We start from the raw sequence: 46,901 nt of genomic DNA, 5'->3' as shown, positions 1-46,901 counted from the left end.
TGCCATCCAGCACCTTGCCGGGATGAAGGACTCGAAGGTCATCGTCGCCATCAACAAGGACGAGGAGGCGCCGATCTTCCAGGTCGCCGACTACGGCCTTGTCGGCGATCTCTTCGAAATCCTCCCGGAGCTTGAGAAGGCGCTTTAATCAGAATGACGGCGATGGCGGAAGACACCTTCCGCCATCAAACACTCTGGCGCAGCCGAATCCTGCCCGACGAGATGACGATCGGATGTCGTTCAGCGAAATAGTAGAAGTTTAGACGCATGTGCGGAAACTGCCGAGCCACGTCTGTCCCGCATTCCTCTCATTTCACCATTGCTCAGCGGTGATCCAGTCACAAAAGGCGGAGATGATCTTGACCCTCTTATGGGCTCTCGGAACGATGAGATAGAAGCCGGGAACATCCTTCCTGTCCATCGTATCGAGGATATCGAGGCCGAGCGGCGCCACCAGGGTGCCTGCCTTGATATCGGCAAGCGCATCAAGCTTCGAAACAAGCCCGACGCCGATGCCGGAGATGCTGCCCTTGCGCATCGTCGCTGCATCCTGAAACTCGATCTCGCCGGCCATTTCGAGCGAAGGCAAGCCGAGATGCGCCAACACCTTGCGCCAGAGATCGCGTGCCATGACGGGGTGAAGAAGCGTCATGCGGCCGAGATCGGCGGGCGAAGAGATCTGCCTGGCCAGTTCCGGCGAACAGCAAATGATCTTCGGATCGTGCATCAAGAGCTTGACGTCATATTCCTTCCAGTTGCCGAAGCCCCACTGGATGGAAACGTCCACCTCGTCGGCAGCGAAATCGCGGACGTTCACCATCGTCGTCAGGCGGATATCCGCGCCGGGCATGCGCTGGCGAAAACGCTCCAGCCGCTCCATCAGATAGCGCGTGGCGAAATACGGGCTGACATTGATGTTGATACGGTTGCGATAGGTCGAGTTGGTGACGCGGCGGATGCCTTCGGTGAATTCGTCGAAACCCGCCTGGACGAAATGCGAGAGGATGATCGCATGCTCCGTCGGCTCGATGACCCGCGCCTTCCGCTCGAACAGCGGCACATGCAGGGTATCTTCCAGCAGCTTGATCTGCTGGCTGATGGCCTGCGGCGTGACAAGCAGCTCGTCGGCCGCGCTGCGGAACGTCCCCTGCCGCATGACCGCCCAGAACGCGCGCAGCGCATTAAGAGGGGGAAGCCGCGTATGCTGTCCAGCCAAATCACCCTCCGGCAGGCAATATCAAATGACGACCGGCCCCACACATCGTTGGAGCCGGTGGCCGTTATATCACGGCTTTTTCGAGGAACGGACGATTCTCCACAATCCGCTCGTAGCCGACCTCGGTCAGGTCCAGTGTGCGATACTCGCCGTAGGTGATCAACTCGGACACGCCCCGTCCCGTCGCGGGTCCTTGCTGCAGGCCATGGCCGGAAAAGCCGTTCGCAAAAACGAAATTGCGCACCACCGGATGACGGCCGACGATCAGATTGTGATCGAGCGTGTTGAAGTCGTAATGTCCCGCCCACTGGTTCACCACCTTGATCGCCTCGAACTGGGGCGACCGTTCGGCCAGCGCCGGCCAGATGATCTCCTCGAACTCCTCGTAGCGCGGCTCGAAATCGTCCCAATCCGTGGCCGGATCCTCCACCGGCGGGCAGCCCGTCAGGAAGAAGCGGCCCTCGGGCCGGCAGAACACGCCGGACGGATCAATCATCAGCGGAAGCCGCCTCTGGTTGACGGTGGCGGTTCCCTCCGGCGTACGGGCGCAATCGAAGACGAACAGGGTGCGCTTGCGCGGCTCGACCGGAATATCGAGGCCGGCCATGCGGGCCGTCAGCGCGGCGCGCGGACCGGAGGCGTTGACGATCGTGCCGGCCTTGACGACCGCGCCCGATTTCAACGTCACCGACGTCACGGCATCGCCATCCCGGCCGATGGCCACGGCTTCATCCGTGACATAGTCGACGCCCAGCGAGCGGGCCTTGTTCTTGAACCCGTACATCAGGCCCGTATTGTTGAACCAGCCTTCGCCGGAACGGCCGTAGGAGGCGAGTTCGATATCCGCCACGTTGAGATGCGGGAAGGCGTTTGCCAGCTCGTCGCGGTTCCAGAGCACGACATCGGCGCCACAGGAGATCTGCGCCTGATGGTTCTCCCTGAGAACCTGCACCTGCTCCGGCGTGTTGGCGAGGAACAGGTAGCCGCCCGAATGGAAGGCGAGATCCGGCTTGTCGTCGCTGACCTGCATCATCTCGCCGAAATTGCGGATGACCTCGGAGCCGTACTGGCTGATCTTCACGTTGATCGGATTGGAGAACTGCGTGCGGATCGAGGACGACGACAGCGAGGTCGCCGCCTTCAGATAGGTCGGGTCGCGCTCGACGACGAGCACGGACCCGCCGAAATCGGGATTGGCCGCGAGATAATAGGCGACGGCGGAACCGATCACCGCGCCGCCGACGATGACGACGTCATACTGGTCTTTCATTTCGATGCCTCATCATCGGGATGGCCGATATCGACAAACCATCCGCCAAGGTGAACAGTGGAGGGCGCCTTCGGATCGACCGGCGGCTTTTCCGCCTCGACCCCGGCGCGGAAACGCTCCGTGTTATCCTGCGGCACATAACCGATATGGCCGGCCCTGGCATTGTCGACCGGCTTGACGGCATTGTCGGAAAGGCCGAAGCTGATCGTGTGGCCGACGCGCGGCGCCGTCAGGCTGGCGGCGACGAGGCGGATGCAATCCTCGAAGGACAGCCAGGACCAGAGCATGCGCCGGTCGGCCGGCTCCGGGAAGGAGGAGAAGATGCGCAGGCACACGCTCTCCAGTCCGAACTTGTCCCAGTAGAAGCGGCTCAGCGCCTCGACGAAGCATTTGGAAACGCCGTAGAGGCTGTCCGGCCGCACCGGGGCGTCCGTATCGATATGGGCTTCCAGCGTGTGATAGCCGATCGCATGCACGGAGGAGGCATAGACCACGCGCTTGACGCCGCTTTTCCGGGCGGCCTCGTAGATGTGGTAGCTGCCGCGGATATTGGCGTCGAGAATATCCTGCCAGGGCCGTTCCAGCGGAACGCCGCCGAAATGCACGATGGCGTCGACACCCTCGACCGCCTTCGTCACGGCGGCCTCGTCCGCGAGGTCGAAGACCATCGCCTCCTCGTTCGGCTTGAGATCCGTGACCTCGACGATATCGGCAAGCCGCAGCGTGTCGGCGAGGGGCGCAAGGCCCCGGCGCAGTTCCGTGCCGAGCCGGCCCGCCGCACCCGTGATCAGAATGGTCTTGTAGGGTTTGGACATTCTTCGTTCCAATCAGAATTCGAGTTTGGCGACGGCGGCGGCGATGCGCTTCACCGCCTCCGTCAGCACCGCCTCGGAGGTTGCCGTGGAAATGCGGAAGAAGGGCGACAGACCGTAGGCCGTGCCCGGAACCGCCGCCACATGCCCCTCGTCGAGAAGGTATTTCGCGACGGCGACATCGTCTTCCAGGGTCTGCCCGGCGGGGGTTCTGGCGCCGATCAGCGCGGCGCAGCCGATATAGGCATAGAAGGCGCCCTCCGGCGGATCGAGGCTCAGCGCATTGATCTTCGCGATGCCCTCGACCACGAGGTCGCGGCGGCGTTCGAAGGCCGTGCGGAATTCGGCGACGCAATCCTGCGGCCCCTCCAGCGCGGCTCTCGCCGCGATCTGCGCCGGAGCCGAGACGGAAGTGCAGGACTGGCTCTGGATCGTCGCCATCGCCTTGATCAGGTCTTTCGGCCCGGCGGCGTAGCCGACGCGCCAGCCGGTCATGGCATAGGCCTTGGACATGCCATTGACGATCAGCGAGCGGTCGCGCAGTTCCGGGCAGGCCGCGCCGAACGAGACGAAGGCCCGCCCGTCGAAGATGATATGCTCGTAAATCTCGTCCGAGAGGATCATCACCTTCGGATATTTCGTGAGCACCGCGCCGAGCGCCTTGAGCTGCGCCTCGGTATAGACCGCGCCGGAGGGATTGCCCGGCATGTTGAGGAACAGCCAGCGGGTCTTTTCCGTCAGCGCCGCTTCCAGCACCTCGGGCGTCAGGCGAAAGCCGTTCTCCGCCGGGCAGGCCGGGGTGACCGGCACGCCGCCGAAGAGCTTCACCATTTCCGGATAGGAGACGAAGTACGGCGCGGGCAGGATCGCCTCGTCGCCCTCCTCCAGCGTCGCCATCAGCGCATTGAAGATGATCTGCTTGGCGCCGTTGGCGACCGCGATCTCGTCTATGGTGTAGTCGAGGCCATTTTCGTTGCGGAACTTGGCGGCGATGGCTTTGCGCAGGTCCACCGTGCCGAGCGAAGCGGTGTAGAGCATGCGCTCCCGGCGCGCCGCCTCGAAGGCGGCCTCGGTGATGTGGGCGGGCGCCGGGAAATCCGGCTCGCCGAGACCGAGGTCGATCACGTCGATGCCCGTCGCCGCCAGATCCTTGGCGGCCTGCGAGACGGCCATGGAGGCGGAGGGTTTGACGGCGGAAAGCCGGCTGGCGATATGGCTCATCGTTTCTTCTCCGTCACATAACCCTTGGACAGGTCTTCGGCCTTGGCTTCGGCCGGGCGCTCGGCCGGGTTTCCGAAACCGCCGCCACCCGGCAGTTCCAGCACCAGCCGGCGGCCCGCCGGCACATGCTGCCAGCCCTTCGGCCGCAGCTTCGTGCCGTCATCGAGCCTCGCCGAGCCGGGTGCCCCGTCTTCGCCGCCGTCGCGCCCGCGGGCCGGCGTCGCGATGCGGTCGAACATCGCCGAGAAGTCGAATTCATGGTCTTCGGCAGGCGCGATCTCGATGATCTGGCCGAGACCGCCGCGATGCTTGCCGGCACCGCCGGAATCGGGGCGCAGCTCCTTGCGCCAGACGACAATGGGGCCGGTATGCTCGGTCGCCTCAATCGGCATGGTGTGGACGCCCGAGGGAAAGGCCGTCGCGGAAAGGCCGTCGAGGCCGGGGCGCGCGCCCATACCGCCGGAGTTGAACATCAGCACCTCCGCACGCCGGCCGGATGCGCCGGCAACCGGGCGGGCCGAAATATGGATGTTCCACAGGGCCGCCGCCCCTTCGGCAAGGATTTGGCCTGGCAACGCCTTGGCGAGCGCGCCGAGAACGAGGTCCGGCACCATATGGCCGATGACATGGCGCACCGAAACCGGGGCCGGGCGCGGAGCATTGAGAATGTTCGTGGGTGAAGAGACGTTGAAGACGGCGAGAGAGGCCGAATTGTTCGGAATGTCGGGCGCCACCACGCATTTCAGGGCATAGCAAGCATAGGCCTTGGTATAGATCAGCGGCACGTTGATGCCCCAGCGGCTCACGCCGTCCGTGCCGGAGAAATCAACATTGACGCCCGTGTCGGTGATCGAGACCTCGGCCGCGAGGCGGATCGGCACGTCGTAGCCGTCCGTCAGCATGTCGTTCGTCCAGGAACCCTTCGGCAGGCCGGCGATACGCTCCATCGTCGCCGTGTGCGTGCGCGACAGGATGAAATCGCCGAGCGTATCGAGATTGTCGTAGCCGACCTCGTCCAGCATCTCGATCAGCCGCTTGTGGCCGACGTCGTTGCAGGCGGCGAGCGAGTAGAAATCGCCGATCACCTGATTCGGCTCGCGCACATTGAGACGCAAGATCTTCAGGAGGTCCTTGTTCACCGTGCCGCGCTCGGCGAACTTCATGATCGGGATCTGGATGCCTTCCTCATAGACCGACTTGCCATCCGCCCCGAAGCCGCGCCCGCCGACATCGACCACATGGGCCGTGCAGGCGAAGAAGCCGATCAGCTCCTCGCCCTTGAACGAGGGCGAGACCATGGTGATGTCGTGCAGGTGGCCGGTGCCCTTCCACGGATCGTTGGTGACGTAGGTATCGCCCGGATACATCTCCTCGCGCGGGATTTCGGCGATGAAGTGCAGGACCGCCTCGGCCATGGTGTTGACATGGCCGGGCGTGCCGGTGACGGCCTGGGCCAGCATCTCGCCCTTGGCGTTGTAGACGCCGGCCGAAAGATCGCCCGCCTCGCGGACGGAGGTGGAAAACGCCGTGCGCAGTAGCGTCAGCGCCTGCTCCTCGACTACCGAGATCAGGCGGTTCCACATGACCTGCATGCGAATTTCATTGATATCGCTCATGATCAGTGACCCTTGCGCACGAGAAGAATGGTGCCGTCGATCTGGATGACGGCATCGAACGGCGACGTGACGATGGTGGAGGTTTCCCGCTCGACGATGACGGCCGGGCCTGTCACCCGCGTACCGGGCGAAAGCGTATCGCGCGGCACGATCGCCGTTTCCAGCGTCTTGCCGGAGGCGGGATCGAACACGGCCCTCGTCACGGGCGCGGCGGTTGCGGCACCATCGGTTTCAAGCGCGAAGCGTTCGCCTTCCGGGCGGACGTCCTGGGCCTTGACCGACCAGGTGACGAACTCGATTTCCAGGCCTTCGACGGCGCGGCCGAAGAACTGGGCGTAGCGCTCCTTGAAAGCCGCTTCGATCATGACGGTATCCGCCGCGGTGAAGGCGCGGTCGGGCAGAGCCACGGGAATTTCCCAGCCCTGCCCCGCATAGCGCATGAAGGCGGTGATCTCGCGCACGATCGCCCCGTCCGTTCCGGCACGCACGAACCCCTCGGCGGACGCCTTCAGGTCGTCGAGCATGGCGTTGATCGCGCCGGCATCGAACTTCGACAGGCGCATGATCTTCGAGGCCAGGGCCTCATAGCCGAACGGCGCCTTGAGGAAGCCGATGGCCGAGCCGACACCCGCGCCTTGCGGAATGAGGCATTGGTCCACGCCGAGCTTTTCGCAAAGGCGGGCGGCATGCAGGGGTGCTGCGCCGCCGAAGGCGATCATGATGTTCTCGGAAATGTTCTTGCCGTTCTCGACCGCATGGACGCGCGCCGCATTGGCCATGTTCTCGTCCACGACCTCGACGATGCCGAAGGCGGCGGCCTCGGTCGCGAGCTTCAGCTTTCCGCCGACATCGCGTGCGATTGCCGCGCTGGCATTGTCGACCGAAAGCCTGATCTTTCCACCGGCGAAATTATCGGGATCGAGCTTGCCGAGCACCAGATCCGCGTCGGTGATCGCCGGCCGTTCGCCACCGCGCTGGTAGCAGGCGGGGCCGGGCTCGGAGGCCGCCGATTCCGGGCCGGCCTGAATGCGGCCCATGGCATCGACCCAGGCGATGGAGCCGCCGCCCGCACCGATCTCGATCATCTCGATGACAGGGATCGAGATCGGCATGCCCGAGCCCTTGCAGAACCGGTAGGTACGGGCGACCTCGAAGGTGCGCGCCGTATGGGGCTGGTAGTCCTCGATCAGGCAGATCTTCGCCGTCGTGCCGCCCATGTCGTAGGAGACGACACGGTCGAGGCTGAAACGGCGGGCAATGTCGGCGGCGAAGATCGCCCCGCCGGCCGGACCGGATTCGACGAGGCGAACCGGGAATTCGGAAGCCGTCTCCACCGAGATGAGCCCGCCGCCCGAATGGATCATGAAGACCGGGCACTGTGCCCCCATCCCCTTCAGCCGCACCTGCAGGCGCGACAGGTAATCGGCCATCTGCGGACGCACATAGGCATTGGCCGAGACCGTGTTGAACCGTTCGAACTCGCGCATCTGCGGCGAGACTTCCGCCGAGATCGAGATCGGGATCGAGAGTTTCCTCGACAGGATCTCGCGGGCGCGCTCCTCATGCGCCGAGTTCATGTAGGAATGGATGAAGCCGATGGCGACGGCCCCGAAGCCGCGCTCCGCGATGACACCAGCCAAGGCTTCCAGCGCCGCCTCGTCGAGCGGCTGAAGCTCCCGGCCCTGTGCATCGATGCGGCCCTTGACCGGGAAACGATCCTCGCGCGGGATTAGCGGTTTCGGCAGCACGAGGCTGAGATCGTATTGCTCGAAGCGGTTTTCGGTGCGCATCTCGATGACATCGCGAAAACCTTCTGTCGTGACGAGCGCCGTTCGTGCGCCGCGGCGCTCGATGAGCGCGTTGGTGGCGAGCGTCGTGCCGTGGATGACGATGTCGATATCGCCGGGCGAAATGCCCGCATCCCGGACGACGATCTCGATACCGTCGAGAATCGCCTGCTCCGGCGCCGAATAATTGGTCAGCACCTTCGTCGAGAAGAGCTTGCCGCGCACATCGAGCGCGATGTCGGTAAAGGTGCCGCCGATATCGGCGCCGAGGCGGATGTCGTGACGCTGTGTCATGCGGTTTCCTTTGCAGAAAGAGCGGCCTTGCGCATCTGGCTCAGCGTTTGGCGCGGGGTCAACGCCTCGGGAGAAATATCAAGGTCGAGAAGGGCGCCGGTCTTCGATGCGCGCGCGCGCTCGAAGGCGGCCGCGAAGTCCGCCGTCGTTTCCACACGCTCCGCATGGAAGCCGTAAGACTTCGCCAGCGCCACGAAATCCGGATTGACCATCGTCGTGGCGGAAACGCGTTCCGGGTAGTGCCGCTCCTGATGGGCGCGGATCGTGCCGTAGATGCCGTTGTTGATGAGCAGGATGATCGGCTGCGCCTCATGCTGGAGGGCGGTCGCCAGCTCCTGGCAGTTCATCTGGAAGTCGCCGTCGCCGGCAAAGCAGACGACGGTGCGCTCGGGATGGGCGACCTTGGCGGCCACGGCCGCCGGAACGCCATAGCCCATCGCGCCGGATTGCGGGGCGAGAAGCCGGGCCTTCGGCCCGAATTTGAAGAACTTGTTGGGCCAGACCGTGAAATTGCCCGCACCATTGGTCAGGATCACATCGTCAGGCAACACATCGTTTAGAAGCGCCGTGATCTTACCCATGTCGACAGGCGACGGCAGGTCCGGGAGATCGAAGCCCTTTTCGTAGGCCGCGCGCCCCTTGGCCCGCCACTGCCCCCACTCTCCCTTGATCGGTTCGAGCGCGCCCAGCGCCTGCGCAAACGCATTCGGGCCGGCATGGATGCCGAGCGCCGGCCGGTAGACCTTGCCGATCTCCAGATCCGAACCATGGACATGGATGATCTGCTGGCGGGGCTGCGGCACGTCGAACAGCGTGTAACCGTCCGTGGAATTCTCCCCAAAGCGATTGTTGATCGCGAGGATAACGTCAGCGTCGCGCAACAATTCTTTGACGGAGGCGACCATGCCGACGCCGGCCTCGCCACAAAAGGTCGGCGACGCGTTGTCATACTGGTCCTGGTAGCGGAAGACGGAAACGACCGGAATGTCGGACGCTTCGGCGAAATGCCGGACGGCGTCCATCGAACCCTCGGCCCAGTTGCAGCCGCCATAGAGGATGACCGGACGTCTAGCGCCTTCCAGCATCCCGCGCAGGCGCTGCATGGCCGCAGCCGACGGCGCGGGCTCGGCGATCTCGACAGGGCCGGAAAGCGGCGCAGCCTTGGTGAGCGAGGTCAGCATGTCCTCGGGCAGCGCGATCACGATCGGGCCGGGACGGCCCGAAACCGCGAGCGTCCAGGCGCGCGAGAGGATTTCCGGGATGCGCTCGACCTGATCGATCTCGACGGCCCATTTGGCCATGGTGCCGAAGACGGCCTTGTAGTCGACTTCCTGGAACGCTTCGCGGCCCTTCATGTCGGTTCCCACCTGGCCGACGAAGAGGATCATCGGCGCGGAATCCTGCATGGCGGTGTGCACGCCGATCGAGGCATTGGTGGCGCCGGGGCCGCGGGTCACGAAACAGATGCCCGGCTGGCGGGTCAGCTTGCCGTAGGCCGCCGCCATGAACGCGGCACCGCCTTCATTGCGGCACAGGACATAATCGAGGCGTCCGCCGGTATCGTGCAGCGCGTCGAGCACCGCGAGATAGCTTTCCCCCGGCACCCCGAAGCTCTTCGTCGCTCCCAGCGCCAGAAGGCACTCGACGAGCAATTGCCCCCCATTACGTTCCATTTCCATGTTCCTGCCGTTCGATGATGTGGGGTTGAAAACCGGATGCCGACAGCAGCGAAAGGAGCTGCGATCCCATTTGCCGGAAAGGCGGCTTGCCTAAAGCGAGGCGATGGACGAAAACTCCGCTGCCCTGGACTTCGTCGGCGAGCGCGCGCGCAAAGCCGTCGATCGCCCACGCGGCGGCGCGCTCGATCGCATTTTTCATGTCACTGTCTTCACGGCAGATCATGACGAGCGCCCCGCGGCCTCGTTCGATCATAGAGGGAAGGACGGCCCGCGTGACATGCAGCGTTGCGGACAGGTTGACCTCGAGCGCCATATCAATGTCGGCTTCGGCAAGACCGAGAAAACGGGTCTGCTCGGGCCAGCGAAGCGCCGCATGGACAAGGACATCCGGCTCCAGACCTTCCGCGACGAGGCGAACATACTCGCGATCCGTCAGGTCCATCGCCAACGGCAGGATGCCATGCTCACCGCGCATCTCGTCAAGTGCGATACGATCGCGGCCGAGCGCATGCACTTCCCAGCCCTCTCTTGCGAGCGTGGTCGCGATCACGCGTCCGGGAACACGCGTCGCCCCCGTGACAAGTGCTTTCGTCATTACACGATCTCCATGAGGCAAGTTGCACGATGCCTCCGCACGGCGTTGCTTAAAACGAAGAAATTGGCTTCCTTAGACAAGTTCTTCTTGTTTGCGATGAGCCGATCAAGCGCCCGCGTTTGGCGCAGCGCGGTCGGGCAGTCGCGGATTCTGTAACACCGGTCCCCCGGCGGCCATTATCTTTGCCTTGGTACGGAAAGCATCCGCGATGTCGCGCGCGGTGAGCCCGAACTTTTTCCTGAGATAGGACGTCGAGCCGCCCTCCGCAAAAGTATCCCTGACCCCAACCCGCGCGAAAGCGGCGGCGACGCCGACATCCATCAGCAGTTCGGCGACGGCCGACCCCAAACCGCCGATGATCGAATGGTTCTCGGCCGTAACGACGACGCGACTGCGCCTGGCGAGTTCGATTATCGCCGTATCGAGGGGCTTTATCGTCGATACGTTGACCACGCACGGTGCAAAACCGTCGCACGCTAACATTTCCGCAGCTTCCAGCGCGGCATTGACCATGTTGCCAGTTGCCAGCAGGAGACCATCTGTTCCCTCGCGCAGGATATCAATCCTGCCGCGGACGAGCGGCCGGGGTGCGAAGGCGTCTGGCAGAGGAGCAATGTGCCGGGTCATGCGCAGATATACCGGGCCCTCATATGTCAGAGCGGCATCGACGGCGGCGGCCACCTGTTCGGGCCCGCCCGGTTCGATGACCGTCATGTTCGGAAGCGCGCGCATCAGCGCCATATCGTCGATCGCCTGGTGACTGACACCGAGGATTGTCGTAAGGCCCGGGAGGAAACCGACGACCTTTACGTTCAGGTTCGGATAGGCGATCTGCATTGCCACCTGGTCGTAGCAGCGGCGGCTGGCGAAGACGGAAAAGGAATGTAGGAACGGGATGTCGCCGCTTCTTGCCATGCCGCCGGCGACGCCGACCATATTGGCCTCGGCGATGCCAAGGTTGAAGAAGCGTTCCGGCAGCCGATCGCGGAACGGGTCGATCTCGGTCGCCGACGTCAGATCCGCGCCGAGGCACACGATCCTCTCGTTGGCGAGTGCGGCGTCAAGAAGCGCTTGGCCGTAGAGCTTTGGGATCGGCCCATTGACGCCCCGGACGGTGAAGTCGGTGACGGCGAGGTTTTCCGTGGAGGCGTTCATCGGGCTCTCTCCAGTTCCGCAAGCGCCCGCGCGGCGACGTCCGCTGGCAGTTTCATGTTGTGGCCAAAAATACCTTCGAGACTTGGTGCACCCTTGCCGACGAGAGTGCGCGCGAGGATGCAGGTGGGCTTTCCGCTCTCCTGCCGTGCCGTGTCGAGGGCGTCGAGGATAGCGCGCATGTCGTTGCCGTCGATCTCTTCCACCCGCCAGCCGAAGGCCTTCCATTTGTCGGCGGCGGACCCCATCGGCATGACGGTTTCGATATCGCCGTCCGCCTGCATGCGGTTGTCGTCGACGATCAGGCAAAGGTTGGAGAGCCTCCATCCGGCGACCGCCATCGCCGCCTCCCAGACCTGGCCCTCCTGCATCTCGCCGTCGCCGAGCATCACGTAGATGCGGCGGTCCGAGCCGCGACGCCGGGCGGCAGCAGCCATGCCCGCGGCGACCGACAGGCCCTGCCCGAGCGAGCCGCAGGTGGCTTCCACGACCGTGCCGAGCCGCTCGGAGGCGTTGATCTCGAGGGGTGAGCCATCCCTGCAGTAATCAGTGAGCATAGCAGGATGGATCAGGCCGCGCGCGGCGAGCGTCGCGTAAAAGATCGCAGTGTTGTGCGCGGTGGAGAGGACGAAGCGGTCGCGCTCGTCCCAGTCCGGGTTTTCCGGGTCGAGCCGCATCTCGACGAAATAGAGGGCTGCGAAGAGATCCGCAGCACCGAGGCCCTGCTGCACATAGCCTTGGCCTGTGGATGCGACGAGGCGCACGACCTGGCGCCGCAGCTCACGTGCGATCGTCTCCAAAGTATCGATATCGCAGGCCGTTCCCCGAGCTGCAGGAACTGCGTCCATTCCGATCATGCCTAGTCCTCCTCTCTCATCCTGCGATGTAGTAGCCGCCGTTCACGTGCAGCACCTCCCCAGTGATAAAGGCGGAGGCGTCGCTGCAAAGGAAGGCGACAGCGTTCGCGATATCCGTTGGCACTCCGAGACGTCGAAGCGGCGTAGCGTTCAGGATGCGGTCACGTTCCCCGGCGATCTGCTTCATGGCCATGGGCGTCTCAATCACGCCGGGAGAGATTGCATTAACGCGCACGCGCGGAGCCAACTCGAGCGCCAGTGTCTTTGAGAAGCCGAGGACACCTGCCTTCGCCGCCGCATAATGCGCATGATCCCTGTCACCGCGGTGACCAGAGAGGGAGGCGATGTTGACGACCGCGCCGCCGTCTGCAAGCACGCTCACGGCCGCGCGACAGGCGAAGAATACACTGTCCAGATTGACATCGATGGCCCGACGCCACTCTGAGTCGCACATCGAGGCCACCGCTGCGCCCGTATAGAGCCCCGCGCTGTTAACAAGATAGTCGATCTTGCCGAATGCGGCGATGGCCGCTTGTGTCGCCGCCGCCACTTCTTCAGCACGGGTGACGTCGGCCGCCATCCAGCAGACCCGTGCGGCATTGCCTATCTCATTGGCGAGTTGCGTGAGCGGCGTCTCCTCGCGATCTACGAGGAAGACGCTCGCCCCGCAGTTGGCGAATAACTGCGCTATCGCGCAGCCGATGCCACCGCTTGCCCCGTGAAGCAGCAGAGATTTGGATGAGAAGTTAAACATTATGACCCTTTTTCCATACGTGGATGAGTTTCAGCGCCGATCGGTCGAGAGGCGTTTTTCGAGATAGGCGCCGTAGCGCGACAGGCCGAAGACGAAGACGAAGTAGATCGCCGCGACGAAGACGTAGACCTCCGCATAGGCAAAGCTCCATTCGCCGCTGCCGAAGGCGGTGTTGGCGGAGGCGAGGAGCTCGAAGAAGCCGACGATCACCACGATGGAGGTCTCCATGAACGTGATGACGACCTGGTTGATCGTTGCCGGCAAAGCGCTCCGGAAAACCTGCGGCAGCAGGATCAGGGACACGCGATGGCGGTACTTGAGGCCCAGAGACTTCCCGGCTTCGTCCTGCCCCTTCGAGACACCCTGCATCCCGCCCCGGATGATCTCGGCCTGATAGGCGGCAAAGAAGAATGCCGAGCCGAAGATGACGCGGTAGAGCTTCTCCCCGACCAGGAAGCTCGGCAGCATGAAGGGAAGGACCAGTGCGAATGTGAAGAGGATCGAGAGGAGAGGAAGCGAGCGCACCGTGTCGATCACGATCCCGGTGGTGCGAGCAATGACCGGCATCTGCGAATTACGCATGAGAGCGAGGACGATCGCCGCAGGCATGCCGATAACGACCGTGGAGACGAAGACGAAAAGCGTGAGCGAAAGACCGCCCCATTGCTCCTCACGCACCAGCGGGAGGCCGAACACGCCGCCCTTCATGAAGAGGACGAAGGCAACGTAGCCGGCGAGCCAGAGCGCTGACAGGCGCTTTCCCGTCCAGAAGGCCGGCAGGCAGCTCAAGAAAACGGTCAGCACCACGACGATGCAAGCGATCGCCGAACGCCAGTGCTCCTCATAAGGATAGAGGCCGAAGAAGATGAGGCGCCAGCGATTGGCAATGATCGACCAGCAGGCACCGCCAGCCGTCGCGCATTCCGGCTGCCGGGCCGAGGAAGAGAACGTTGCCCGCAGCAGTCCCCAATCCAAGAGTAACCATGCCATGGCTGCAAGCAGGCCTAAGCAGAAGATCGTCAGCAGCGCGGAAGGAATGCTGGAGAAATAGTCGCGGCGTAACTCGCGCAGCAGCGTCCGTGGCAGCGAGGGAGGGGAATCGGTCGCGGCCATCTTCATCTTCCGACCCCATGCCCCTTGAGGGCGATCCGCCTATTGATCGTGTTGAAGATCGTGGCAATCGAGAGGTTGAGGAGCAGGAAGCCGCCCATCAAGATGCCGATGAATTCGAGCGCCTGCCCGGACTGGGTGATGGAACTCAGCACGGTCATGAAGAAATCCGCGAAGCCGACCGCGATGCCGAGGGTCGTCGCCTTGACGAGCCAGACATACTGGTTGGCGAGGATGGGCAGCATGGAGCGCAAGGCAATCGGAAGGCGTATGCGAACGAAGGTCTGCCAGGATGTGAGGCCGAGCGAGCGGGCGGCCTCCGTCTGCCCTTGCGGGACGGCGTTGAACCCGCCGCGCACGATCTCGCCGATATAGGCCGCTCCGTACGTGGCGATGGAGAAAGCCATGGCGAGGAACTCCGGACGCAGCCGGTATCCGCCGGAGATGTTCAGGCCACGCAACTCGGGAGCGGTCGTCAGGTCCGTACCTGGTGCGTGGCCGGTGTAGATCACGGCTATAGCGCAGGCGACGCCGAAGGCGCACACGGTGGCGATGAGACGCCTGCGCTGGCCCTGTGCCAGGTTGCCGAAGCGGCGGGCGGTGGCGACCCATATAATCAGGACGAGCATCAGGGCGACGACGGCGTAGAAGAGCATCACCGACCAGACGGGCACGTTGAAACCTGGGAAATAGAGGCCGCGATTGTTGAGGTGGAGGCCGCCGAATTCCAAAGATTGGCGGGGGCCGGGAAGATGGCTGGCGAGCCCGTACCAGAAGAAGACCTGCACGATCATCGGGATGTTGCGGAACATCTCGACATATACAGTACCTAGAAGGCGCGCCGCCTTGTTGGCCGAGACGCGCGCCATGCCGACCAGCCCGCCGAGGAGGGTCGCCGCCGCAAGGCCGGTGAGGCCCAGCACGATCGTATTGACGAAGCCCATCAACAGGAACCACCAATAGGGGTCCGACGTGGTCGCTGGCAGAAGCGAGAATGTCAGGTTCCACCCCGTCGCCTTCCAGAGGAAGTCGAAGCTCGACGTGATGCCTTGGGCATCCAGGTTGCGCCTGGCGGTTATAGCGCCAGCAACGAGGATGGACAGAAGCCCGCCGAGATAAGCCGCCTGAATGAGGACGGACTGCGTTTTCCGGCTTTGCAGAAGGAACATTTCGCTATCCCGCAAGGAGCCGCCCGAACCGCAATGGTCCGGGCGTCGATTTCAGTCGACCATATAGGGAAAGAGCACGCCACCGGCATTCCACAGCGCATTTAGGCCGCGATCCATCTTGTAGGGCGTCGCCTTCCCGAGGCTGCGCTCGTAGATTTCTGAATAATTGCCAACCTGCTTGATGACGTTGTAAGCCCAGTCGTCGGAAAGCCCGAGGGGTGTGCCGAAGCCGGGCGTGACGCCAAGCATCTTGCCCATCTCCGTCGTCGGGGGACTGACCTTCATCTCGTCGACATTAGCCGACGTAATGTTTTCCTGTTCCGCCATCAAAAGGACGGTGAGCGTCCAGTTGGCTATGTCGAGCCAGTTGTCGTCGCCCTGGCGGACCAGCATCACCTCCGGCTCAAGCCCGAGGGATTCGGACAGGATAACGTGGTCGTCGGGGTTGGATGCAGTCGTGCGCGCGACGGCGAGCACTTGGCCAGAGCCGACATAGAGATCGCAGCGTCCCGAGAAATAGGCACTATTGAGCTCCGCAGTCTTCTCGATGGCGACCGGCTCGACCGTGATGCCGATCTTCGCCGTGTAGGAGGCGAGCTGGCGTTCCTGTACGGAGCCTGCGGCGACGCAGGCGGTTGCGCCGTCGGCGTCCTTCAGCGACTTCAGCTCCATCTTCGCAGGGACCATGACGAGCGTCTCGGCGAGGTAATAGGTATTGGAAAACTGGAATCCGAGCTCGGTGTCGCGCGTGAAGGTGCCGCCGGACGTCTTGATCATAATATCGACATCGCCGGATTGCAGAGCCGGCCAGCGCTGCGCCCAGGAGAGCGGAATGACCTTGAGATGGCCCTTGTCGGTGCCGAAGATCGCCGCAGAGATCGCACGGCACATGTCGATATCGAGGCCAGTCCAATTGCCTTTGCCGTCGACCTCGGCAAAACCGAAATAGGAATCGGTATGGCCGGGGCAATTCAGGGCACCGCGTTGCTTCACAGTCTCCAGCGTCGGCCCCCCAGCTCCCAAGGCGGCTGTGCTGACAGTGGATACGGCGACGGCGGCCGCAATCGCGGATTTGAGATATCTTTTCATCATTCGTTCCCTCTGAAATCGCAGGACCGGATCTCTATCCGGACACCACCTGTCCAAAAACATCGGACCTTACGGCCCGCCTCCACGGCCTGAGCAGGACGAAACGCAACTTCCTATCACATATGAAATAGCACCTATGTGATAAGTTATAGCGAAAGGAATTACCCCTTGCACCTAATCGCAGCACCCTCCATATTGTTGACAATCGATCATCGTTTATAATTTTGCAAGAGAAAATATCTAATGGTTTTGCTAGAGCTGCAAAAGTTGATATTTGGGGGCTCCTATGCGGCCAGTTGTTAAACAGACCTTCCGCGAACAGATTGTTCAGGAACTCCGTGCATCCGTCCTCAACGGAACCTTATCGCCGGGAAGCCCCGTCGTGGAAGCCGATCTTGCGCTGAAGTTCGGAGTCAGCCGTGGACCGCTTCGCGAGGCCCTGCGCCATCTGATTGAAGAAGGTCTGCTCGTCACCAAGCCCTATACCGGCACCCATGTAGCGGCGCTCTCCCTGCAGGACATCCAGGAGATTTTCTCCTTGCGGGTCGAGCTGGAGATTTTCGCATTTCGCCTAATATGGGACAGACGAGATCAGGCGTTCATCAATGAGTTCAAACGCCGCCACGACGTGCTGCTAGACCGGATTTCGGCTGGCGACAGCGAAGGATGCCTGATCGCGGAGTTGGCGCTCCACTCCTTCCCCTACGAGGCGTCCGGCCACAAACTTCTCCTGACGACCTGGGTAGGACTGAAGAGTCGCCTGCAGCTCTATTGGGCCACATACAACCGGGCACGCGGTCGCATGGGACCGGCGCCAGAGCACCATGTCCGCTATGTTGAACTGGCGGCGGGCTCCAGTTTCGACGACATGGCGACGGAAGTCCGTGCTCACATGCTGCATGGCTTCGAGACGATGGAAGAGTTCATGACTTTCCAGGAGGACGTCGCGAGACGAACGCAGCTTGCTCAGCGCTTTGCGTAATATCTTGCTGCAAAACGCCGTCCAGGGGAACGTAAATCCGTTTGGCTGCCACTCGGCTTTTCTGTGACCCAGCAGTCGTACAACAGGCTCTGGCGACCACCGGCACTTTCCTCCCTGCGAAATATCGTTATCGAACAAATCACCTCGGGAAAGCTTTGCATGATGGAGGGGCGGAAGAAATGTACTGTCAAAGTCTGATGGGATTGTACGATACCGATGCATCATCCGCGCGAGTCTTCACTCCACCATCTCTGAAGGGCATAGCGACGGGTGACATGAGCGCGTATCACGCAAAGGCGACACTGAAAGCGCCATATGCTCGGCAATTCGATCAGCCTTTCGACTTAAGACCCGCGGCAGCGATTAGGTCCTTGAGCGCACGCCGCAGCATCTCGTAGGGAGCGGTGGTCTCAACGGCCTTGTGATACAGGATCCCCGCATCGAAGCTCCAGATTTCGCGCGTCGTCTCCACTTGGCGAATGCCGATATCGCGAAAGCTCCCGAACAGCGGCGCAGCGAGACAGGCGAAAAAGTCGCCGCTGCGCACCAGCTCGACGACCGCCATGAGGGAGCTCGATTCGACCGCAATCCGCGGCGGGCCTATTCCCATCGACTTCAGGAAAGCGCTCAGGCGCTCGATGGCGTCCGTATCAGCCTGGTAGAGGACCCATTGGAACCGGGACAGATCGTTGAGGTCGAGGGGCGAGCACTCGAAGATCGGATGGGCATCCCGCGCGAAGATCCCGCTCTGGATGGTGATGAGCGGCCGAAAGCCGATATGGTCCGGAAGCGCCGACAGGTCATGCGGACTGGCCGAGACCACGAGGTCAAGCTCGCCGGCGAAGAGCTTGGGGTGAATGACCGTGTTGACCCCGACATCGAGGGTCGTGCGGACGTCGGGGAAGCGCTGGTGCAGCCGCGTCAGCGCTTTTGGTAGTAGCGTACCGCCCCAGAACGGCCCCCCGCCGATCCTCAGGTGCCCCCGGTGCCCGCTGCGCATGGCTTCCAGCTCAGAAGAGGCAAAGCGGCATTCCGTATCGATCATCTGCGCATAACGCAGCAGCGTCTGGCCATAGATGGTGAGGGTGACGCCGCGTGTGTGCCTGTCGAACAGTGTCATCCCGCACTCCTCCTCGAGCCGCCGGATGTTCCGCGTCAAGGCCGGCTGGCTAAGCCCCATCTTCTCGGCGGCAGCCGTCACATTACCCTCCCTCGCAACGGTCAGGAATGATCGCAGCAAGCCGATATTGCGCAGCAGGTCCATAACTCCTCCGTATGGCTCTCGAGCATTTAAGTATTATACGGCATGACAAAGCTTCACTAGTGTCTGCCACAAGAGGCAAGGCGATGCGGAGCGACATGGCGGAGAACCCGGAAGCGAAACGAAGCTGCTGCAGCCTGCCGCGACGCGAAGGCGCCGGCAATGCGCCGGCGCGAAACGGGGAGGCCCTGCCGGCGACCGCACCGGCGCCGGCGGACGCTGCCTGGTTCGATGCGGATATCGCGACCGTCGGCACCGACAGGCCCGTCATCGACGCGGACGGAGAGGGCCCGGCGCGCCAGGTGGCCGTGCGGGCCTATGGCCTGGACAGGTATGCCGTCACGAATGCGCGCTTTTCCCGTTTCGTGGCGGACACCGGCCATGTCACGGATGCGGAGCGTTTCGGCTGGAGCTTCGTCTTCAAGGACTTTGTCACACCGGGAACCGTGACCAGCCAGCCGATCGGCCTGCCCTGGTGGCATCGGGTCGATGGCGCCACATGGCGCCTGCCGGGCGGCCCCAGCGGTCCGCTCCGTACGGATGACCGGCACCCGGTCGTCCACGTCTCCTGGAACGACGCACAGGCCTTTTCCCGCTGGGCTGGCGGCCGGCTGCCCTCCGAAGCCGAGTGGGAGCACGCCGCAAAGGCCGGCCGGGCGGAGATGCGGTATCCATGGGGGGATGACGAGCCAAGCGACCGGGCCATCCACTGCAACATCTGGCAGGGCCGTTTCCCACACATCAATTCCCTTGCCGACGGCTATGGCGGCACGGCGCCGGTGGACGCGTTCGAACCGAACCCCTCGGGCCTCTTCAACATGTGCGGCAATGTCTGGGAATGGTGTGTCGACGCGTTTCATGTCCAACCCCTCACGCAGGCCGCGAAGGCGCGCAATGCGCTCGCAGGCCGAAATGCCGAGCGCCTTCTCAAGGGGGGCTCCTACCTCTGCCACATCAGCTACTGCTACCGCTATCGCATCGCCGCTCGCATGGGGCACAGCGCCGACACGTCGACGGGCCATATCGGCTTCCGCCTCGCCTATGACCTGCCCTGACATTCCTGCGCATGACGCCCAGGGCTCATGCGCTGCTTGACGGCCTTTCCCTGTGTCTTCAGGAAGCGCACACCTCCTCTGCGCACCAGATCGTCCCGGAACAGCGTCCGCAGGTCGCGGAACGAGCGATAGCCGAGAACGCGCGCGAGGCGGGAGACGGTCGTCGCCGACACGCCGGCCCGCCGCGCGATCGACGCGCAGTTCCCGAAGGCCATGATATCCGGATGCTGCAGGGCGAAGTCCACCAGCAGGGCCAGTTGCCGCGGAAAGGCGGAACCGTTCGCCATGACGAGCGCATGCAGTTCGTCCCAGGTCCGGGGAGGTTTGTGGCCAAGGTTCATGATCCGCTCCTTGCCTGGTGAAAAGGGGAGAATGGACATCGGGGCCGGCCCGCAATCCCGCGTGCTGGCCATGCGGCACGGATCCGCGAGCGCACGCGAAATCCCCTGCCCTAGAGACGCCGCCCGCTTTGCGGATCGAAAAGGTGGATGCGGCCCGGATCGGGCGACAGCCGCACCGTGTGCCCGGCCCGCACATCCAGACGGTCGCGCGCGACGCAGGTTACCTCCTGCCCCGCGAGCTTTACGACGAGATAGGTTTCGGCCCCTGTCGGCTCCACCACGCAGACCTCCGCGGCAATGCCGTCTTCGCCAATGCCGATATGCTCGGGCCGGACGCCGTAGACCGCCCGCCGGCCGATCAGTTCCGGAGCCGACGCGGCAAGCGGCAGCCGGACGTCGCCGGCGAGGAATCCGTCGTCCCGGATCTCTCCCGTCAGAAAATTCATCGCCGGCGAACCGATGAAGCCGGCGACGAACATATTGACGGGACTGTCATAAAGCGCCAGCGGCGCACCGACCTGCTCGACGACGCCGTCGCGCATGACGACGATCTTGTCGGCCATCGTCATCGCCTCCACTTGATCATGCGTCACGTAGACGGTGGTCGTTCCGAGGCGCTGGTGCAGGCTCTTGATTTCCGCCCGCATGGAAACGCGCAGCTTCGCGTCGAGATTGGAAAGCGGCTCGTCGAACAGGAACACCTTGGGGTCACGAACGATCGCCCGCCCCATCGCCACGCGCTGGCGCTGGCCGCCGGAAAGCTGGCGCGGATAGCGCTCCAGAAGCTTTTCGAGATTAAGGATACGCGCCGCCCGCTCCACCTTGCCGTGGATTTCGCGCTTGTCCGTGTTCTTGAGCTTCAATGCGAAGCCCATGTTCTCCGCCACGGTCATGTGGGGATAGAGCGCGTAGTTCTGGAAAACCATCGCGATGTCGCGGTCCTTGGGGGGCAGCTCGTTCACGACGGTCTCGGCGATCCGTATCGTACCGCCGCTGATCTCCTCGAGGCCCGCAAGCATGCGCAGGAGGGTCGACTTGCCGCAGCCCGACGGACCGACAAGCGTGACGAACTCCCCGTCATCGATCTGGATGGAAACGCCGTGCAGGGCCTTGAGCGTGCCGTAGAACTTCTGGACGTTGTGAATTTCGACCGAGGCCATCGTCGTGACTCTCCTTGACAGTCTGAAAGGGGAGCCGGGCCCAACCGGGGACCGGCCCGATGGCGGCGGCAGATCAGCCGGCGGCAAGGCTCGGGTGCTGCCCGCGCTCGACATAGATGCCGACCGTCACGTCCCACGGGATGACGCCCACCCGGGCAGCCCAGGCCTCCCACCGGGCCGCAAGGTCGGCGACGATATCGGGATTGTCCGCCGCAAGGTCGACAAGCTCCGTGCGGTCAGCCGCAAGGTCGTAGAGCTCCCAGCCGTTCGGCTCTTCGCGCACGAGCTTCCAGCGCCCGACCCGGATCGCGGCATTGCCCGTATGCTCCCAGTAAAGCGGTGCTTCAAGCAGCGAGCCGCCGCGCAGGAGCGGCAGCAGGCTCCGCCCCTCCAGCGGCGAGACCGCGCGGCCGAGCGCGGGCGGCGGATAGCTGGCGCCGGTCACTTCCAGGATCGTAGGCGCGATGTCGACGAGCTGCGCCGGCGCATCGAGGATCGCCCCGTCCGCGAATCCGCCGGCCGGCCAGTGCACGATCAGCGGCGTGGCGATCCCGCCTTCGTGCACCCAGCGCTTGTAAAAGCGGAACGGCGTGTTGGAGAGGTTCGCCCAGGCGCGGCCATAGCTCGAATAGGTGTCTTCGGCGCCCGGAACGATGTCCGGCGTGTTGCCCACGCGCATCGGCCTGCCGTCACGCGTCGCCCGCGGCAGGATGTCGGCCCGCTGCATGAAGGTCTCGACATCGAACTGGGGCAGATCCTCCGGCGAGGCGCCGTTGTCGGAAAGGAAGACGAACAGCGTATCCTCGAACGTGCCGCTCGCCTCGAGCGCCTCGACGATCCGGCCGATGCCGCGATCCATGCCTTCGATCTGCGCCGCATACGCCTGCATGCGCTTGGCCTGCCACGCCTTGTGTTCCTCGGCCGTCCAGGCCGGCTGCGTCGGATCGCGCTCGCTGAGCGTGGTGTCGGCCGGCAGGATACCTTCCGCAACGAGACGCTCCATGCGCTTTTCGCGCAACGCATCCCAGCCTTCGTCGAAGCGGCCCTCGTACCGGGCGATGTCCTCCTCGGGTGCATGCAGCGGCCAATGCGGCGCGGTGAAGGCGGCATAGAGGAAGAAGGGCTTTCTCGCGGCCGCCTGCTCCGCGATGAAATCGGCACCATGGGCGGCGATGGCGTCCGTGTAGAAGAAGCCGGGATCCAGCGCTTCCGCCGAGGCGTCGCTCTCCCCGCGCGTCAGCGTGCCGGGGGCGTAGAAGCTGCCGCAGCCGGTCAGCGTGCCGAAGAAGCTGTCGAAGCCGCGGCGTGTCGGCCAGGTGTCGTTCGGCGTGTGCATGTCGGTCGCCAGATGCCACTTGCCCGACAGGCATGTCGCATAACCGGCCGCCTTCAGCATTTCCGCAAGCGTCGCGCAACGGCCGTTGAGGTTGCCGGGATATCCGCGCGGCAGGTCATTGTTCGTGAGGACGCCGATCCCCGTCTGGTGCGGGTGAAGGCCGGTCATCAGCGAGGCGCGCGAGGGGCTGCAGCGCGCGGTGTTGTAGAACTGCGAAAAGCGAGCGCCGTTGCGCGCAAGGCCATCCAGGTGCGGCGTGGATATTTCTCCGCCATAGCAGCCGAGATCGGAAAAACCCATGTCATCGGCAAGGACAAGGACGATATTAGGACGCTTGGTCATCGATGCTCTCTCACGTGATTGCGCCACCGATCGCTCGGATGGCGGATTCTAGGTACGATAGGATCGCTCTGCCGGCCCCGGGGGCCGGCAGTCACAGGTGCTCGAAATCTCCGTTGCGGGGCCGTCCTGTTCACGCAGCCCGCCACACCACGGCGTGCTGCGTGAAGGGATCAGCTCTCGCTACTTCGCAAAGCCGCTTGCCTTGGCGATGTCCGCGAGCTTTGCCTGCAGGCCGTCGAGCGCCGCGGCGACCTCCACCTCGCCCGAGCCGATCTGGCCGACGACCGGCTCGACGGCCTCGAGCATCTGGGCGGCGAAGACGTATCGGATCGAGCCGCGGGCAAGGGGCGCGGAATCGCGCGCCGCTTCCATGATCGGCCGGAGCGCGCCGGCGCCCGAGACGTCGATGTCCTTGCGCGTCGGAATGCCGCCCGCACCGGTAAAGACCTCCTGCTGCTTCTTTTCCAGCATCCAGACGATGAACTCGGCGGCCGCGCGCTGGCGCTCCGGCGCCTGGCCTGCCGGCACGCAGAGGGACCACACGCCGCTGGCCGGAACCGGCTGGTCGAGCGACCCAGCCGGCACGACCGCATAGCCGCATTTTCCGACGACGGAGGAGCGGGACTCGTCTTCGAGTTGCGGCATGCCGGCTGCCACGAAATGTCCCTGCAGGGCCTGGCCGCTCTGCATGAGTGCGATGCAGTCCGCCTGCCCGACCGTCTGCGGCCGGGACGGCCCCAGTTCCAGAAGGCGGCGGAAGGTCGTCGCCGCGGCCTTTGCCGCCTCGCTGTTTATCGCCGGCACGAGCGAGCCGCCATCGACGGTGAACCAGTCAGCGCCGAAGCCGTAGAGCACATGCATGAACTCGTAACTGACCGACTGGCCACCCGTCGTCGGCTGGCCGCGCGTGACATAGCCGTACCGGACCTCCCCGGCCTCCACCGCCTTCTTCCCATTCTCGATCGCCTCGTCCCAGGTGCGCGGCACCTGCAGGCCCAGCTTGTCGTAGATATCCTTGCGGTAGACGAAGAGATCGACATTGCCGTTGATCGGCAGGCCCATCACCTGCCCGCCGGCCACGCCCAGCCTTTGCTGCCTGTCCCACAGCGGCAGGTTATCGTAGGTCAGGATGTTGGGATCGAGCGCATAGCCTTCGATGATCTCATCGATCGGCTTGATCCAGCCGTTGTCGTAGAACTGGCCGGTCCACGGCTCGTCGAGCTGGAAGACGTCGAAGGCAGCATTTTTGCTCTGGATCGCGTTGGTCATCTGGGTGCGCATGCCGCCATAGGGGAACGGCCGGAAGGTGATCTTCACGCCCTTTTCCGCCTCATAGGCCGCAGCCGCCTTCTGATAGGCCGGCAGCCAGGGCGTCGTGCCGGTCAGCACGATCAGTTCCCTGACCTCGGCAGCGGCCGCCCCCCATGCCGGAAGGCCTGCCACGCCAGCCGCGCCCGCGGCGGCGATCCCCTTGAGAACCTGGCGCCGGGATAGGGGCAGGCGCTCGGTTTCGGTTTGCTTGATCATCTGTTCCTCCCTGAGATCAATCGGTGCATTTACTTGACGGAGCCGCGGGTCATGCCGGCGATGATGCGCTTGCTGGCGAGCACGCTCGCAATCATGATCGGCACCACGGCAAGGCTGCCGACGGCCGAGAGCTGGCCCCAGCGGACCTCGTAGGGCTGCACCAGCGATGCGATGCCCACGGAGAGCGGCGAGGTCGTGCCGCCGGACGTCATCGTCAGCCCCATGAGAAACTCGTTCCACGTCATGATGGCCGTGAAGAGCGAGCTGGTGATCAGGCTCGGCGTGACGAGCGGCAGCATGATCGTCCAGAAGGATCGCGCCTCGCTCGCACCGTCGATGGAGGCCGCCTCCTGCAGCGCGGGTGGGATCTCGTCGAAGCCGATCTTCATGAGCAGCGTGGCGAACGGCAGGTTGAGGATCGTGTTGAGGATGATGAGACCGGCGAGCGATCCGAGGAGTCCCGTCTGGATCAGCGTCACGTAGAAACCCGGCACGAGCGCCATCGGCGGCAGCATCGGGACCACGGCGCAGCAGGCGCCGACCGTAGCGGTCAGCCACCACGGCAGCCGCAACTTGGAAAGGCCGTAGGCCGCAAGGGTCGAGGCGATGCCGCACAGGACGACCGTTCCCACCACGACGACGAGGCTGTTGGCGAGTTGCGCGCGGAAGGGCTGGTCGTCCGCCAGGATGGCGGTGACGTTGTCCAGCGTGAGGTCCAGCTCCCAGAACATGGAGATGATCGCCCGGTCCGACTGGAAAGAAAGCACGATCATCCAGGCGATGGGGGCGATAAAGAGCAGCAGCAGTAGCGCCAGGAAGGCATCGCAGGTAAGGTCGGCAAGATTCTTGCGCCGGCGCAGTCGCGCGTCGGCGGGGCCCCCTGTCTTGATGGCATGGCTGCCGGCGGTCATGCTTCCACCTCACGCGTTGCAGAAAAGAACCGGATGGCGCGCAGGTGCCTGACGAGCATGCCCGCGCCGATAGCGAGCGACATCAGCGCGACGAGCAGAACGCTGAAGGCAGAGCCGTAACCATAGTTCAGCTGGTCGAAGAAGACGTCGCGGATATGCAGCGAGACCAGCATCGTGGCGCCGTTCGGGCCGCCTGCCGTCAGGAGATACATCTCGTCGAACGCCTTCACGCCCATGATCGCTCGGATGAAGACCGTTCCGATGATCGCCGGCATCAGCATGGGGATCTTGATGTAGCGGATCACCTGCCACTCGTTGGCGCCGTCGCAACGCGCCGCCTCGATGGCCTCCTCGTCGACCGCGCATAGCGCCGTGTAGAGCATGAGGAAGGCGACCGGGGTCCAGTGCCAGACGTCGACGATGATGATGGCGACGATCGCGCCGGCCTCCGTGCCGAGCCAGTCCTGGGTCGGCAGCCGCACAGTATCGAGCAGCTTGTTGAGCACGCCGATGTTCGGGCTGAGGATCAGGAGCCAGATGAGGCTCACCACGACGGGCGCCACGATTGCCGGCCACAAAAGGACGACCTGCGAGATGCGGTTGAGCCGCCTGCTGCGCTGGACAAGCAGCGCCAGCACTAGGCCGAGGATGACGGACACGGCGACGGTCGCGACCACGAAGAGAGCAGTGACCGCCAGCGAGTACATGGCCAGCTCGTTGCCGAGGATCTCGCGAAAATTGTCGAGCCCGGCCGGCTGCCAGACGAACTCTCCCGCCTCGATGCGCAGATGGGAGAAAGCCATGAGCACGACCTGCGCCCAGGAGTAACCGCCGAACCCGACGATCAAGACGAGAAAGGGAAGCGTGTTGGTCTTCGCGAAGAAGCTGGACCGGCCCCAGAATGTCAACGCCATGTCGTCAAATACCCTCGGCTGCACGCGAGGCGATCCCCTCGCCGAGCGTTCCGGGCAGTCTTCCACCCATGGCAGGCCTGTGCCGCCGTTCGGACATTTCATCTCCTCCCAGATTATGTTCCAAGCGATCCTTGCGTCATCCCAGCCATAAACTGAAATGCTTTCTTCTTTAAAAGCCATAACCAAAGCGCATGACAAAGAAAGCGACGTTGGCAGATGGGATGCAGTACAACGCCATCCATCGAAGCCTTCATCGACGGGCCGCAACAAAGTGGTTTGGGGACTTTTCCGTCGCCGCTACGTCAAACATCAATGCGCTAAGCTGAACCAGTGAAATCCCAACGGATCATGATACCAAAGGTCTCAGCGCGCCCGGGCATAATCTATTCCACTTCGCCCTCAGCCTCCGCCGCCAGGATGTCTTCCTGCACGACCTTCCGGCTCAGCAATCCCGCATCCTCGAACGCCTCGATGTCCGGCAGGTCGCGGCGTCTGCAGGCCGAGGGCCGACAGAAACTGCATCGTCGTGACAAAGGTATAAGGCGCGCCCGGCGTCGGGCTGCGCGGGCCGGAGGCTAGGAAGTTTGCGTTGCCGAGGCTCGCGATCGTGTCGCGGCTGACCTCCTTGCCGAAAATCTTCAACAGCTCGCCGCGGGTGATCGGCTGGAAATAGGCGATCGCCGTCAGCACCATCGCCTCGAAATCGGAGAGCATGTGCTCCGCCCCGCGGATAGGAGCCTGCGACGCCCGGGTTAAGCCGGCGAAACGCGAATGCGTTCGGTGCTGCCAGCCGCCCGCGACGAAGACAATCTCGTAGGGCCGGGAACGGAGTTCCTCGCGCAGATCATCGATGAGCAGGTCGATGTTACATGCCTTGCCGAACTGATACGGCCCATACACAACCGCCTACAACCGGGATAACCGATGGGCTGGCGTGTGACTGCGCATCTTCGAGGCTTTGACAGCAACCTCACCACAGTCCTTGCACCTGATCGACAGTTCGATCATCCTTGCCCATCAGCACTCCGTGGCGGAAAAAAGGGCGCGCGGATCACGCCATCGGCCGTTCTCGTGGAGGACTGAGCACCAACATCAATGCGCTTGTCGATCAAGATGGCTTGCCGTTGCGCATCATCCTGTCACCCGGCCAAGCCTCTGACAAAGCGGCAGTTAGTGTCTTGCTGGAAGGACTGCCGGCAGCTCAGGCCCTGATAGCAGATCGCGGCTATGATGCACAGGCCATTGTCGACCTCGTTCGACGCCGGCGTGGCGTGGCGAGGCACACATCCCGACCCAAAGTGACCGCAAGATCCAGCGAACCGTCGACCGAGAACTTTACCGCAAACGCAACCTCATCGAGCGATACTTCTGCAAGCTCAAACACTTCCGCCGTGTCGCAACACACTTCGGCAAGTTGGCGAGAAGCTTCCTTGCAGCCGTCCTGGCTGGTGGGAGCGCCTGACTCCGCGCGTTGGTGACTGAGCTTCTGGCCACACCTGACGAGGGTGGGATGCCGCCCTCCGTAGCGGCTGGAACTGGCGGCAAGGACAGGCTGCGATCCGAAAACCTAGAACCGGGGCAAAACGCTCGTGCCCTCTTGTCTAAAGCCTACGCGCAGGGTCATGTTAAAAATCCGATGAGTACAGGAGACGACCCATGTCGCAGACGACGGAAAACACAGGTGTCCTGGCCAGGAGCTGGCTGCTCCTGCTGGGAGCGGTCATTATCGCTGCGGGGCTCTTCTTCACCATCGGCGGCGGCAAGCTCGTCCTGCTCGGCGGCAGCCCCTATTTCGTCCTCGCCGGCCTCGCGCTCCTCGTCTCGGGCTTCCTGATCGCCCGCCGCAAACCTTCCGGCGCGCTGCTGTTCGGCCTCGTCTTCCTGCTCACCGTCGCCTGGGCGCTCTGGGAGGTCGGCCTCGACTACTGGCCACTGAACTCGCGCCTGCTCGCCATGGCAGTCGGTGCCACTGTCGTGGCCCTCTCCTATCCGCTGCTGCGCCGGTCGGCGGGTCTTTCGCCGGCCCGTGGCCCCTCCTTCGTCCTCGCTGCCCTGCTCGGGCTCACCTCCGCCGGCGGCATGGCCGGCATGTTCGTGCCACATCCACCCGTCGCCTTCTCCGGCACGCCGGAAGCGCTGATCAAGGTCGATCCGGCGAACGAGCAGAAGAACTGGGAGGCCTACGGCAACACCTCGGGCGGAAGCCGTTTCGTCGCCCTCGACCAGATCACGCGCGACAATGTCTCGGACCTCAAGGTCGCCTGGACCTATAATACCGGCGACACGCCGATCAGCCCCGGCGCCAACGGCGCGGAGGACCAGGAGACGCCGCTGCAGGTCGGCGACCGCGTCTTCCTGTGCACGCCCCACAACAACGTCATCGCGCTCGACGCCGATACCGGCAAGGAGATCTGGAAGGCCGAGATCAATGCCCAGTCCTCCGTGTGGATGCGTTGCCGCGGCCTTGCCTATTTCGATGCCACCCGGCCGCTCGCCCAGCCGACGGCGGCAGGCGCAACGCCGGTCACCTCGGTCATCGTCGCCGAGGGCGCGCTCTGCCAGCGCCGCATCCTGATGAACACCATCACCGCCGAGCTCATCGCGCTCGACGCCGACACCGGCGCGTTCTGCCCGGATTTCGGCACGAACGGCCGCGTCGACCTCAAGATCGGCCTCGGCGACGCGCCCGATCCGCAATATGTCCTCACCTCCGCCCCGACGCTCGCCGGCACCACGGTCGTCGTCGGCGGCCGCATCGCCGACAATGTGCAAGTCGACATGCCGGGCGGCGTCATGCGCGGCTTCGACGTCGTGACGGGCGAGCTGCGCTGGGCGTTCGACCCGGGCAATCCCGAGATCACCAAGCTGCCGCCGGAAGGCCAGACCTATACGCGCTCGACGCCGAACGTCTGGGCGTCGATGTCCTACGACCCGGCCTCCAACACCGTCTTCATGCCGGTCGGCAGCCCCTCGGTCGACCTCTACGGCGCGACACGCACGGCGCTGGACCACAAATACGGCGCCTCCATGCTGGCGCTCGACGCCACGACCGGCCGCGAGAAATGGGTCTACCAGACGGTCCATAACGACCTGTGGGACTTCGACGTGCCGATGCAGCCCTCGTTCATCGACTTCCCCAAGGCGGACGGCACAAGCGTGCCCGCGCTGGTCTTCGGCACGAAGGCGGGGCAGATCTACGTGCTGGACCGCGCCACCGGCGAGCCTCTGACCAAGGTGGAGGACGTGCCGGTCAAGCCGGGGAGCATCCCGAACGAGCCTTATTCCGCGACCCAGAGGCTCTCGGTCGGCATGCCGCAGATCGGCGCCCAGACGCTGACGGAAAGCGACATGTGGGGCGCGACGCCCTTCGACCAGCTCCTGTGCCGCATCGCCTTCAAGGGCATGCGCTACGACGGCGTCTTCACCGTGCCCGGCACCGATCTCGCGCTGAACTTCCCCGGCTCGCTCGGCGGCATGAACTGGGGCGGCATTTCCACCGACCCGGTGAGCAACACGATCTTCGTCAACGACATGCGCCTCGGCCTTTGGATCCAGATGGTGGAAGCAGCTCCCACCGACGCGGTGGCCAGCGGCGGTGAATCGGTCAATACCGGCATGGGCGTCGTGCCGATGAAGGGCACCCCCTATGCCGTCAACAAGAACCGCTTCCTCTCCGCGCTCGGCATCCCCTGCCAGGCCCCACCCTTCGGAAGCCTGACGGCCATCGACATGAAGACGCAGGGCATCAAGTGGCAGGTGCCGGTCGGCACGGTCGAGGACACCGGCCCGCTCGGCATCAAGATGGGCCTGCCCATCCCGATCGGCATGCCGACGCTCGGCGGCACGCTGGCAACTCAGGGCGGCCTCGTCTTCATCGCGGGCACGCAGGACTACTACCTGCGCGCCTTCGACAGCGCGACGGGCAAGGAAGTCTGGAAGGCGCACCTTCCGGTCGGCAGCCAGGGCGGCCCGATGAGCTACAAGTCGCCGAAGACCGGCAAGCAATATGTCGTCATCTCCGCCGGCGGTGCACGGCAATCACCCGACCGCGGCGACTACGTGATCGCCTACAGCCTGCCTTAACCCGGCAGGCCCACCTGCCCCCGGCCATAGGCCGCGAGATATCGCACCGCCATGTCCAGGGAACGCGGCGGCAGCCAAAGTGATCGACGCCACGGGCACGTGGACCCAAAGCATCGGCACAAACCCGGCTGCTGCCCGCTCTCTTCCGAGACCTCGATGAATGCGAATCCCTTCGCGGCGGTTGGATGGGGTTCGAGCGTTCTGGCGATGACCGGCAGGGCTGTTTCGTCACCCACAAGCAGACACCAGTCAACCTCCGGCCGGCGACGCCCGGTCGGACCGCGCACGCCAATGACGGCCCCCGGCAGCGCATTCAGCGCCCAGCGCGAGCCGAGATCGTGATCGCCGTGCAGCACGAAGTCCACGTCAATAGTCCCGGCCTCGGGATCGAGACGGCGCACCGTGCAGGTGCGCATCTGTGGCTGCCTGTTATCGGCGGACCTGACGGGCAGACCGTCTTCGCCCGGCACGGGCCATTTCGGCTTGGCGATGCCTTCGGGCGGCACGAACAGCATGAGATAAGGACCATGGGTCGCATGGCGCCCAAGACCGGAACGCGAAAGCGTGACCCGGCGCATATGCGGCGTCACATCGATCACTCGCTCCACCGCCATCTCGCGGAAACTCGGGAACTGGCTGAGGCCCATACCGTCGCCGGTCCATGCGAAACGCGGCCGCTCTCCTTCCACGAACTCGATCAGGTGGCTTGCCGCCAGACACTTCATATAGGCAAGCCCGGTTTCGTCGTCCGCCTTGACGCTCATGACGACATTGCTCGGCCGCGAAGGAGGCCCGCAAGCGGTAAACAGGCCGCCCTGAACAAGTCTCAGCGGCTGCTGCCACGCACGATCAGTTCCGGCTCGATGGTGATGTGGGTGATGTCCGGCCGGCCGTCGATGAGGTCGAGGATCAGCCGTCCCGTGCGCTCGCCGATCTCCCGCGCGCCAGCATTGATCGTGGTCAGCGCCGGCACGCTGATGCCGCCGATCTCGTAGTCGCCGAAGCCGCCGATGGCGATGCGCTCCGGCACCGCCACGCCGCGGCGCTGACATTCCGTCAGCGCGCCGAAGGCCGAAAGGTCCGACACGCAGATCACCGCTTCCGTATCGGGATATTCGGCAAGCAGCCGCGCCATGGCATTGGCGCCTTCCCGCATCGAGATCGGCGGTGCGCCGGCATCGATCAGCCGCGAGGCATCGAGGCCGTGGTCGCGGAGCGCGGCGATGAAGCCGAGGCGCCGGTCGCTGCCGCGCGTATCGCGGCTGGCATCGCCGCCTATGAAGGCGATGCGGGTATAGCCGACCGCCACGAAATGATCGACCATGCTGCGCACGGCGGCGGCGTTGGAGAAGCCGACGAAATGCCCGATCGGCTCGGCCGGCACGTCCCAGGTCTCGATCACGGGCACATTGGCGTTTTCGAGCAGTTTTCGCGCGCGCGGGGTGTGTTTGCCGCCGGTGACGACGATGGCCTGCGGCTTGCGGCGCAGGAGCTGCTCGATCAGCCGCTCCTCTTCCTCGGTATCGTAGTTGGTATAGCCGAGCAGGATCTGGAACCCCTGCGCGCTCAGCGTCTCGGAAAGGCCGCCCACGGTGTCGGCGAAATTCGCATTGTTGATGGAGGGGATTGTGACGGCGATGAAATCCGTCTTCTGGGACCTGAGATTGGAAGCAGTGGAATCGAAGACGTAGCCGAGCTCTTCGGCCGCCCTCAGGATCGCGTCCCGCGTATCCTTGTTGATCAGGCTGCCGGACTTGAAGGCACGTGACACGGTCATGGGGGAAACGCCCGTCTTCCGGGCTATGTCCGCCATGGTGGGCGCCTTGTCGATCCGCATGTTCCTGCCTCGTTATCGTTACCACAGCGTAGCGCGGCGCCCTGCCACTCCGCAAGCGGCCGCCGCCGGGAGGCTGCATTATCCTCATGCGGGCTGCTCAGGCCCCATCCGCGCCGATGGCCGCAAGCGCCGCGCGGGCGACCGCCTCGTCCTGCTCGCCCGAGCCGGAACCGACGCCTATGCCGCCGAGGAGCACGCCGCCGCGGCGGATCGGCAGCCCGCCGCGCAATCCCGTGACATCCCCTCCGCTCGCGGCCGCGATCGCCGGGCGCACGGCTTCCGGCACGCTGTCGCTCGGCGCGCCGATGGAGGCGGCGGTGCGGGCCTTGGCGGCGGCGCTCTTCAGCGAGAGATAGCGCGAACCGGCCATGCGGAAGGACGCGAGCGTCACGCCGCTCGGATCGACGATGACGATGCACTGCGGCTGGCCCATGGCCTTCGCCGCGCCGGTCGCCGCCGCCAGCATGGCGGAGATGCCCTCGTCCGTCAGCCGGGCGGTCGTTTCCACGAAGGCCATCTACGCCCCCGCCCGCGGCCAGCCTGCGCCGCGGATGGCGAGCGAGACGGAATAGATGGAGGTGGTCGCAGTTATGAAAAGGCGGTGGCGATGCCGGCCGCCGAAGCAGATGTTGGAGACGGTTTCCGGCACGAGGATCTTGCCGAGCCTGCGGCCGTCGGGCGCGATGCAATGCACGCCGTCGCCCGCGGACGACCAGAGATTGCCCGCCGCATCGAGACGCATGCCATCCGCGCAGCCGGGCGAAATCACGTGGAAGACCTCGCCGCCCGTCAGCGTCCAGTCCGCGCCGACATCGAAGACGCGGATATGGCGCGGATCGTCGGAAAACATGCGGCCTGTATCGGCGACATAGAGGCGCCGCTCGTCGGGGCTGAAGGCAAGGCCGTTCGGGCAGTTGAAATCGGTGAGAACGGCGCGGACATGGCCGAGATGCGGATCGACGCGATAGACGTTGCAAGGCAGCTCCTGCTCCGCGCGCGTGCCCTCGTAGTCCGAGGCGATGCCGTAATGCGGATCGCTGAACCAGATGGCACCGTCCGAAGCGACGATAACGTCGTTCGGCGAATTCAGTCGCTTGCCGTCATAGCGGTCGGCGATCACGGTGATGGAGCCGTCGTGCTCGGTGCGCGTGACGCGGCGCGCACCGTGCTCGCAGGTCACGAGCCTGCCTTCCCGGTCGCGCGTGTTGCCGTTGGCGAAATTGGACGGTTCGCGGAATGTGGTGACGCCGAGCGTCGGGCTCCAGCGCAGGATGCGGTTGCTCGGAATGTCGGAGAACAGCAGGCAGTCGTGATCGCCGAACCAGACCGGCCCCTCGACCCAGTCGAACCCGCCGGCCAGCTTCTTCAAGGGGGCATTGCCTAGCACGAAGGTGGAGAATTCCGGCTCCTCCGCTTCAAAAAACGCCATTCCACCCTTCTCCTTTCAGGTTGATCGCGATGCAGGAGGCCGGCTGGCGTGCCCCGGCAAGGGCTGCGAACCGGCATGCACGCCGGAGACGGTGCAGGCACCAGCCTCCGGCGTGCCGGAGGGAGCCTTATTTGCCCCAAATCTTCTTGTATTCGTCCCGGTAGCCGTTGTCCGGATCGAACGTGTTCTTCGGCCCGCCGTCGAACTCGACATTGTCGGCCGTCACGACATGGAGCGGCGAGACATAACCCGACCAGGCTTCGCCCGAGAAGGCACGGTTCAGCTCGTCGACGAGCTGCCAGCCCTGAAGGTTCAGCGGCTCGGCGACCGTCACCGACTGGTACTGTTTGGCGCGGATGCGCTGGTAGGCACTTTCCGAGCCGTCGCCCGCGGCCACGCTCTTCGGCGCGCCGTCGCCGGCAATGCCTGCCGCAGAAAGCGACGGGCCCATGAAGTCGAAATAGATGTCGTTGATGGCCAGCGAATGGGTCCACTTCTCACCGTATTTCTGCAGCAGCGTGGTGGTGAGCTGCGGCATGCGCTGCGAGGTTTCGGCGATCGGCGTATCGACATATTCCAGCACCGTGCCGCCCAGCGCCTCGATCTCCGCCTTCATCTTGTCCGCCTTGGCGATGGCGATGGCATAGGTGGAATCGGTGAAGATCACCACGCCAGGCTTGCCACCGGCATCGACGAAGGCGTAGTCGGCGGCGGCCTTGGAGACCTCCATCGCATCCGTCGTCACATTGGCGAAGACGCCGACGTCATCGACCGGGCCGACTGCCGGCGCGGCATGCCAGGCGACCATCGGGATGCCCGCCTTCTTGGCGTCCTCCATGGCCGGCTTCTGCTCGACGGCGTCGAAGCCGGCGATGATGATGCCGCCCGGCTTCAGCGTCAGCGCCTGACCGAAGGACGCGGTGCGGCCCTCGATGGAGCCCGCGCCGTCCACCACGGTCACGGTCCAGCCGATGGCGGCGGCCGCTTCCTGGATGCCGTTGACGACGCCGAGGATGCCGCCGTTCTTCATGTCGGCGGCGACAACCACGACGGTCTTGCCGTCCACGGCCTTGGGGCCGCTCGTCGGGCCGTCCCACTTCTCGACCTTGCTGGCGTACTTCTCGACGACGGCTTTGGCATCGGCCATGGCGTCCGCGAAGGCGGGACCGGCGAAGGTGACGGCGAACAGGGCCGCCGCGGTGGTTGCGAGGAAATGCCTGCGTTTCATGGATAGTGTCCTCCCTTTGGACGTGAGAATTCTGGATCAGGATGTTTTGGCCGGGACGCCCTTGGGCTTGATGGCACCCGCCGCGCCGCGACGGCGCTGGGCATAGCCGGCGATGCCGATGGCGACGAGCAGCGTGACACCGTTGAACAGTGGCTCGACGAAGAAGGAACCGCCGAACTGCTGGATGCCGGCGATGCCGACGGCAAGGATGATCACGCCGATCATCGTGCCCCAGACATTGACGCGGCCGGGCTTGATGGTGGTGGAGCCGAGGAAGGCGCCGACGAGCGCTGGCAGCAGGTATTCGAGGCCGACGCTCGCCTGGCCGATGCGCAGCCGCGAGGCGAGCAGCACGCCGGCGACGGCGGAGAGCACGCCCGATGCGATGAAGGCACCGATGACGAAGCGGCGGACCGGGATGCCGTTGAGTGCCGCCGCCTTGGGGTTAGCGCCGATGGCATAGACGTAGCGGCCGATCGGCAGGTATTCGAGCACGATCCACATGACGAGCGCCAGCGCCAGCACGTAAAAGCCGGTGATCGGCAAGCCGAACACCATGGTGCCGTTCAGTGCCAGGAACCCGTCCGGCAGGACGCCGACGACCTGCCGGCCACCCGTGTGCCAGAGCGCGACGGCATAGATGACCGTGCCCGTGCCGAGCGTTGCGATGAAGCTGTCGATCTTGGCGACCTCGACGAGCAGGCCGTTCAGCACGCCCGTCAACGCGCCGAGCACGAGCACCACCGCCACCGCGATGGGCCAGGGGAAGCCGTACATGGTCTGCAGGCTGATCGCCAGGATATGCCAGAGTACGATGCCGTAGCCGATGGTGAGGTCGATGCGCCCGCAGGCCATGGGGATCATGGCCGCGAGCGACAGGATGGCGATGATCGTCTTGTTGGCGATGATCGAGCGCAGGTTGAGCAGCGTCGGGAACGTATCGGACAAGAGGACCGAGAAGACGAGGATGAGCAGCACCGTCAGGATGACGAGGCCGTAGACGGGCAGAAGGCGCTTCAGCCGCTCGCCGGTCGAAAGGCCTTTCAGCTCGGCGGGCGTCGGCTCGAGCGCATTGGACTGGATGGATTGCATCGTCTTTCTCCGGGATCAGGCCGCTTCGGAAGCGGAGGCTGCCGCGATGACGGCGGATGTGGTGAGTTCTGCGCCTTGAAGTTCGCGGACGATCCGCCCGCGCGAGAAGACCAGCGCCCGGTGGCAGATATGGGCGATCTCCTCGAAATCCGTAGAGATCAGGAGGACGGCGAGCCCCTCCTCCACCGCCGCGGCAATCAGGCGGTAGATGTCCGCCTTGGCGCCGACATCGACGCCGGCGGTCGGGTCCTCGGCGATCAGCAGCTTGCGGCCGGTGGCGAGCCAGCGGCCGACCACCACCTTCTGCTGGTTGCCGCCCGACAGCGCCTCGATGGCGAGCGATTGGTCGTTCGGCCGCAGCCCCACCTTCTCGCCGAGCGAAAATGCCATTTCGGCCTCCCGGCCGGGTGCAAGGAAGGCGAAGAGTCCACGGCCGGACGCGCCGGGATTGAGGAAGGTGTTTTCCCTGAGCGACAGCGACATGGCGACGGATTCCTCCGTGCGGTCCCGGGCGATAAGGCCGATGCCGGAGGCGATCGCCGTCTCTGGGCTCGCAAGGTCCGGCCGCGCACCGCGAATGGTCACGTCTCCCGAGGCGGCTTCCGCGCCGAAGAGGGCGCGGCCGATCAGTTCCTGCCCCGCGCCGCGCAGGCCGACGAGACCGAGAAGCTCGCCCTGCTTCAACTCGAACGAGACCGGACCGGCGCCGCGGCAGGCAAGGTCGCGCACCGAGACCAGCGTCTCGCCCGGCGCCGAATGCGCCTTGGCGAAGAGCTGGCCGGCCTTCTCGCCGATGATCATTCGGATGAGCTCGTCGGAATTGGTGCCCTTGACCGCCGTCTCACCCACGAGATGGCCGTCACGCAGCACGGCGACGCGGTCGGCGATGCGGAAGATCTCGTCGAGCCGGTGCGAGACGTAGATCATCGCGACGCCGCGTTCCTTCAGCGGACGAATGGCGTCGAACAGCCGCTCGACCTCGTCGGCGGGAAGGCTGGCGGTCGGCTCGTCGAGCACCAGCACATCCGCCTCCACAGCGAGCGCACGGGCGATGGCGACCAGCGACTTTTCGGTGCGCGTCAGGCTCTGCACGCGGGTGGACGGGTCGAAATCGCAGCCGACAAGTTTCAGGGCCTCGGCGGTGCGCCGGGCCGTGGCGTTCCAGTCGATCAGGTTCCGGCGCATGGAAAACCCCTGCGCCAGGCCGACATTCTCCGCCACCGTCATCCATTCGATGAGGCCGAGGTCCTGATGGATGAAGGCGACGGGCTGGCGTTCGTTCGGCTTCGGCGGGCGATGGTGATAGGGTTCGCCGCGAAACAGGATGTCGCCGCCGTCAGGCCGGTAGATTCCGGCCAGCGTCTTGATGAGGGTCGACTTGCCGGCACCGTTCTCGCCGAGAAGCGCGAGGATCTCGCCGCGCCTCAGGTCGAGCGAGACCGACGTCAGCGCCCGGGTGCCGCCGAATTCCTTCGACACGGCACGAAACTCAAGAAGTTTATCCGCCTCCACCTGCCCCTCCCAAAGCTTGTTGATGAGAAGCTTATGGTATCGATAACATAACTGTCAAGGGGTGATATCAAGGGCTGATGTTACGTCGCCGCCTCGCGTCAGACGGCAAGCTGATGGACACGAAAAAGACGCTGGACAAATCTGCGCAACAAATTATGTTATCGATAACAGAGCATCATTCGGGAGGAGACCCTTTGTCCAAGATCGAGTTGCTGCAGGTTGGCCCTTATCCTTCCTGGGACCAGGAGCGCCTGGACGCGCATTTCACGATGCACCGCTATTTCGAGGCGGCCGACAAGGCGGCATTCCTGGCCGAGCGTGGCGCCAACATCCGTGGCATCGCCACGCGCGGCGAGCTCGGCGCGAGCCGGGCGATGATCGAGGCGTTGCCGAAGCTGGAAATCATCTCCGTCTACGGCGTCGGCTTCGACGCGGTGGATCTCGCCGCCGCCCGCGAGCGCGGCATCCGCGTCACCAATACGCCCGACGTGCTGACCAAGGACGTCGCCGACCTCGGCATCGCCATGATGCTGGCGCAGGCACGCGGCGTCATCGGCGGCGAGGCCTGGGTCAGGAGCGGCGACTGGGCGAAAAAAGGCCTCTACCCGCTGAAGAGCCGCGTGCATGGCAAGCGTGCCGGCGTGCTCGGCCTCGGCCGCATCGGCTACGAGGTGGCAAAGCGGCTTGCCGGCTTCGACATGGACATCGCCTATAGCGACACCGGCGAGAAGGACTTCGCCGGGGACTGGACCTTCGTCGCCGATCCGGTCGAGCTTGCCGCCCGCTCGGACTTCCTCTTCGTCACGCTGGCCGCCTCCGCCGAGACGCGCCATATCGTCGGCAGGAAAGTCATCGAGGCGCTGGGACCGGAGGGCATGCTGATCAACATCTCGCGCGCCTCCAACATCGACGAGGCGGCGCTGCTCGACGCGCTCGAAAGCAAGGCGCTCGGCTCGGCCGCGCTCGACGTCTTCGAGGGCGAGCCGAACCTCAACCCCCGCTTCCTCACGCTCGATAACGTATTGCTCCAGCCGCACATGGCCTCCGGCACGGTCGAGACGCGCAAGGCCATGGGCCAGCTCGTCTTCGACAACCTGTCGGCCCATTTCGCCGGCAAGCCGCTGCCGACCCCTGTTCTGTGAGGACGCACCCATGAAAGCCATCGTCATCCATGCGGCCAAGGACCTGCGCATCGAGGACAGCGCCATCGAGGCTCCGGGACCCGGCGAGGTGGAGATCCGTCTTGCGGCCGGCGGCATTTGCGGCTCGGACCTGCACTACTACAATCACGGCGGCTTCGGCGCGGTGCGGCTCAGGGAGCCGATGATCCTCGGCCACGAGGTCTCCGGCCATGTCGCGGCGCTTGGCGAGGGCGTCTGCGGCCTTGCCGTCGGCGATCTCGTCGCCGTCTCGCCCTCGCGGCCCTGCGGCTCGTGCGACTATTGCCACAAGGGCCTGCCGAACCATTGCTTCAACATGCGCTTCTACGGCTCGGCCATGCCCTTCCCGCATATCCAGGGCGCGTTCCGCGAGCGGCTGGTCGCCAAGGCCAGCCAGTGCGTCAAGGCCGAGGGCCTTTCGGCCGGCGAGGCCGCGATGGCCGAACCGCTCTCCGTCACGCTGCACGCCACGCGCCGGGCGGGCGAGATGCTGGGCAAGCGCGTGCTCGTCACCGGCTGCGGCCCGATCGGCACGCTGTCGATCCTCGCCGCGCGGCGGGCGGGCGCAGCCGAGATCGTCGCCGCCGACCTGTCGGAAAAGGCGCTCGGCTTTGCCCGCGCCGTGGGCGCGGACCGCACGGTCAACCTTTCCGAAGACCGCGACGGCCTTGCTCCCTTCAGCGAGAACAAGGGCACTTTCGACGTGCTCTACGAATGCTCGGGCGCGCAGCCAGCGCTGGTCGCCGGCATCCAGGCGCTGCGCCCGCGCGGCGTCATCGTCCAGCTCGGCCTCGGCGGCGAGATGGCGCTGCCGATGATGGCGATCACCGCCAAGGAACTGGACCTGCGCGGCTCCTTCCGCTTCCATGAGGAATTCGCCGTGGCGGTGAAGCTGATGCAGGGCGGTCTCATCGACGTGAAACCGCTGATCACCCATACGCTGCCGCTCGCCGATGCCCTGAAGGCGTTCGAGATCGCCTCGGACAAGGGGCAGTCGATGAAGACGCAGATCGCATTTTCGTAAAGGCAATGGCAGGAAAGGCGTGAAGCGGCCTTCCATCAGCCATTGCGAGAAAAAGAGACAAGGGACCATGAGCACCCAACTGTTCGACCTTACGGGCAAGCGCGCCCTCGTCACCGGCTCCTCGCAGGGCATCGGCCTTGCGCTGGCCAAGGGTCTTGCGGCGGCCGGCGCCGACATCATCCTCAACGGCCGCGACGCGGCCAAGCTCGCCGCCGCCGCGAAGGAAGTCGGCGCCAGGCACACGCTCGCCTTCGACGCCACCGACCATGCAGCCGTACGCGCGGCCATCGACGCCTTCGAGGCGGAGGCCGGTCCCATCGACATCCTCGTCAACAATGCCGGCATGCAGCACCGCACGCCGCTGGAGGATTTCCCCGCCGACGCCTTCGAACGCATCCTGAAGACCAATATCTCGACCGTCTTCAATGTCGGCCAGGCCGTCGCCCGCCACATGATCGCGCGCGGCGCGGGCAAGATCATCAACATCGCCAGCGTGCAGACCGCGCTCGCCCGTCCCGGCATCGCCCCCTATACCGCCACGAAGGGCGCCGTCGGCAACCTCACCAAGGGCATGGCGACCGACTGGGCGAAATACGGCCTGCAATGCAACGCCATCGCGCCGGGCTATTTCGATACGCCGCTCAATGCCGCCCTGGTCGCCGACCCGGCCTTCTCGGCCTGGCTGGAAAAGCGCACGCCGGCCGGCCGCTGGGGCAAGGTCGAGGAGCTGGTCGGCGCGTGCATCTTCCTGTCCTCGGACGCATCCTCCTTCGTGAACGGACACACGCTCTATGTCGACGGTGGCATCACGGCCTCGCTCTGAAATGCCACGGCGCATCGTGCTGATGGGCGTGGCCGGCTGCGGCAAGTCCGCCGTCGGCGTGGCGCTCGCCGCCCGCCTTGGCGCAACCTATCTCGACGGCGACGACCTGCATCCGCCGGCAAATATCGAGAAGATGAGCCGGGGCGAGCCCTTGACCGACGAGGACCGCTGGCCCTGGCTGACGCTGGTCGGGCAGACGCTCGCAAGCCCGGGCGGCATCCTCATCCTCGGCTGCTCAGCGCTGAAGCGCCGATACCGCGACCATATCCGCGCGGCGGCCGGTAGGCCCGTCACCTTCGTCCATCTCTCCGGCAGCAGGGAACTGATCGCCGCGCGCATGGCCGCCCGCTCCGGCCATTTCATGCCGCCAAGCCTCATCGACAGCCAGTTCGCCGCGCTGGAGCCGCCGGCCGCCGACGAGAACGCCATCATAGTCGATATCGACAACACGCTCGCCTTTGTCGTGGACGATATCGCCGTAAATCTGGAGGGGACCCAAGCATGACCAACAAAGTAGCCTTGATCGGCGCCGGCGCCATGGGAGGCGCCATCGGCGCGCGGCTGGCTGAGACCGGCAACCGCCTGACCGTCTTCGACCCCGGCCCGGAGAAGGTGCAGGCGCTGGTGGACAAGGGCGCCTTCGCCGCCGCGTCGGCCGCCGAGGCCGCTTCCGTCAGCGATTATGTGATCCTCAGCCTCAACGCTCCCGCCATCGTGCGGCGCGCCGTCTTCGGCGAAGCGGGCGTGGCGGCCGGCGCAAGGCCCGGCACGCTGATCATCGACATGTCCTCCATCGATCCCGAGGCGACGAAGGAACTGGCGGCGGACGCGGCGGCGAAGGGCCTGCGCTGGGTGGACAGTCCGCTTTCCGGCGGCGCGCCAAAGGCGCTGATCGGCCAGCTCACGCTGATGGCCGGCGGCACGGCGAAGGACGTGGAGGACGCGCACAGGGTCCTCCGGCACGTCGCCAGCAACTATACCCATATGGGACCGGTCGGCGCGGGCCAGACGACCAAGCTGATCAACCAGGTGCTCTGCGGCCTCGGCTTCCTCGCCGTGGCGGAAGCGACGCAACTGGCGCTCGATGCCGGCGTCGACGCCGCGAAGATCCCGCAGGCGCTGAAGGGCGGACGCGCCGACAGCGCCATCCTGCAGGAATACATGCCGCGCTTCGTGGCGAAGGATTATCGGCGCACCGGCCGCATCGACAACATGGTCAAGGACCTCAACGGCGCGCAGGACCTTGCCCGCCGCACCAACACCGCCATGCCGCTGACGGCGGCCTGCGCAGAGATCCACCGCATGCTGACGGCCGCCGGCCTCGGCGGCGAGGATCAGGCGGCACTCATGGAATATTTCCGCGGGCCTAACAAGGAGACCTTTGAATGATCACCCGTTTCGCACTGTTCGAGGGCAAGGTGAAGGATGGCCGTACGGACGCCTTCCGCAAGGCCGTCATCGAGCGCATCCTGCCGAAGTGGCGGCAGTTCCCGCACGCCACCGACGTGCGCATCTCCTTCGCCGAGGCCCGTGACGAGGGCGCGCCGGAATATCCGATGATCCTCGCCATCAACTATCCGAGCATCGAGGCCGTGGAGGAGGCGTTGGCAAGTCCCGTACGCGCCGAGGCCCGCGCGGCGACGGAAGCCGTGCTCGCCGAATTCTTCGACGGCCGCATCCATCATCACGTCACCCTCGCCAACGAATATACGCTCTAGGCAATCGCCGGGCACTGGCACTGTGAGGAACGACGCGGCATCCCCGGATGCCGCGTTTTTCCTTGCCAAAGGGGGCCTGCCGAATGAAAGCAAAAAAGCCTAGCCATTGCGGCAAAAAATGCGGCCCTGCCCCCCCCTGTGCGAATGTCAAGACTTTGCACCGACATGCCGGGGCTGACGTTGCAGCCCCAGAATATTGAGGATCATGCGGGTGATGGCATGCGCGGTAGTGCCATTCACGTCCCTGGCTGGCTGGAACTCTGTGAACACGATCCCGGCCAGCCGGTTGTTGCGGGCGAGATGGTTCAGCAGGATCGATGTCTGGATGAAGGTCAGCCCGCCCGGCTCGATCGCGCCGACGCCCGGGGCGACTGAAGGATCCATGCCGTCGCAATCCAGACAAACGACCCACCTGCGGGAAAGATCGAGCGATTCCGCCACGGATTTCGCCCCGTTTTCATGGACGTCCCAGGCCGTCACGATCCTGTTGCCAGCCCTGAGCGCAGCCTCGACTTCCTCCCGGCGTGCACTGCCGATGGAGCGTGTTCCGACATGAACGAGGTCGCGAACGCAGGAGAAGTCGCGGATGCGCCGCATCGGACTGGAAAAGCCGTCGCGACGGCCGTTTATCTCGTCACGGAAATCGATATGCGCGTCGATCTGGAGGATATTGATTTCCTCCCGGCCCTCGAAGGGCGCGACAAGCATGGGCGGCACCGAATCCATGCCGCCGATCACCACCGGAACCACACCGGCCCTGACGAGCGGCCCGAGCACGCAGGCGGCATCACCGACGATGCGCTCCGGGTCACGCACATTGCCGGTCAGATTGCCGAGATCGGTCAGGTTCGGCTTGCCATCCTCGAACTGCGGCTCGCCGATATCGAAATTCCAGTGGGTGAGGAAGCGGGTATAGGCATGCGCCACTGCCGAGGCACGCACCTTGTCCGCGCCATCGGCCGCCGCCGACAGCTCCCATGCCTCGTATGAGGGACCGTAGGGTATGCCGAGAAAGGCGTAGGGCGTTTTGACGCCGGCGGGATCGGTGCCGGTTTCAGCGCCGAGGAAGGACGGAAATGATGGGGAGAGCATGTTTACTCCAGAAGGTTATTCAAGAATCCTGCGCAGGAAGGCGCGGGTGCGTTCGTGCGCGGGGTTCAGCAGCACGTCCTGCGGCCTGCCCTGCTCCACGACCACCCCGCCATCCATGAACATGACGCGGTCGGCGACGCTGCGGGCAAAGCCGATTTCATGGGTCACCACGATCATCGACATGGCATGGGAGTCGGCAAGCGAACGCATCACGTCGAGAACCTCGCCGACCAGTTCGGGGTCGAGCGCCGATGTCGGCTCGTCGAACAGCATGACGGCGGGCTCCATCGCAAGCGCCCGCGCGATCGCGACGCGCTGCTGCTGCCCGCCGGACAGCGCACCGGGATAGGTATCGACCTTCTCGGCAAGGCCGACCTGCTTCATCAGGCGCTCGGCGCGCTGCGAGGCTTCGGCGGCGGTGAGGCCGAGAACCCGGCGCGGCGCTTCCATGATGTTCTCGCGCGCCGTCAGGTGCGGGAACAGGTTGAAGCGCTGGAACACCATGCCCATGGCAGCGCGCTGCTTCTGTATTTCGCGCTCGGGCAATTCCCGGAAGACCGTTCCCGACAGGCGATAGCCGACCGGCACGCCGTTCAGCTCGATCATGCCGCCATCCGGCCGCTCCAGATGGTTGATGCAGCGCAACAACGTGCTCTTTCCGGAGCCTGACGGCCCCAGAATGCACAGCACCTCGCCCTTGGCCAGATCGAGATCGACACCTTTCAGGACTTCCAGCGCGCCAAACGACTTTCGGATGCCGCGCGCGCGGATCGGGTTCACCACGGAGCCGGTCATGGGCGCACCACCGATCTTGCGAAATGACGCTCGATACCGGACTGGATCACCATCAGGATCGTGCTGACGATCAGGTACCAGAGGGTGGCGACGAGAAGCATCGGGATGACCTCGAAGGTCCGCGAGGAAATGAGCTGCGTCGAGTACAGCAGGTCCGGCAAGGCGATGACGCTTACCAGCGAGGTATATTTCAGCATGGACAGCGTCTCGTTGCCAGTCGGCGGAATGATGACGCGCATGGCCTGCGGCATGACGATGCGCCGGAACGAATCCCAGGAGGACATGCCGAGCGCACGAGCCGCTTCGCGCTGCCCGGAATCTACCGAGTTGAGACCGGAGCGAACGATTTCGGCCATGTAGGCGCCCTCGTTCAGGGACATGGCGATGATGGCCGCGCTGATCGTGGTGATGACGCTGTTGGTGTCCACTTCCACGACCGGAGGCAGGAAGGGAATGCCGAAGCCCAGCTTCGGGTAGAGCGCCGCCAGATTGTACCAGAAGATGATCTGGACGAGCAGCGGAATGGCGCGGAAGATCCAGACATAGCCCTTGGCGACCGACGACAGCACCGGATTGCGGCTTGCCGCCGCGACGGCAAGAAGGATGCCGAGCAGCAGGGCCAGCGTCATGGAGATGGCCGTCAGCATCAGCGTCGTGAAGAGACCCGCCATGACCTGCGGCGAGACGAAATATTCGGCGACGACGGGCCACCCGAAGCCCGGATTGGTGACGATCGAATAGAGCGCATTCGCAAGCACCAGCGCAACGGCGGCGGCCGCGACCCACGTCCATGGTTGACGGCGCGGCTGCAACTGCGCCGATGCGAGCTGCTCGTCCGTGAGAACGGACGGCAGCCCTGCCTGTTTTGCGGCCTCGGCCATTACTGGTCCGCGGCGCCGTTGATTACGGCCTTGGTGACGTAGGACTGCTCCACGAAGCCGTTGCGCTTCATGATCTCGGCATAGGTTCCATCGGCGATCATGGCGTCCAGCGTTTCGGCGATCAGCGGGCCGAGCGGCGAACCCTTGGGAACCGCGATGCCGCACGGGCCGAAGTTGAACGGCTCGCCGACCATCTTGAACTGGTCGGACTGCTTCTGGGCGAGCATGCCGACATAGATGAGGTCGCTCATCGCGACATCGGTGCGATTGCTCGTCAGCGAGGTGAGCTGGGCGCCGGTATCCGGGAAAAGCTGTTCCTCGATGGCGGGCTTGCCTTCGGCGACGCATTTTTCCGATTGCTTGGCGATGGAAAGCGATTCCATGGAGCCGCGCAGCGCCGATGCCTTCAGGCCGCAGACATCGTCAAGGGAATTGATCTTCTTGTCGGAGCTGACCTTCTGCAGCATGGCGGAGCCGCCCATGATGTGATCGATGAAATCGACCTTCTTCTGGCGCACCGGCGTGTCCAGCATGTCGGACATGATGATGTTGATGCGGTTGGCCTCAAGGCTCGGAATGAGCGAGTCGAAGCCGAGGTTGTTCACCTCTAGCTTCAGGCCCAGCCGCTTGGCGATCTCGGCGGCCATTTCAGGCTCGACGCCGACATAGACATCGCTGGTGCCTTCCTTGATGCCGGTCCAGGGCAGGCCGATGCTGGATGTGGTGCCAAGCACCAGCACACCGGACGACTTGATCGCTTCGGGAAGCTTCTCGTTCGGGGCGGCGAAGCTGGCAGATGCAAAGGCGACGCACGACAGCATGGCGATTGCGGGCAGTATGGATGCAAGTTTGCGCATGTTGTTCTCCTGTTATGGGCCTTTGGGCCCGTTCCCCTTGTTTGTTTCGATCGGGCAATCCCGCCAGCGCGGGCGCAGCCTGCCGTTTTCAGATCCGGATGAGCGGCTGGTGGGCGCAGCGGAAGGAACCGCCAGCCATGCAGGGCACGCGATAGGGAATGCGTATGACCTCGAACCGGCGGGCGGCGAGCGCGTCGGCCACCGGGTTCAATGCCTCTTCCGACGGCACGACGACGGTGCGGTCGTCGAGCACCAGATTGTTGCAACCCATATGCCCCTTGGCGAGGCTCTTCGGCACCGCGAAAACATCCCAGTCCTTCATGAAGGCGGGCAGCCCCTCGGGAAGCGCTTCCATGCAGGCGACGGCCACGCCCTCGCGCGGGGTCATCAGCACGCAATCGAGATGCGGGAACATCGGGTCGATCTTCACGGTCTGGACGCGGTAATCCGGCCCCAGCATATGCTGCAACCAGCGCGCGCCTTCGGGATTACTGCAACCGCCGGAATTGCCGACCAGGATATCCTTGCCGAGCACGAAGACGTCGCCGCCTTCGAGATATCCCCAGCCGGGACCTTCATTGTAATCGTCCGCGCCGCTGTCGGGCTGGGCGAAGTAACGCGCGCCCCGCTCAATGGTCGCGGCGAGGATCTCGCGGATCGCGAAACGCTGGCGCCGGTGGAAGAAGCTGCGCGGCGCAAGCTCGATCACATTGTTGCCGATGGTCACGAAGGGATCGCGCATCCATGGCGTCGAAACGCCATGGTCCTGCCCGCGCGGATATTTCCGGTTGTTCGCGCTGATCTCCCCGGCCACATGGACCTTGACGCCATGCTTTTCCAGCAGGCCGATCGCGCCCCTGATCTGGCTGCTGAATTCGGCGAACAGCTCCGGCGACGCTTCCTTGACGTCACGGCCCTGG

Annotated in this window: 43 protein-coding genes and 2 pseudogenes (1 of these 45 running past the window's edge); 11 read left to right on the top strand and 34 right to left on the bottom strand. The window is 64.6% G+C overall.

Annotation, left to right across the window (positions count from 1 at the left end):
- Positions 1-148, top strand: a pseudogene (locus ACZ1A1_RS04405) (electron transfer flavoprotein subunit alpha/FixB family protein); the annotation flags it as partial.
- 165 nt (positions 149-313) lie between these two features.
- On the opposite strand, the gene ACZ1A1_RS04400 reads toward ACZ1A1_RS04405, so the two are convergent.
- The 14 genes from ACZ1A1_RS04400 to ACZ1A1_RS04335 form a co-directional block, all read right to left on the bottom strand.
- On the bottom strand, positions 314-1,216 hold the full coding sequence (locus ACZ1A1_RS04400; protein ID WP_463618937.1) for a LysR substrate-binding domain-containing protein: 903 nt from the start codon (positions 1,214-1,216) through the stop codon (positions 314-316).
- Positions 1,217-1,280: 64 nt separating this feature from the next.
- Complete coding sequence (locus ACZ1A1_RS04395; RefSeq protein ID WP_463618936.1) at positions 1,281-2,486, bottom strand: NAD(P)/FAD-dependent oxidoreductase; 1,206 nt, start codon at positions 2,484-2,486, stop codon at positions 1,281-1,283.
- On the bottom strand, positions 2,483-3,301 hold the full coding sequence (locus tag ACZ1A1_RS04390; RefSeq protein WP_463618935.1) for an NAD-dependent epimerase/dehydratase family protein: 819 nt from the start codon (positions 3,299-3,301) through the stop codon (positions 2,483-2,485). The genes ACZ1A1_RS04395 and ACZ1A1_RS04390 overlap by 4 nt, the downstream gene beginning before the upstream one ends.
- Before the next feature lie 12 nt (positions 3,302-3,313).
- Complete coding sequence (locus ACZ1A1_RS04385; protein WP_463618934.1) at positions 3,314-4,519, bottom strand: pyridoxal phosphate-dependent aminotransferase; 1,206 nt, start codon at positions 4,517-4,519, stop codon at positions 3,314-3,316.
- Entirely contained in the window at positions 4,516-6,135 is a 1,620-nt protein-coding gene (locus ACZ1A1_RS04380) for a hydantoinase B/oxoprolinase family protein (protein WP_463618933.1), read from the bottom strand. The genes ACZ1A1_RS04385 and ACZ1A1_RS04380 overlap by 4 nt, the downstream gene beginning before the upstream one ends.
- A 2-nt stretch (positions 6,136-6,137) precedes the next feature.
- Positions 6,138-8,216, bottom strand: a complete 2,079-nt coding sequence (locus tag ACZ1A1_RS04375) for a hydantoinase/oxoprolinase family protein (RefSeq protein ID WP_463618932.1) — start codon at positions 8,214-8,216, stop codon at positions 6,138-6,140.
- Positions 8,213-9,889, bottom strand: coding sequence for a thiamine pyrophosphate-dependent enzyme (locus ACZ1A1_RS04370; RefSeq protein WP_463618931.1), 1,677 nt, complete (start codon positions 9,887-9,889; stop codon positions 8,213-8,215). Before ACZ1A1_RS04370 ends, ACZ1A1_RS04375 begins: the two co-directional genes overlap by 4 nt.
- Positions 9,879-10,490, bottom strand: a complete 612-nt coding sequence (locus ACZ1A1_RS04365; RefSeq protein ID WP_463618930.1) for an SDR family NAD(P)-dependent oxidoreductase — start codon at positions 10,488-10,490, stop codon at positions 9,879-9,881. Before ACZ1A1_RS04365 ends, ACZ1A1_RS04370 begins: the two co-directional genes overlap by 11 nt.
- Before the next feature lie 105 nt (positions 10,491-10,595).
- Complete coding sequence (locus ACZ1A1_RS04360; protein WP_463618929.1) at positions 10,596-11,645, bottom strand: transketolase family protein; 1,050 nt, start codon at positions 11,643-11,645, stop codon at positions 10,596-10,598.
- Entirely contained in the window at positions 11,642-12,499 is an 858-nt protein-coding gene (locus ACZ1A1_RS04355; RefSeq protein WP_463618928.1) for a transketolase, read from the bottom strand. The genes ACZ1A1_RS04360 and ACZ1A1_RS04355 overlap by 4 nt, the downstream gene beginning before the upstream one ends.
- Before the next feature lie 16 nt (positions 12,500-12,515).
- Complete coding sequence (locus ACZ1A1_RS04350) at positions 12,516-13,253, bottom strand: SDR family NAD(P)-dependent oxidoreductase (protein ID WP_463618927.1); 738 nt, start codon at positions 13,251-13,253, stop codon at positions 12,516-12,518.
- A 30-nt stretch (positions 13,254-13,283) separates the two neighbouring features.
- Positions 13,284-14,366, bottom strand: a complete 1,083-nt coding sequence (locus tag ACZ1A1_RS04345) for an amino acid ABC transporter permease (RefSeq protein ID WP_463618926.1) — start codon at positions 14,364-14,366, stop codon at positions 13,284-13,286.
- Positions 14,367-14,368: 2 nt separating this feature from the next.
- Positions 14,369-15,532: an ABC transporter permease subunit gene (locus ACZ1A1_RS04340; RefSeq protein WP_463618925.1), complete on the bottom strand. Its 1,164-nt coding sequence runs from the start codon at positions 15,530-15,532 to the stop codon at positions 14,369-14,371.
- A 51-nt stretch (positions 15,533-15,583) separates the two neighbouring features.
- A complete protein-coding gene (locus tag ACZ1A1_RS04335; RefSeq protein ID WP_415213578.1) occupies positions 15,584-16,525 on the bottom strand; it encodes a transporter substrate-binding domain-containing protein in 942 nt (313 codons plus the stop codon).
- A gap of 382 nt (positions 16,526-16,907) precedes the next feature.
- On the opposite strand from ACZ1A1_RS04335, the gene ACZ1A1_RS04330 reads away from it, so the two are divergent.
- Positions 16,908-17,603, top strand: a complete 696-nt coding sequence (locus ACZ1A1_RS04330; protein ID WP_463618924.1) for a GntR family transcriptional regulator — start codon at positions 16,908-16,910, stop codon at positions 17,601-17,603.
- A gap of 331 nt (positions 17,604-17,934) precedes the next feature.
- Here the strand turns inward: ACZ1A1_RS04330 and ACZ1A1_RS04325 are convergent, their stop codons facing one another.
- Positions 17,935-18,867: a LysR family transcriptional regulator gene (locus ACZ1A1_RS04325; protein WP_463618923.1), complete on the bottom strand. Its 933-nt coding sequence runs from the start codon at positions 18,865-18,867 to the stop codon at positions 17,935-17,937.
- 95 nt (positions 18,868-18,962) lie between these two features.
- On the opposite strand from ACZ1A1_RS04325, the gene ACZ1A1_RS04320 reads away from it, so the two are divergent.
- Positions 18,963-19,919, top strand: coding sequence for a formylglycine-generating enzyme family protein (locus tag ACZ1A1_RS04320; protein ID WP_463618922.1), 957 nt, complete (start codon positions 18,963-18,965; stop codon positions 19,917-19,919).
- Here the strand turns inward: ACZ1A1_RS04320 and ACZ1A1_RS04315 are convergent.
- From ACZ1A1_RS04315 to scpB, 7 genes and pseudogenes are all read right to left on the bottom strand, one after another.
- Positions 19,904-20,260: a MurR/RpiR family transcriptional regulator gene (locus tag ACZ1A1_RS04315; RefSeq protein WP_463618921.1), complete on the bottom strand. Its 357-nt coding sequence runs from the start codon at positions 20,258-20,260 to the stop codon at positions 19,904-19,906. The two genes, ACZ1A1_RS04320 and ACZ1A1_RS04315, sit on opposite strands and share 16 nt — an antisense overlap.
- 110 nt (positions 20,261-20,370) lie before the next feature.
- A complete protein-coding gene (locus ACZ1A1_RS04310) occupies positions 20,371-21,420 on the bottom strand; it encodes an ABC transporter ATP-binding protein (protein ID WP_463618920.1) in 1,050 nt (349 codons plus the stop codon).
- Between the two features lie 73 nt (positions 21,421-21,493).
- Positions 21,494-23,098 (bottom strand): arylsulfatase, encoded by a 1,605-nt coding sequence (locus ACZ1A1_RS04305; protein ID WP_463618919.1) that lies wholly within the window; start codon positions 23,096-23,098, stop codon positions 21,494-21,496.
- 180 nt (positions 23,099-23,278) lie between these two features.
- Positions 23,279-24,625, bottom strand: a complete 1,347-nt coding sequence (locus ACZ1A1_RS04300; RefSeq protein ID WP_463618918.1) for an ABC transporter substrate-binding protein — start codon at positions 24,623-24,625, stop codon at positions 23,279-23,281.
- A gap of 29 nt (positions 24,626-24,654) precedes the next feature.
- A complete protein-coding gene (locus ACZ1A1_RS04295; protein WP_463618917.1) occupies positions 24,655-25,536 on the bottom strand; it encodes a carbohydrate ABC transporter permease in 882 nt (293 codons plus the stop codon).
- Positions 25,533-26,450: a carbohydrate ABC transporter permease gene (locus tag ACZ1A1_RS04290; protein WP_463618916.1), complete on the bottom strand. Its 918-nt coding sequence runs from the start codon at positions 26,448-26,450 to the stop codon at positions 25,533-25,535. The genes ACZ1A1_RS04295 and ACZ1A1_RS04290 overlap by 4 nt, the downstream gene beginning before the upstream one ends.
- A gap of 383 nt (positions 26,451-26,833) precedes the next feature.
- A pseudogene (gene scpB / locus ACZ1A1_RS04285) lies at positions 26,834-27,329 on the bottom strand (SMC-Scp complex subunit ScpB); the annotation flags it as partial.
- Positions 27,330-27,460: 131 nt separating this feature from the next.
- Here scpB and ACZ1A1_RS04280 point away from each other — a divergent pair.
- Together ACZ1A1_RS04280 and ACZ1A1_RS04275 are read left to right on the top strand one after the other, a co-directional pair.
- Positions 27,461-27,928 carry a transposase gene (locus tag ACZ1A1_RS04280; RefSeq protein ID WP_463618915.1) on the top strand — a complete coding sequence of 156 codons (468 nt, stop codon included), beginning with the start codon at positions 27,461-27,463 and terminating at the stop codon, positions 27,926-27,928.
- A 178-nt stretch (positions 27,929-28,106) separates the two neighbouring features.
- Positions 28,107-30,533, top strand: a complete 2,427-nt coding sequence (locus tag ACZ1A1_RS04275; RefSeq protein ID WP_463618914.1) for a glucose/quinate/shikimate family membrane-bound PQQ-dependent dehydrogenase — start codon at positions 28,107-28,109, stop codon at positions 30,531-30,533.
- Here ACZ1A1_RS04275 and ACZ1A1_RS04270 read toward each other — a convergent pair.
- The 7 genes from ACZ1A1_RS04270 to ACZ1A1_RS04240 form a co-directional block, all read right to left on the bottom strand.
- Positions 30,530-31,297, bottom strand: coding sequence for a siderophore-interacting protein (locus ACZ1A1_RS04270; protein ID WP_463618913.1), 768 nt, complete (start codon positions 31,295-31,297; stop codon positions 30,530-30,532). The two genes, ACZ1A1_RS04275 and ACZ1A1_RS04270, sit on opposite strands and share 4 nt — an antisense overlap.
- A 62-nt stretch (positions 31,298-31,359) precedes the next feature.
- Positions 31,360-32,370, bottom strand: a complete 1,011-nt coding sequence (locus ACZ1A1_RS04265) for a LacI family DNA-binding transcriptional regulator (protein WP_415213564.1) — start codon at positions 32,368-32,370, stop codon at positions 31,360-31,362.
- A 97-nt stretch (positions 32,371-32,467) separates the two neighbouring features.
- Positions 32,468-32,887, bottom strand: coding sequence for a heme-binding protein (locus ACZ1A1_RS04260; RefSeq protein WP_415213563.1), 420 nt, complete (start codon positions 32,885-32,887; stop codon positions 32,468-32,470).
- Entirely contained in the window at positions 32,888-33,799 is a 912-nt protein-coding gene (locus ACZ1A1_RS04255) for an SMP-30/gluconolactonase/LRE family protein (protein ID WP_463618912.1), read from the bottom strand. It lies immediately after the preceding gene.
- A gap of 127 nt (positions 33,800-33,926) precedes the next feature.
- The gene (locus ACZ1A1_RS04250) at positions 33,927-35,027 is read right to left on the bottom strand and encodes an ABC transporter substrate-binding protein (RefSeq protein WP_463618911.1); all 1,101 of its coding nucleotides are present in this window, start codon (positions 35,025-35,027) and stop codon (positions 33,927-33,929) included.
- A gap of 36 nt (positions 35,028-35,063) precedes the next feature.
- A complete protein-coding gene (locus tag ACZ1A1_RS04245; protein WP_463618910.1) occupies positions 35,064-36,119 on the bottom strand; it encodes an ABC transporter permease in 1,056 nt (351 codons plus the stop codon).
- A 15-nt stretch (positions 36,120-36,134) separates the two neighbouring features.
- Entirely contained in the window at positions 36,135-37,631 is a 1,497-nt protein-coding gene (locus ACZ1A1_RS04240) for a sugar ABC transporter ATP-binding protein (protein WP_463618909.1), read from the bottom strand.
- Positions 37,632-37,825: 194 nt separating this feature from the next.
- Between ACZ1A1_RS04240 and ACZ1A1_RS04235 the strand changes: the two genes are divergently transcribed.
- The 6 genes from ACZ1A1_RS04235 to ACZ1A1_RS04210 all read left to right on the top strand — a co-directional run bounded on the left by ACZ1A1_RS04235 (position 37,826) and on the right by ACZ1A1_RS04210 (position 42,356).
- Complete coding sequence (locus tag ACZ1A1_RS04235; RefSeq protein WP_463618908.1) at positions 37,826-38,773, top strand: 2-hydroxyacid dehydrogenase; 948 nt, start codon at positions 37,826-37,828, stop codon at positions 38,771-38,773.
- Between the two features lie 10 nt (positions 38,774-38,783).
- Positions 38,784-39,815 carry an L-idonate 5-dehydrogenase gene (locus ACZ1A1_RS04230; protein ID WP_463618907.1) on the top strand — a complete coding sequence of 344 codons (1,032 nt, stop codon included), beginning with the start codon at positions 38,784-38,786 and terminating at the stop codon, positions 39,813-39,815.
- 67 nt (positions 39,816-39,882) lie between these two features.
- Entirely contained in the window at positions 39,883-40,638 is a 756-nt protein-coding gene (locus ACZ1A1_RS04225) for an SDR family oxidoreductase (protein WP_463618906.1), read from the top strand.
- A gap of 1 nt (position 40,639) precedes the next feature.
- On the top strand, positions 40,640-41,143 hold the full coding sequence (locus ACZ1A1_RS04220; protein WP_463618905.1) for a gluconokinase: 504 nt from the start codon (positions 40,640-40,642) through the stop codon (positions 41,141-41,143).
- The gene (locus ACZ1A1_RS04215; RefSeq protein ID WP_463618904.1) at positions 41,140-42,027 is read left to right on the top strand and encodes an NAD(P)-dependent oxidoreductase; all 888 of its coding nucleotides are present in this window, start codon (positions 41,140-41,142) and stop codon (positions 42,025-42,027) included. The genes ACZ1A1_RS04220 and ACZ1A1_RS04215 overlap by 4 nt, the downstream gene beginning before the upstream one ends.
- Positions 42,024-42,356, top strand: a complete 333-nt coding sequence (locus ACZ1A1_RS04210) for a hypothetical protein (protein WP_463618903.1) — start codon at positions 42,024-42,026, stop codon at positions 42,354-42,356. The genes ACZ1A1_RS04215 and ACZ1A1_RS04210 overlap by 4 nt, the downstream gene beginning before the upstream one ends.
- 147 nt (positions 42,357-42,503) lie before the next feature.
- On the opposite strand, the gene ACZ1A1_RS04205 is transcribed toward ACZ1A1_RS04210, so the two are convergent.
- From ACZ1A1_RS04205 to ACZ1A1_RS04185, 5 genes are all read right to left on the bottom strand, one after another.
- Positions 42,504-43,448 (bottom strand): arginase family protein, encoded by a 945-nt coding sequence (locus ACZ1A1_RS04205; RefSeq protein WP_463618902.1) that lies wholly within the window; start codon positions 43,446-43,448, stop codon positions 42,504-42,506.
- 15 nt (positions 43,449-43,463) lie between these two features.
- Positions 43,464-44,243, bottom strand: a complete 780-nt coding sequence (locus ACZ1A1_RS04200) for an amino acid ABC transporter ATP-binding protein (protein ID WP_463618901.1) — start codon at positions 44,241-44,243, stop codon at positions 43,464-43,466.
- Complete coding sequence (locus ACZ1A1_RS04195; protein WP_415213550.1) at positions 44,240-45,124, bottom strand: amino acid ABC transporter permease; 885 nt, start codon at positions 45,122-45,124, stop codon at positions 44,240-44,242. The genes ACZ1A1_RS04200 and ACZ1A1_RS04195 overlap by 4 nt, the downstream gene beginning before the upstream one ends.
- Complete coding sequence (locus ACZ1A1_RS04190; RefSeq protein WP_415213549.1) at positions 45,124-45,981, bottom strand: ABC transporter substrate-binding protein; 858 nt, start codon at positions 45,979-45,981, stop codon at positions 45,124-45,126. The genes ACZ1A1_RS04195 and ACZ1A1_RS04190 overlap by 1 nt, the downstream gene beginning before the upstream one ends.
- An 88-nt stretch (positions 45,982-46,069) precedes the next feature.
- Positions 46,070-46,901 carry the 3' portion of a dimethylarginine dimethylaminohydrolase family protein gene (locus tag ACZ1A1_RS04185; RefSeq protein WP_463618900.1) on the bottom strand. The gene runs 179 nt beyond the window's last position, so the window shows 832 of its 1,011 coding nt (coding positions 180-1,011); its start codon lies beyond the right edge, outside the window — the gene reads right to left on this strand; the stop codon is at positions 46,070-46,072.

This window comes from Shinella sp. R2-11 (assembly GCF_055330205.1).
The sequence above is the reverse complement of the archived record's forward strand: the minus strand, read 5'-3'. Positions and strand labels throughout refer to the sequence as shown.

What these genes read in the sequence shown, in the direction of transcription:
- ACZ1A1_RS04395 (WP_463618936.1), bottom strand. Translation starts at nt 2,486, where the DNA reads ATGAAAGACCAGTATGACGTCGTCATCGTCGGCGGCGCGGTGATCGGT.
- ACZ1A1_RS04390 (WP_463618935.1), bottom strand. Translation starts at nt 3,301, where the DNA reads ATGTCCAAACCCTACAAGACCATTCTGATCACGGGTGCGGCGGGCCGG.
- ACZ1A1_RS04385 (WP_463618934.1), bottom strand. Translation starts at nt 4,519, where the DNA reads ATGAGCCATATCGCCAGCCGGCTTTCCGCCGTCAAACCCTCCGCCTCC.
- ACZ1A1_RS04380 (WP_463618933.1), bottom strand. Translation starts at nt 6,135, where the DNA reads ATGAGCGATATCAATGAAATTCGCATGCAGGTCATGTGGAACCGCCTG.
- ACZ1A1_RS04375 (WP_463618932.1), bottom strand. Translation starts at nt 8,216, where the DNA reads ATGACACAGCGTCACGACATCCGCCTCGGCGCCGATATCGGCGGCACC.
- ACZ1A1_RS04370 (WP_463618931.1), bottom strand. Translation starts at nt 9,889, where the DNA reads ATGGAACGTAATGGGGGGCAATTGCTCGTCGAGTGCCTTCTGGCGCTG.
- ACZ1A1_RS04365 (WP_463618930.1), bottom strand. Translation starts at nt 10,490, where the DNA reads ATGACGAAAGCACTTGTCACGGGGGCGACGCGTGTTCCCGGACGCGTG.
- ACZ1A1_RS04360 (WP_463618929.1), bottom strand. Translation starts at nt 11,645, where the DNA reads ATGAACGCCTCCACGGAAAACCTCGCCGTCACCGACTTCACCGTCCGG.
- ACZ1A1_RS04355 (WP_463618928.1), bottom strand. Translation starts at nt 12,499, where the DNA reads ATGATCGGAATGGACGCAGTTCCTGCAGCTCGGGGAACGGCCTGCGAT.
- ACZ1A1_RS04350 (WP_463618927.1), bottom strand. Translation starts at nt 13,253, where the DNA reads ATGTTTAACTTCTCATCCAAATCTCTGCTGCTTCACGGGGCAAGCGGT.
- ACZ1A1_RS04345 (WP_463618926.1), bottom strand. Translation starts at nt 14,366, where the DNA reads ATGGCCGCGACCGATTCCCCTCCCTCGCTGCCACGGACGCTGCTGCGC.
- ACZ1A1_RS04340 (WP_463618925.1), bottom strand. Translation starts at nt 15,532, where the DNA reads ATGTTCCTTCTGCAAAGCCGGAAAACGCAGTCCGTCCTCATTCAGGCG.
- ACZ1A1_RS04330 (WP_463618924.1), top strand. Translation starts at nt 16,908, where the DNA reads ATGCGGCCAGTTGTTAAACAGACCTTCCGCGAACAGATTGTTCAGGAA.
- ACZ1A1_RS04325 (WP_463618923.1), bottom strand. Translation starts at nt 18,867, where the DNA reads ATGGACCTGCTGCGCAATATCGGCTTGCTGCGATCATTCCTGACCGTT.
- ACZ1A1_RS04320 (WP_463618922.1), top strand. Translation starts at nt 18,963, where the DNA reads ATGGCGGAGAACCCGGAAGCGAAACGAAGCTGCTGCAGCCTGCCGCGA.
- ACZ1A1_RS04315 (WP_463618921.1), bottom strand. Translation starts at nt 20,260, where the DNA reads ATGAACCTTGGCCACAAACCTCCCCGGACCTGGGACGAACTGCATGCG.
- ACZ1A1_RS04310 (WP_463618920.1), bottom strand. Translation starts at nt 21,420, where the DNA reads ATGGCCTCGGTCGAAATTCACAACGTCCAGAAGTTCTACGGCACGCTC.
- ACZ1A1_RS04305 (WP_463618919.1), bottom strand. Translation starts at nt 23,098, where the DNA reads ATGACCAAGCGTCCTAATATCGTCCTTGTCCTTGCCGATGACATGGGT.
- ACZ1A1_RS04300 (WP_463618918.1), bottom strand. Translation starts at nt 24,625, where the DNA reads ATGATCAAGCAAACCGAAACCGAGCGCCTGCCCCTATCCCGGCGCCAG.
- ACZ1A1_RS04295 (WP_463618917.1), bottom strand. Translation starts at nt 25,536, where the DNA reads ATGACCGCCGGCAGCCATGCCATCAAGACAGGGGGCCCCGCCGACGCG.
- ACZ1A1_RS04290 (WP_463618916.1), bottom strand. Translation starts at nt 26,450, where the DNA reads ATGGCGTTGACATTCTGGGGCCGGTCCAGCTTCTTCGCGAAGACCAAC.
- ACZ1A1_RS04275 (WP_463618914.1), top strand. Translation starts at nt 28,107, where the DNA reads ATGTCGCAGACGACGGAAAACACAGGTGTCCTGGCCAGGAGCTGGCTG.
- ACZ1A1_RS04270 (WP_463618913.1), bottom strand. Translation starts at nt 31,297, where the DNA reads ATGAGCGTCAAGGCGGACGACGAAACCGGGCTTGCCTATATGAAGTGT.
- ACZ1A1_RS04265 (WP_415213564.1), bottom strand. Translation starts at nt 32,370, where the DNA reads ATGCGGATCGACAAGGCGCCCACCATGGCGGACATAGCCCGGAAGACG.
- ACZ1A1_RS04260 (WP_415213563.1), bottom strand. Translation starts at nt 32,887, where the DNA reads ATGGCCTTCGTGGAAACGACCGCCCGGCTGACGGACGAGGGCATCTCC.
- ACZ1A1_RS04255 (WP_463618912.1), bottom strand. Translation starts at nt 33,799, where the DNA reads ATGGCGTTTTTTGAAGCGGAGGAGCCGGAATTCTCCACCTTCGTGCTA.
- ACZ1A1_RS04250 (WP_463618911.1), bottom strand. Translation starts at nt 35,027, where the DNA reads ATGAAACGCAGGCATTTCCTCGCAACCACCGCGGCGGCCCTGTTCGCC.
- ACZ1A1_RS04245 (WP_463618910.1), bottom strand. Translation starts at nt 36,119, where the DNA reads ATGCAATCCATCCAGTCCAATGCGCTCGAGCCGACGCCCGCCGAGCTG.
- ACZ1A1_RS04230 (WP_463618907.1), top strand. Translation starts at nt 38,784, where the DNA reads ATGAAAGCCATCGTCATCCATGCGGCCAAGGACCTGCGCATCGAGGAC.
- ACZ1A1_RS04225 (WP_463618906.1), top strand. Translation starts at nt 39,883, where the DNA reads ATGAGCACCCAACTGTTCGACCTTACGGGCAAGCGCGCCCTCGTCACC.
- ACZ1A1_RS04220 (WP_463618905.1), top strand. Translation starts at nt 40,640, where the DNA reads ATGCCACGGCGCATCGTGCTGATGGGCGTGGCCGGCTGCGGCAAGTCC.
- ACZ1A1_RS04215 (WP_463618904.1), top strand. Translation starts at nt 41,140, where the DNA reads ATGACCAACAAAGTAGCCTTGATCGGCGCCGGCGCCATGGGAGGCGCC.
- ACZ1A1_RS04210 (WP_463618903.1), top strand. Translation starts at nt 42,024, where the DNA reads ATGATCACCCGTTTCGCACTGTTCGAGGGCAAGGTGAAGGATGGCCGT.
- ACZ1A1_RS04205 (WP_463618902.1), bottom strand. Translation starts at nt 43,448, where the DNA reads ATGCTCTCCCCATCATTTCCGTCCTTCCTCGGCGCTGAAACCGGCACC.
- ACZ1A1_RS04200 (WP_463618901.1), bottom strand. Translation starts at nt 44,243, where the DNA reads ATGACCGGCTCCGTGGTGAACCCGATCCGCGCGCGCGGCATCCGAAAG.
- ACZ1A1_RS04195 (WP_415213550.1), bottom strand. Translation starts at nt 45,124, where the DNA reads ATGGCCGAGGCCGCAAAACAGGCAGGGCTGCCGTCCGTTCTCACGGAC.
- ACZ1A1_RS04190 (WP_415213549.1), bottom strand. Translation starts at nt 45,981, where the DNA reads ATGCGCAAACTTGCATCCATACTGCCCGCAATCGCCATGCTGTCGTGC.